Origin of the sequence: Stenotrophomonas chelatiphaga (genome assembly GCF_001431535.1) — a bacterium.
In the GTDB taxonomy this organism is placed as follows: domain Bacteria; phylum Pseudomonadota; class Gammaproteobacteria; order Xanthomonadales; family Xanthomonadaceae; genus Stenotrophomonas; species Stenotrophomonas chelatiphaga.
In genome coordinates, this window is sequence record NZ_LDJK01000013.1 from 1 (window position 1) to 54,634 (window position 54,634).

The following is a 54,634-nucleotide window of genomic DNA, read 5'->3' on the forward strand; positions in this document are numbered from 1 at the left end:
CCACGCTGAGCTGCACGTGCTGGTAGTCGCGGGCCTGTGCACGTGCCAGTGCGTAAAGGCCATAAGCCGCTTCCAGGCGCGTCGCGCCTGACAAGGGCAGGCGCACGCCGATCTGCGCATAGGTGCCAGGATGGCCGCCGGCCAGCGCGTCGCGCGAGTGCGCCAGCTGCAGCCAGGCGCGCTGCCTGAAGGTCGCCGTGGCGGACAGCTCGGTCCAGTCCAGGGCGCGGCCGGTGGATGGATACAGATAGCGGGTCGCCGTGGCGTCCAGGCTCCAGTGCGGGGCCAGTTCGCCGCTCCAGCCCAACACGGCATCGAACTCGCTGCGTGCGCCGATGTCCGGTTCGAACGCTACATTGGATCCCCACAGGCTGGCATACAGCCCGGTGGCATGCGTGGCGCGCGCGCCGGCCTGCACGGCGGGATCTTCGCCGGTCTGCGAGCTGCCACGCCAGACGTAGTCGCTTGCCAGCGCGAGGCTGCCGCTGACATCGGCCTGCGCCTCTTCCACGGGCACCAGGCCCATTGCCATCACGCCGGCCACGCCCACGCCGCGCAGTACTTGCCACTTCATCCCATCACCCTTGTCTGCTGGGCGGCACTGCCGCCGGAGCTGCGCAGTCTGGGCGCCGACGGCGTAATCGATCGAGGGTGCCAGGGGCCCCTGCGCGCAAAGCCTGCGTAAAACCTGCCCTCGCATCGGCCCGGTGGCTGCGCGCTATCATGCAGGCCTGTTGAACGGAGCACCTGCGTGGACGCGATCCTGACCCCTGTATCGATCGGTGAGCTGATCGACAAGATCACCATCCTGGAAATCAAGGCCGAGCGCATCGACGATGCGGACAAACTGGCCAACGTGCGCACCGAACTGGATGGGCTGCTGCCGCTGTTCGAAGCCCAGCGTGGCAACCAGCCGGCACTGGACGCGCTCAAGCAGCAGCTGAAGGCGATCAACGAGCGCATGTGGGACATCCAGGACCAGCTGCGCGACAAGGAAGCGGCACAGGTGTTCGACGATGCCTTCGTGCAGCTGGCACGCGGTGTCTACGGCACCAACGGCGAGCGCGTGCAGGTCAAGAACGAGATCAACCGGGTGGCCGGCTCGGCGCTGGTGGAAGAGAAGCAGTACCAGGGCGAATGAGCAGCCCGCGGCGCGATCCCGGAAACCAGACAGGCCCGGCAATGCCGGGCCTGTTGGTTCAAGCACACGGCATGCGTGAGGCATGCCGCTGCGGAATTACCAGCTGAAGCGCGGGCCGACCGACCATTCCTTGTCGCCATCGCGGTTCATCTTCAGGTCGCCATTGATGCCCCAGTTCTGGTTCAACTTGACGTGTGCACCCAGGCGGCCGTACCACTGGCCTTCCGGATTGACGTTGTTCTTCTTGGCGTAGTCTTCGTAGCCGCCCATCGCGTAGACCTCGGCGTGCTCGCCGAACGCGGTGCGGATACCGGCTTCAGCGCTGTAGCCGTTGAAGTTCAGGCCCTGCCTGGCGTCGTACTTGTTGTACGCAGCGCGCGCAACGAAGTCGGTCGAGGGGGCGATCTCGACGTTGTAGCCCGCACCCACGCGCCACTGGTTGAAGCGGTTCGACGAGCCTGCCACTTCCTGCCGGCTGAAATCACCGAACACGTGCATGTTCGGCAGCACGCCGTAGGAGCCCTTGACGCCCCAACCTTCGGCCTCGCCACCCTGGGCATCGGTCTTGGCGTAGTTGCCTTCGGCGTAGTTGTAGGACAGGTTGTCAGCGGCCGAAGCAGCGAACGGCAGGGCGGAGGCCAGAGCCAGGGCAATCAGGGAATTCTTCATGGGTACAACCTCTTGTCTTTCTGGTTTTTATTGCAGCGGCGTCGGAACGCCATCGCATCGGGTTTGTAAAGTTTCCGTTCTTCGACCTAACCCCATCCTGAAAGCAGGAAAGCGATTTTTGGCTGCTATTCAGCTCTTTTCAGGCACACGCGCGCGCCTTTCATTTACTGATGTGCTCGCGGCTTTCACGCGCCGCGACGGTGGCCGGGCGTAAACAGCCCGAATGCGGCTGATGCCGCCATCCCATGTCGTTTTGCACGCTTCTGATTCGTCATACCCATGAAGGTCCCGCATCCGCGGGCCATCCGGAGAACAGGCAATGAGCTACATCGACGGCTTCGTCCTGGCGGTACCCACGGACAAGAAACAGGCGTTCATCGACCACGCGCGCAGCATGGACCCGGTATTTCTGGAGCTGGGCGCGACACGGGTTGTCGAATGCTGGGGCGAGGACGTACCGCCCGGCAAGACCACGGATTTCTACCGGGCGGTCAGCGCCAAGGACAACGAGACCGTGGTGTTTTCGTGGGTGGAGTGGCCGGACAAGGCCACCCGCGACAGCGGCATGGCGAAGATGATGGACGACCCGCGGATGGACCCGGCCAACAACCCGATGCCGTTCGACGGACAGCGGATGATCTTCGGCGGGTTCACGCCGATCGTCGAGCTACCGTAACGCGGCCTGGTCAGCGCGCTTCGGGCGTGTCGTCGGTGGCCTGGGTGCCGACGGCCATGCCGGCACCCAGCCCGCCCATCGCGCCCATGCCTGCGCCGCCTCCTCCGCCGGCCTTGCCGCCGCGTTCGCCCGCATCGGCACGGCCCTTCGCCGCACCACCTGCGGCCGGACGTGTCGGCCCCTGGTGCGGAATCTGCAGGCCCGTGGGAATCGGGGCCAGGTCGAGCGCCTCACGGATGAAGTCACGCAGCGAGACCACCAGTGCATGGGTATGCACGGGGCGCCCCTGGGCCAGTTCGGTGGCGGCATGCGCGGCCAGCCGCACCTGGTCGTCGGTGCCCAGCAGCAGGATGTCCGACAGCGCCGCTTCCACGGCATCGCGGATGCGGCGCGAACGGTCCGAGCCGGGTTCGACGATGCCCTGCTGGTGTGCGCGTTCGCGCAGCTGGCGCAGGTGCGAAGGATCAACGCCCAGATCGCCGGTGAAGGATCCGCCCAGCACTTTGTAGGCCGCCATCAAGGTGCGCAGCCGTTCATTGATCTGGCGGTTTTCGCGCTCGCGGCGCGCTTGCAGGGTCTGCATCACCAGCAGGCGGATACCCACGCCCAGCAGGGTGATGATAGCCAGTCCACCCAGGGTGGACAGCACGGCCTGCCATGAACTGAAATCGAGACCACGCATGGGGGAGTGCTCCTTGGCGAGGCCCCCATGATGCCCTGCCACGTGTGTGCAGGCGCATCATCATCGGCATCCCCTGCCGCCAGCCGGCGACAGGGGACGCCCAGCGCGCTTACTTGCCGCGCTTGGTCACGGCCTTGCGGGTGGCGACCTTCTTGGCCGGCGCCTTGCGGGCGGCCTTCTTCACCGGTGCTGCCTTCTTGGCAACGGCCTTGCGGGCGCCGGTGGTCTTCTTGGCAACGGCCTTCTTGGCAACGGCCGACTTCTTGGCAACGCCCTTCTTGGCAACTGCCGACTTCTTGCCGACGGTCTTCTTGGCGACAGCCGACTTCTTGCCGACGGTCTTCTTCGCGACAGCAGCCTTCTTGCCGACGGACTTCCTGGCGACAGCCGACTTCTTGGCAACGGTCTTCTTGGCAACAGCCGCCTTCTTGGCGACGGTCTTCTTGGCAACCGCGGTCTTCTTGCCAACGGTCTTCTTGGCGACAGCTGCCTTCTTGCCGACGGTCTTCTTGGCCACGGCGACCTTCTTGCCGACGGTCTTCTTGGCCACGGCGACCTTCTTGCCGACGGTCTTCTTGGCGACAGCGGCCTTCTTGGCGACGGTCTTCTTGGCAACGGCGGCCTTCTTGGTCGCGGTCTTCTTGGCCACGGCGACCTTCTTGCCGACGGTCTTCTTGGCTACGGCAGCTTTCTTGGTTGCGGTCTTCTTCACTGCGGCAGCCTTCTTGGCAACGGTCTTGGTGGCGGCGGCCTTCTTCTTGGCGACGACCTTCTTCAGCGCGGCCGCTTCGGCCTGTGCGTTCTGCTTGGCCGCTTCCAGCTTCTGCTTGGCCTTGGAGATCGACTTGCCCACCGACTTGGCGGCCTTGTCAGCCTTCTTGGCGACGGTCTGCTCGACGTTGGCAACGGCCTTCTTGGCGGCGACCACGCGGGTGGTGGCAGCCTTGCGCACGCGCTTGGCGGTGGTCTTGACCGCAGCCACCGCGTCTTCGGCGGTGTGGGCGATGGTCTCGCCAACGTTGGTTGCAGCTTCCTTTACAGTCTCGACGGTCTCGCTCAATGTCGTCGTCACACCATTACCGTTGCTCATGATTTGCCCTCCTGGGGGGCTGGAATGTCAAAACGGAGGCGATGCTATACCGGCAAGGTGCATCGTGGAACGGGAAACTGCGCAGGCGCAAGCGCGCGCGGCGATGGTGGCTGCAGTCGCGCGCAGCCATCGACGCGCGCGGCAAGTTGAAAACCCTCGTTTTCAAGGGGTTTCGCAGCGATGGTCGCGCACTGCGGACGTCGCTGCGCGCCGCCGCCGCGATCCTGCGCGCCCGCTTGCCGATACGACATCGGCAGCGGGGTTTGCGCGGAACTGCGCAACTTCCTCTGTGCCAGCCGGTTTCTTTCATGGCATGTTTATCCAGCGCGGGAGACACTTCCGCGGCCCTGCCGCAGCTCCCTGCGGCGCTCGCCTCCACCCTCGAGTGCGCTCGACTCCACCTCCCTGCCCGGACACCGATTCCCATGCGACCGATTCCGACCCTGCTTACGCTCGCACTGGCCGCAGCCTTCGGCGGCTTCGTCGCCAGCGGCATCAATGCACACCTGGACAACCGCGCCGAAGCAGCGCCGGCGCCGATCACCATCCCGGCCACCAGCGCGCTGCCCGCTGCGGTCGCCGGGCAGCCGGTTCCCTCGCTGGCACCGATGCTGGAGAAGGTCACCCCGGCCGTGGTCAGCGTCAACACCAAGCAGGTGGTGCGGGTGCGCAATCCCTTCTTCGAAGACCCGTTCTTCCGCCGCCTGTTCCCGGACGTGCCGCAGGAACGCATCAACGAATCGCTGGGTTCGGGCGTGATCATCGACGCCGCCGAAGGCCTGGTGCTGACCAACCACCATGTCATCGACAACGCCGACGACGTGCAGGTCACCCTGTCCGATGGACGCACGGTGAAGGCCGAATTCCTGGGTTCGGATGCGGACACCGACATCGCGCTGATCCGCATCCCCGCGCAGGGCCTGACCGGCATCACCCTCGGCAACAGCGACCAGCTGCGCGTGGGTGATTTCGTGGTCGCCATCGGCAATCCGTTCGGCTTCACCCAGACCGTGACCTCGGGCATCGTGTCGGCCGTCGGCCGCAGCGGCATCCGCGGGCTGGGCTACCAGAACTTCATCCAGACCGATGCATCGATCAATCCGGGCAACTCCGGCGGCGCGCTGGTCAACCTGCAGGGACAGCTGGTGGGCATCAACACCGCCAGCTTCAACCCGCAGGGCAGCATGGCTGGCAACATCGGCCTGGGGCTGGCCATTCCGTCCAACCTGGCGCGCAACGTGGTCGACCAGCTGGTCAAGCATGGGGTGGTGGTGCGCGGCACGCTGGGCATCGAAAGCCAGAACCTGACCCCGCAGCTGGCGCAGGGCCTGGGCCTGAGCGAAGCGCGCGGTGCGCTGGTCAGCCGGGTCCTGGCAGGATCGGCCGCAGCGGCGGCGGGCGTGCGCGCCGGCGATGTGGTAGTGACCGCCAACGGCCAACGCGTGGACAGCGCGCAGGCGCTGCACAACATCGAAGGACTGGCCGCGGTCGGCAGCGCGATGACCCTGGAACTGCGTCGCGATGGCAAGCCGGTACAGGTCAAGGCCATGTTGAAGGAGCAGGCGCGTGCGATCAGTGGCGACACGCTGGACCCGCGCCTGGGCGGTGCCACCTTCGTCGACCTGCCCGAGTCGCTGCGCCAGTCCGGGCTCAGCGGGGTGCTGGTCAACGAGGTCACCCGCGGCAGCCGCGCTGCCGCTTCCGGCCTTGCCAAGGGCGACATCGTGACCGAGGCCAGCGCAGGTGAATTCGCCGACCTCGCCAGCTGGCGGGCCAACTTCCAGCAGCCGCCGCAGCAGTTGGTGCTGCGTATCGTGCGGGGTAATGCCAGGGGGCAGTTGGTCATGCGCTGATGGCATGACGTACCGTAACGCCCCCTATACCCGGGCGATGGTATCCATGTCGTCCGTGGCCATCCCGCATGTCGGGATGGCGGCCGCCTTACCCACTGAAGCAGGAGATTGCGATGAGCCCCACCAATACCGAAAACCTGAAGGACCACCTGGGCGAAGCCTCCACCCACCTGAAGTCGGCCGCCAATGCGGCTGGCAGCGCCATCAAGGGCGCCACGGGTGCGGCCGGCGATGAGCTGCGGATCGGCAAGGCCAACGTCAAGGCCGAACTGTCCGACACCGCCCTGTCCGGCCTGGCCGCTGCCGAGTTCGGCGGTGCCGCTGCCAAGGAACAGGTCGATGCGCTGATGGACAAGGGCAAGGACCTGGTCGACAGCGCCGCCGAACTGATCCGCGAACGTCCGCTGGCGTCGTTCGGCGTCGCCTTCGCTGCCGGCTGGCTGATCGCCAAGCTCGCCCGTAGCGGCGGCGACAAGTAAGCCGCGGCGTGAGCGAAAGCGACAACACCGCCAACGGGCCTGATCCAGCGGCTACGCCGCCGCTGGATGAGAGCATCCGCCAGGTCAGCCAGGCCAGCCGCGCGACGGTGGATGCGGCGAAGCATTCGTTCCGCTCGCTGCGCCGGCTCGCGTCGGCTGACTTCGCCCTGGCACGCAGTGCCTTCGGCCGTGCCTTGGCGTGGTCCGGGGTAGCGATCGTGTTCGGCGCATCGGCGTGGCTGCTGATGGCGGCCACGTTGATCGCCCTGCTGCAGAGCTGGGGCATGTCCTGGTTGCATGCGCTGCTGATCACCTCGCTGCTCAGCCTGGCGATAACCGGCGTGGCGGCGTGGCGGGTGTCCTACTTCTTCCACCACACCGGCATGCATTCCACCCGCCGGCAGCTGTCCAAGCTGGGCCTGTTCGACGAGCCCGGCGATGAAGAAGACCCCGATGCCGGCGTCAAGATCCCGGAGGGCAAGCCATGAAGTTCAGCGTATTGCGCAGCCGGGTGAAGCGCTGCGAACAGGTGGTCGCGGTGCGGCTGGTCGATACCCAGGACCACTGGGGCGTACTCAGCCAGGTGTGGCGCAGTGGCTGGTCGCCGCTGCGCATCATCGTTGCCGGCGTGGCCAGCGGCTTCGTCGTCGGCAAGCTGGAAATCCCCGGCAAGGTCAATGGTGCACGCTGGCTGCAGATGGTCGGCTCGGTATCCAACCTGCTGGCCAGTGGCCAGGCCGCGTTCGCTTCGGCGATGGCCGCGCATGCGGCCGGTACCGCAGACGATGCCGCAGAGCAGGCCGATGCCGCTGCGGACAAAGTGGATGATGCGGTGAACCCTGGTGCGACCGCTGCCGCTGCCGGTGCAGCCGCCGGCGCGGCGGCCGCGGCTGCCGCGGCATCCCCGCCGCGGGCGCCTGCCCAGGCCGGTCTCGGCCGCCAGGACCCGGATGATTCCATCGGTCCACGCCCGGCGGAAGCGGCAACCGAATTGTCCGAACGTTGACACGGTGAACCCGCCGCGTTGATCGCGGCGGGCGGATAATGGGGAACTTTTCCCCTGCCGGTGCGACGATGAGCGAGTCCCTTTCCAGCGTCCCGGCCGAACCGTCCCTCGTTGCGCCACCGCCTTCGCGTCCGCGCGCGCCGGTATCGCTGGTCGTACTGGCCACGCTTGCCGTCGCGTTCACGCTGTGGGCAGCGCAGCCGGTGGTGCTGCCGATCCTGCTGGCGATGTTCTTCGCCCTGGTGGGCAACCCGATCCTGCGGCTGCTGCAACGCATCTGGGTACCGCGTGCACTCGGCGCCATCCTGGTGATCGTCGTGGGACTGGGAGCCACCACTGCGCTTGCCGTGCAGTTGGTGGTGCCGACCATGGAGTGGGCGCAGGAAGCGCCGCAGCAGCTGCGCAAGATCGGCCGCCAGGTGCAGAACCTGACCAAGCCGGTGCAGCAGGCCAACCAGGCCGCCGAGAACTTCGCCCGCGTGGCCGCCGGCGAAGGCACCCGGCGCGTGCAGGTGGTGCGCACCCAGCTGGACGATCCGTACCGCGCGATCACCCAGGCCCCGCGCCTGCTGGCTTCGGTGCTGGCGGTGGTGCTGCTCACCCTGTTCTTCATGATCTACGGCCAGGACCTGCAACGGCACGCCATCGCCCTGTTCCCCAACCGCCAGCAACAACGTTTCACCACCGATATCCTGCGGTCGATCGAACGCGAGGTGTCGCGCTACGTGCTGACCATCACCGTGATCAACAGCCTGGTCGGCCTGGTGTTCGCCGGCACGCTGATGCTGCTGGGTCTGGAAATGCAGGATGCCCTGCTGTGGGGCACGATGGCCGCGCTGCTCAACTTCGCTCCTTACGTGGGTCCGCTCATCGGCGTGGCGCTGATGCTGCTGGTCGGCTTCGTCGAGTTCCCCGATCCGCTCAAGGCGATCCTGCCGGCCGCCTGCTACCTCGCCCTGCACGCGCTGGAAGGCCAGCTGATCACCCCGATCGTGCTGGGCCGGCGGATGAAACTCTCGCCACTGGTGCTGATCCTGGCCTTGATGATCTTCGGTTGGCTGTGGGGCTTCGTCGGGCTGCTGCTGGCGGTGCCGCTGCTGGTCTGCGTGAAGCTGGTGCTGGCACGGCTGGAAGGCATGCAGGGCTGGTCACGGCTGCTGGAATGAAAGCCGTTGGCGACGGGCGTAGAATGGCCGGGTGAACTTTCCCATCCAAGCCATCACCCTCGACCTCGACGACACCCTGTGGCCCTTCGCTCCGATCGGCGCACGCATCGACCAGGTCCTGCACGACTGGATGCTGCAGCACAGTCCCGCCACGGCCGCGATGTTTCCGCAGGCGGCGATGCGTGAACTGCGCGAGCGCGCCTACGTCGACAACCCCCACCTGCACCACGACCTGAGTGCGCTGCGCCGGCTGACGCTGCAGCACGCCCTGCAGGAAAGCGGCGCCGACCCGGCCCTGCTGGAGCCGGCCTACGAAGCGTTCTATGCCGCGCGCAACCAGGTGGAGTACTACCCGGATGCGCTGGATGCCCTGCAGCGCATCGCTGCCCGGGTGCCAGTGGCAGCGCTGAGCAATGGCAACGCCGACCTGGAGCGGATCGGCGTGGCGCACTTGTTCGCCTTCCAGCTGGGCGCGCGCGAACACGGTGCAGCCAAGCCGGTCGCCAGCATTTTCCATGCCGCCTGCGAGCGCCTGGGCGTTGCACCGGCGCATGTCCTGCACGTGGGCGACCACGTTGAAATGGACGTGGCCGGGGCGATGTCCGCCGGCCTGCGCGGCTGCTGGATCAACCGCGAAGCGGCCCGCTGGAACCATCCTTCGCTGCAGCCCGACCTGCAGTTCGACACCCTCACCGGGCTGGCCGACTGGCTTGATGCCAACCCCGCCGCCAGCGCAACCAGGAGCGCCTGACCCCATGACCGAGATCACCGGTTTCGTTGCCACCTCCGACCAGGCGCTGCCGCTGCACGTGCTGGACCGGGAGCAGTTCAAGGCATGGAATGCCTCCCAGCCGCCGGCGCTGCAGGCGTGGCTGCAGTCGCAGAACTTCACCGCCAGCGGCCACAGCGTGGCGCTGCTGCCGGGCGAGCACGGCATTGCCGGTGCGGTGATCGGGATCGGCGACGCAGGCGATGCGTACAGCTATGCCCATGCACCGCACGCGCTGCCCGAAGGCACGGTGTGGAAGCTGGCCACCGCACTGGAGCCGGCGCAGCAGGACCTGCTGCAGCTGGGCTGGGGACTGGGCAGCTATCGCTTCGACCGCTACAAGGCGCGCAACCGTGCACCGGCCCGGCTGCTGGCCAGCCCGTCGGCCGAGGTGGCCGCACTGGTCACTGCGAGCCTGCGCGTGCGCGACTGGGTCAACACCCCCACCGAAGACATGGGGCCGCAGCAGCTGGAAGACGCCGCGCGCGCCTTGGCCAACGCGCACGGCGCGCAGCTGGAGGCGATCACCGGTGATGCGCTGCTGGAGCAGGATTTCCCGGCCATCCACGCGGTGGGCCGTGCCTCGCACCGCGCGCCACGGCTGATCGTGCTGCGCTGGGGCAAGGACACCGATCCGTCGCTGGTGCTGGTCGGCAAGGGCGTGTGCTTCGATACCGGCGGGCTGGACATCAAGCCGGCCGACGGCATGCGCAACATGAAGAAGGATATGGGCGGCGCGGCGCATGCGCTGGCGCTGGCCGGGCTGGTGATGGCCCAGGGCCTGCCGGTGCGGCTGACCCTGCTGGTGCCGGCGGTGGAGAATGCGATCGGCCCGGATGCGTTCCGGCCGGGTGAAGTGATCGCCACCCGCAAGGGCCTGAGCGTGGAGATCGACAACACCGATGCCGAAGGCCGGGTGATCCTGGGCGATGCGCTGACCTTCGCCAGCGAACAGCAGCCGGACCTGGTGCTCGACTTCGCCACCCTGACCGGCGCGGCACGCATCGCGCTGGGTCCGGACCTGCCCGCACTGTTCAGCAACGATGACGCGGTGGCCCAGCAGTGGCTGCAGGCTGGCGAGCAGACCCGTGACCCGGTGTGGCGGATGCCGCTGTGGCGGCCGTACCTGCGTTACCTGCACAGCGGCATCGCCGACCTGGCCAATGCCGGTTCGCGGATGGGTGGCGCGGTCACCGCCGCGCTGTACCTGGAACGCTTCCTGGCCGACGGCCAGCGCTGGGCCCACCTGGACGTGTATGCCTGGAACGACGGCGAGCGCCCTGGCCGCCCCGCCGGCGGCGAAGCCCTGGCACTGCGTTCGGCCTGGGCCATGCTGAAAGCCCGCTACGCCTGACCCCTGAAAAAGGGGACGGAGGGGATTAAGTCGCAAGTGGCCAGACAGGGCCGTTTGCGACTCAATCCCCTCCGTCCCCTTTTTTGCTTAGGATGGGGCACCGCGCATTTTCATGCCAGGCAGGAACCGTCGATGCCCTTGTTCCGCTTCACCCGCAAAGGCGGCTTACCGCGCGGCCCACGACCGCATTCACCGCTGCCGTGGATCGCGCTGATCGCGCTGATCCTGGGTCTGATCGCGCTGGCCTTCGCCTGGCTGGCCGGTTGGATAGGTGGTGATCGACCCACTGCGCAGCGGTTCACCGACACCATCGAAGCCACCGGCCCGGCCCATCCGGGCTTCCGCCGCGCGCACAGCAAGGGCGTGTGCGTAGCCGGCTGGTTCGAACCGACGCCGCAGGGCGCGGCGCTGTCGCGCGCCCAGGTGTTCAGCCAGCCGCGGGTGCCGGTGCTGGGACGGCTGTCGATCGGCGGCGGCGATCCGCACGGTGCCGACGCGCAGGCGCGGGTGCGCAGCATCGCCCTGCAGCTGGTGAGTGACAACGGGCAGGAATGGCGGATGGCGATGAACAGCTTCCCGTTCTTCGCCGTACCCAGCCCGGAGGCCTTCCTGGAACAGACCCGGGCGCAGCTGCCCGACCCGGCAACCGGCAAGCCGGACCCGGCGAAGATGGCCGCCGTGCTGGAAAAATACCCCAGCGCGCGGGCGTTCCAGCAGTGGGCGAAGACCGCGCCATGGACCACCAGCTGGGCCAATACGCAGTTCAACAGCGTCAACAGTTTCTGGTTCACCGCCGCTGACGGCACCCGCCAGGCAGTGCGCTGGAGCTGGGAACCGCAGGCGGCGCCGGTGACGCTGGACGAAGCAGCCCGGGCCGCTGCGGGACTGGATCACCTGGCCGACGAGTTTGCCACGCGGCTGGCCAGCGGGCCGGTGCGCTGGAACCTGGTGGTGACCCTGGCCGGCCCCGGCGACGTGGTCGAAGACCCGTCGACCCCCTGGCCGGCCGGACGCACGCGCGTGCAGGCCGGCGTGCTGTCGCTGGAGCAGATGCAGCCGCAGGCCGGAGGCGCCTGCAACGACCTGAACTTCGATCCGTTGATCCTGCCCGATGGAATCAGCGGCAGCGACGATGCGGTGCTGGCGGCACGCTCGGCGGTGTATTCGCATTCGTTCAACCGCCGCGAACGCGAGACCGCGCGTGGTGCATCCGGCGAAGCTGCGGGGGTGTCGCGATGAACACAACGGACCGGACGCCCGGCCACTTCAATCGGCTGGCCCGCGTGCTGCACTGGACGATGGCGGTGATGATCCTGGCGATGCTGTTCATCGGCGTCACCATGATGGCCTCGCTGCACCTGCGGCCGACCCTGGTGGATATCCACCGTCCGTTGGGCATCACGATCGGGCTGCTGGTGCTGCTGCGCCTGTACAACCGCCTGCGCCACCCGCCACCGCCGCTGCCGGCCGACCTGCCGTGGTGGCAGGCGCTGGCCGCGAAGGCGTCGCACTGGCTGCTGTATGCGCTGATGCTGGCGATGCCGCTGCTGGGCTGGTCGATGTTGTCCGCCGGTGGCTATCCGATCGTGCTGTGGAGTGGCTTCAACCTGCCCCCGATCGCCCCGCATTCGGCCGCACTGTATACCGCGCTGCGCAGTGCCCACAGCCTGCTGGCCTATGTGCTGTTCGCCACCGTGCTGATGCACCTCGGTGCCGCGCTGTACCACGCCTGGGTCCGCCGCGACGGCGTGTTCGAGTCGATGGCGAAGAAATAGCGGGCGCTACAGCCAGCCCTTCTGGCGGGCCAGCCGGTAGGCTTCGATGCGGTTGGCCACGCCGAGCTTGCCGATGCATTCGGACAGGTAGTTGCGCACCGTGCCGTGCGACAGGCCGAGCTCGGTGGCGATCTCGCCGGCGGTCTTTCCTTCGCCTGCCAGGCGCAGCACGCGGCGCTCGCGGTCGGTCAAGGGATCGGCCTGCGACCAGGCGTCCAGTGCCAGTTGCGGGTCGATGGCGCGGGCTCCCTGCTGCACGCGGCGCAGGGCATCGGCCAGGTGGTCGGCCGGCGCGTCCTTCAGCAGGTAACCGAGCACGCCTGCGTCCAGCGCGCGGCGCAGGAAGCCGGTACGCGCGAAGGTAGTGACGATCACGACCTTGATCGGCAGTTGCTGCCGTGCAATCCGCTGCGCCAGTTCCAGCCCGGTCAGGCCGGGCATTTCGATGTCGGTGACCAGGATATCCGGCCGCAGCTGCTGCAACAGTCGCCACGCCGCTTCGCCGTCGGCCGCACTGCCCAGCACCTCGATGTCCGGCTCCAGCCCCAGCAGCGCCGACAACGCGCCGCGTACCATGGCCTGGTCTTCGGCCAGTACGATCCGGATCATGGGGTGCCCTTCAACAGGCTGGCAGGCGATGGATCCGGCGCCCGGTCCATCGGTGTTGGCATGGCCGGCGCCGGCACGCGCACCGTGATGCAGGTGCCGCCCTGCGGCAGCGCTTCCAGCTGCAGCGTACCGCGCAGTGCGGCGATGCGTTCGCGCATTCCGGCCAGGCCGTTGCCTTCGGTGGTCACCCCGCCACGGCCGTTGTCGCGCACCTGCATCAGCAAGCTGTGTCCTTCGCGTGCAAAGTGCACCTGCGCATTGCCTGCAAGCGCGTGGCGGGCGATGTTGGTCACCGCCTCGCGCAGCACCAGCGCCAGCGCACGCTCGATCTCCAGCGGCATCGGCGGCGGTGGCAGGTAGTCCAGGTGGACCTGCTGGCATTCCAGCAGCAGCCGCGCCGAGGCAAGCTCACCGGCGAGGTCGCTGGAGCGGAAGCCGGTGACCGCGCTGCGGACCTGCGCCAGCGCCTGCCGCGCGATGTCTTCGGCCTCGCCGATCTCCTGCCGTGCGCGTGCATCGCCACGGTCGTACAGCTTGCGCGAAAGCTCCAGCTTCAACGTGATCAGCGACAGCGTGTGCCCAAGCAGGTCGTGCAGGTCGCGGCCGATGCGCTCGCGCTCGGCCGTGGCCGCCAGCCGGCGCACCTCATCCTGTGACAGCTGCAGCTGCGCATCGCGTTCCTTGTTGACCGCCTCCATGTTCGATATCAGGCCGATCACCACCGACATGAAGGGAATCCAGACCAGGTTCTGCCACGCCCAGCCGGCAAGCCACGCGGTGCCGACGAACACCGTGTTGAGCAGCAGCAACTGCAACAGATAGCGCCAGGCGCTGCCGTTGCGGCACACGCGCAGCATCACGCAACCGAACACGAAATAGCTGATGCCGGACGGATACCACGGCACCAGCACCAGACTCATCGCGACCATCGCCAGTGCATAGCGTGGTGCATGGTGGCGCGGCGCCAGCATCGCTCGGGCGTACAGGAACAGGAAGGTGGGATAGCTGAGCAGGGTCAGCAACGCCCAGCGCGCGGTGTACCCGCCCCCGAACAGGGGGGTCAGGAACACCCACGACGTCCACAGCAGGTGGATGTAATCACTCAAGCCGGACTGCCCACGCCGCCGATGGTCGGCCACCGCCGAATCCGGCGCGGGGCGCAGCAGGGGAGCCAACCACTTGAACGGCACGGTGGATTCCAGCAGGAGACGGTCGCGGCCGATCATGCCATGTCAGCCGACGCGGCGCAGGCGACGGGCGGCCAACAGGGCGCCGACGACCGTCACCGCCCCCAGTACCATCCCGTGCATCAGCACGCTGCCGCCGGCGGGCTGGCCGATGACACGCAGCGCCAGCTGCGCGGCATGCCAGGTAGGCCACAGCGGGGCAAGCGTGCTGAACACCCCCGGCAGCATCGACAGCGGCACCCACAGGCCTGACAGCAATGCCAGCGGCAGGTAGACCAGGTTGACCAGCGCCGGCGCGGCGTCCGATTCCACATGGCTGCCGATCAGCAGGCCGATCGCTCCCAACGGCAGCGCGACCAGCGCCGCCACCGCCACCAGCCCGGCCATCTGCAGCGGTGCCAGGCTGACCCCGCCCATCGTGCGCGCCGCGGCGATCAGCAGGATCGCCACCACCACCGCGAAGATCACCGCCATCAACAGGCGCGCCAGCAGCGGTGCCAACGGCGGCACGGGCAAGGCACGCTTCAGCGTCAGCAGGCCGCCAGCGCGATCCATCGCCAACTGCACGCCGAAGCCGAACAGGGCCGGCCCCATCGCGCCGAACACGCAGTAGGTGGCCAGCAGATAACGCGAGGCCTGCCCGCGGCCCAGCATCACCCCGAACATCGCGTAGAACAGCACCGGGAACAGCAGGCACGGCAGCACGAAGGCAGGCGTGCGCCAGGTCCTGCGCAGCTCGGCCTTCAGTTCGGCGATGTAGGGGGCAAGCAGGCGCGCCAGCGGCCGGCGCGGTGGATCCACGGCAACGCGCTGGATGTTCATGCGGCCTCCCGGGTCAGTTCAACGAAGGCTTCGGCCAGGCCGCCGCCGCGCACGTCCAGCTCGCTCAGCTGGGGGTCCTCGGCCAACAGTCGCGCCACTACCGGCTCGGCAGGTTCGGCCAGCAGCTCCAGATGATCGCCCGCACGGCGTGCTTCGATCACGCCCTGCCAGCCCTGCAGCAGCGCCACGTCCAACCCGCTGCGGCACCGGACCCGCCGCGGTGCCAGCTGCGGCCGGAACGTGGCCAGCGGACCGTCGGCCAGCACGCGTCCCTGCTCCAGCACCACCACACGGCTGGCAAGCGCTTCGGCTTCTTCCAGGTAATGGGTGGTCAGCACGATCCCGCAGCCTTCCGCGCGCAGCTGCGCGATGGCGTGCCACATGGCCTGGCGCGCTTCGATGTCCAGGCCGGTGGTCGGTTCGTCCAGGAACAGCAGGCGCGGGCCACCACACAGCGCGATGGCGAACTGCACGCGTCGCTGCTGGCCACCGGACAGCTGGCCGTAGGCGCGCTGCTGCAGGTCCTGCACGCCGGCAATGGCCAGGCAGTCGGCCAACGGTCGCGGCCGTGGATAGCTGGCGCGGAACTGCTCTACCAGCTCACCCACCCGCAGCTTCGGCGGCAATGCCGTGTCCTGCAGCATCACGCCCACCTGCTCACGCTGCGATCGACATTGCGGGTCACCACCCAGCAGCGTCACCTGGCCGGCATCCGGCAGACGCAGTCCCAGCAGCACGGCGATGGCCGTGGTCTTGCCGGCACCATTGCGACCGAGCAGTGCCAGTACTTCGCCGGGACGCACCTGCAGGCTGACACCGGCCAGTGCAATGGCATTGCGATAGCGCACCTGCACGTCGTGCAGTGCGGCCAACGGAGGGGCATGGAGGGGCATGGCGGTACTCCCGGTAAGTGGCTACGACAGTGCGCCACCGGGCGCTGCGCAGGCAGTGGCCGGCGTCAGGCACTGCAGGTGACAGCTGTCACTGCCGTGGCGGCCCGCCGGCGCGCATCCTGTGTCGACCGCAGGGCCGCGGTTTGCCCCTGGCGGGTGTTGCGGTCACACTCCGCTCGATCCAACGTCCTGGTGCCTATGAACGCCTCTGCTGAACTGTTGAAGGAACTTCGCATCGACCGCAGGACGCCGCCGCCACCCGCGCCGGGCAGCCGTCGCTGGCTGTGGATCGTGATCGCCGTGCTGGTGCTGCTGGGTGCGGCCGTGGCCGCATGGATGCTGCGTCCGCAGGCCATCGAAGTGCAGACCGCACCCGCGGTGGCGCTGGGCGAGGCAGGCAGCAGTGCCTCGGTGCTGGATGCCAGCGGCTACGTGGTGGCGCGGCGCATGGCGACGGTCTCGGCCAAGATCACCGGCAAGGTGCGCGAAGTCATGATTGAAGAAGGCATGCGGGTCGAGGAAGGCCAGGTCATGGCCACGCTGGACCCGATCGATGCCGGCGCCCAGCGCGATCTCTACGCGTCGCAGGTGCAGGCCGCACGCAGCCAGGTCGCCGGCCTGCAGGCCCAGCTCACCCAGGCCGGTGCCGAAGCCACCCGGCTGCAGGCGCTGGTCGGCCAGCAGCTGGTATCACGCTCGCAGTTCGACCAGGCCGTGGCCCAGCGTGACAGCCTGCGCGCGCAGCTGGATACCGCCCAGCGCAACGTGCAGGTGGCCGGCAACCAGCTGGCCATCGCCGACCTGGGCGTGGACAACAACATCGTCCGCGCGCCGTTCTCCGGCGTGGTCACTGCCAAGGCCGCACAGCCGGGCGAGATCGTCTCGCCGCTGTCGGCTGGCGGTGGCTTCACCCGTACCGGCATCGGCACCATCGTGGACATGGAATCGCTGGAGATCGAAGTCGAGGTCGGCGAGGCCTTCATCGGCCGGGTGCAGCCGAAGATGCCGGTGGAAGCCACGCTCAACGCCTATCCCGAATGGAAGATCCCGGCCGAGGTGATCGCCATCGTTCCCACCGCCGACCGCGGCAAGGCCACGGTGAAGGTGCGCGTGGCGATCAAGACCCGCGACCCGCGCATCGTGCCGGAGATGGGCGTGCGGGTGAGCTTCCTGGAACAGGCCAGGCCGGATGCACCGCAGAAGCCGCAGGGCGTGCGCGTGCCGGCCAACGCGGTGGTGGAGCGTGAGGGCGGCAGCGTGGTGTTCGTGCTGGCCGAGGACGCCGTGCAGCAGCGCAGCGTGACGCCCGGCCTGGCGCTGAATGCGGATCGTCAGCTGCTGGCGGGCGTGCGCCCGGGTGAGCGGGTGGTGACCAGCCCGCCGGATACGTTGCGCGACGGCAGCAAGGTGAAGGAACGCTCGTAGGTTGTCCGTCCGGCGGCCGGTGGCCGTCATTACCGCACTCGGAGAAACGGCATGTCGACCCTGGTTTCATTGCGCAGCATCACCAAGACCTACCAGCGGGGCCCGGAGCAGGTAAAGGTGCTGCACGGCATCGACCTGGACATCGAAACAGGCGACTTCGTGGCGTTGATGGGGCCCTCCGGTTCCGGCAAGACCACCCTGCTGAACCTGATCGGTGGACTGGACTCGCCCAGCGGCGGGGAGATCACCATCGAAGGCGAGCGCATCGACCAGATGGGGGGCGGCCAGCTTTCCACCTGGCGCAGCCACCACGTCGGCTTCGTGTTCCAGTTCTACAACCTGATGCCGATGCTGACCGCGCAGAAGAACGTCGAACTGCCGCTGCTGCTGACCCACCTGGGCGCTGCGCAGCGCAGGCGCAACGCGGAGATCGCGCTGACCCTGGTCGGCCTGGCCGACCGCCGCAGCCACCGTCCCAACGAACTGTCCGGTGGCCAGCAGCAGCGCGTGGCGATCGCCCGCGCGATCGTTTCCGATCCCACGTTCCTGATCTGCGATGAGCCGACCGGCGACCTGGACCGCCAGTCCGCCGAAGAGATCCTGCAGCTGCTGCAGCAGCTCAACCGCGAACATGGCAAGACCATCATCATGGTGACCCACGACCCGAAGGCCGCCGAGTACGCGACCCATACGGTGCACCTGGACAAGGGCGAACTCGCCGACGCGCCACTGGCGCACTGACCGAGGGCACGGCGATGAAATATTTCTCCCTGGTGTGGGCGCAGCTGTTCCGCAGCCGCACCCGCACCCTGCTGACTCTGCTGTCGGTGGTGGCAGCATTCCTGCTGTTCGGCATGCTCGATTCGGTGCGCGTGGCCTTCATGTCCGGTGGCAGCGTGGAAGGCGCCAACCGGCTGATCACCGCCTCGCGGCTGTCGATCACCCAGTCGCTGCCGATCCGCCTGGAAGCGCAGATCCGCCAGGTGGCCGGCGTGCGCGATGTCACCTACGGCATGTGGTTCGGTGGCATCTACCGCGACCCCAAGGACTTCTTCCCGAACTTCTCGGTCGCCCCGAATTACTTCGACATCTACGGCGAACTGGAGGTCGCCCCGGACCAGCTCAAGCGCTGGCAGGACACCCGCACCGGCGCCATCGTCGGCGAGTCGCTGGCCAAGGATTTCGGCTGGAAGATCGGCGACACCATCCCGTTGCAGGCCACCATCTTCCCGCGCGGCGGCAGCAACGACTGGCCGCTGGAAATGGTCGGCACGTTCCGCTCCAAGGACCGCGCAGTGGCCGGGAACGAGGAAAGGCAGCTGATGATGAACTGGAAGTACTTCGATGAGTCCAACGACTACATCAAGAACCAGGTCAGCTGGTACACCATCACCCTGGACAACCCGGACCATGCCTCGCGGGTGGCCCAGGCGATCGACGCGATATCGGCCAACTCCGACCACGAAACCAAGACCCAGACCGAATCGGCGTTCCAGCAGGCCTTCGTCAAGCAGTTCGCGGACATCGGCATGATCGTCACTTCGATCATGGGCGCGGTGTTCTTCACCCTGCTGCTGCTGACCGGCAACACCATGGCGCAGGCGGTGCGCGAACGCATCCCGGAACTGGCCACGCTGAAGACACTGGGCTTCCAGGACCGCACCGTACTGGCCCTGGTGATGGTGGAGTCGATCCTGCTGGTGGGGCTGGGCGGTGCGATCGGCATGGGCCTGGCGGCGACCATCCTGCCGCTGCTGGCACCGCAGACGCGCGGCCTGCTGCCACCGCATGTGCCGACCGCCACCTGGCTGGTGGGCATTGCACTGATCATCGTGATCGGCGTCGTGGTCGGACTGCTGCCGGCGCTGCGCGCCAAGCGGCTGAAGATCGTCGATGCCCTGGCCGGACGCTGAGGACCCGCACATGAAGAACACACTGAAGAAGTGGCTGCTCAACGGCGCGATGCTGGTGGTGCTGGCGGTGGGCCTGGCGGCATGGATCTGGCTGCCGTGGCAGGGCGTGCTGGTCGTGGTGGTGCTGGTCGCGCTGTGGCTGGCGCTGACCCGCGGCGGACGGCTGGCGTTGGCCGCCACCCGCATCGGTATCGCCAGCCTGCCGCAACGCTGGGGCGCCTCGTCGGTGATCGTGGTCGGCATCGCCGGCGTGGTCGGCGTGCTGGTGGCGATGCTGGCGATGGGCGCAGGTTTCCAGTCCACGCTGAACAGCACCGGCGATGACACCACCGCCATCGTGCTGCGCGGCGGCTCGCAGGCGGAAACCAACTCGGTGATCACCCGCGACCAGATTCCGTTGTTGTCCACCCTGCCCGGCGTGGCACGCGACGAAAAGGGGCGCGCGCTGCTGTCGGCCGAGCTGTCGCAGGTGGTCAACCTGGTGTCCCGCTCCGACGGCACCGATGTCAATGCGCAGTTCCGCGGCGTCGGTGACATGGCCTGGGCGGTGCATGATCGGGTGCGCATCATCGAAGGCCGGAAGTTCGCCACCGGCAAGCGCGAAATGGTGGTGGGACAGGGCGCGAAGAGCCAGTTCCGCGACATGGACGTTGGCAGCACGCTGACCCTTGGCAACCAGGCATGGACGGTGGTCGGCGTGTTCGCTTCCGGCGACGCGCATGATTCGGAGCTGTGGACCGACGTGGATACCCTGGCCACGACCTACCAGCGCGGCGCGCTGCAATCGGTGACGGTGCGCACCGACGGCAAGCCCGGTTTCGAGCAGTTCAAGGCCGCCGTCGCCGGCGACCCGCGCCTGAAGCTGGAGGTGGAAACAACCCGGCTGTACTACAGCAAGCAGGGCGGCGGGCTGACCACGCTGATCAACATCCTGGGCAAGGTCATCGGCACCATCATGGCCATCGGCGCAGTGTTCGGTGCGCTCAACACGATGTATGCCGCCGTGGCCACGCGCGCGCGCGAGATCGCCACGATGCGTGCGATCGGCTTCCGCGGGCTGCCGGTGGTGACCGCGGTGATGCTCGAAACGATGCTGCTGGCGTTGTTGGGTGGGCTGTTGGGCTGCGCGATCGCCTGGCTGCTGTTCAACGGCTACAGCGTGTCCACCATCGGCAGCAATTTCAGCGCGGTGGTGTTCAAGTTCCACGTCTCGCCGGAACTGCTGTGGAGCGGGTTGAAGTGGGCGCTGGGCATCGGCCTGGTCGGCGGCCTGTTCCCCGCCCTGCGTGCCGCCCGCCTGCCGATCACCACCGCCCTGCGCGAAGTCTGAAGAAAAGGGGACGGAGGGGATTAAGTCGTTTTTGGCACTCGAAATGCCAAAAACGACTTAATCCCCTCCGTCCCCTTTTTCAGCGGCGGGTGCGGCGCAGGCCATCGAAGACGAACAGGCCCAGGCCGATCCAGATCGCGATGAAGCCGGTGGCGCGCGCGCCATCGAACGGTTCGTTGAAGAAGAACACGCCCAGCACCAGGCCCAGGCTGGGCGCGATGAACTGCAGCACACCCACGGTGGACAGGGCGATGCGCTTCACGCCGTAGGCGAAGCCGATCAGCGGCGCGGCGGTGACCACGCCGCCGAAGATCAGCAGCAGGTCGTTGCGCCAGCCCCAGCCCCCGAAGAAGGCACCGCCGTGGCCGTTCTCGCTCCACAGTGCGAAGCCCAGCGCCGGCAGGAACAGATACAGGCTTTCCACCGCCAGGCCAGCCACCGGATCGACCGAAATCAGCTTGCGCAGCAGGCCATACAGGCCGAACGATCCGGCCAGCCCCAATGCGATCCACGGCGGTGCGCCGGCCTGCCAGGTCAGCCAGGCCACGCCGACCGCCGCGCAGGCCACCGCCAGCCACTGCAGGCGGCGCAGGCGTTCCTTCAGCACCACCACGCCCAGCACCACGCTGACCAGCGGGTTGATGAAATAACCCAGGCTGGTGTCGATCACGTGGCCTGCGTTGATGGCCCAGATGTACAGGCCCCAGTTGAACGCGATGGCCAGGCTGCTCACCGCCAAGGTGGCCAGTGCACGCGGCTGCGCGGCGATTGCTTTCCACCACTGCAGGCGGCTGCTCAGCAGCAGCCAGCCCACCACCAGCACCGTGCTCCAGATGATGCGGTGGGCGATGATCTGGAACGAGGGCACTTCGCGCAACAGGTGCCAGTACACCGGCACCAGTCCCCACAGCACGAAGGTGAAGGCGGTGACTGCAAGGCCGCGGCGCTGTTCCTGTTCGCTGATCAGCGCGGCGCTCACTTGCGCGTCCTTGCCAGGGCCAGCACCAGCACGCCGGCCAGGATCACCGCCATCGCCACCAGGTCACGCCAGCCGAAGTGTTCGCCATTGAGCAGCACGCCGAGCAGCACGGCGATCACCGGATTGACGTAGGCATAGCTGCCGGCCAGCGCCGGACGCACGTTGTGCAGCAGCCACACGTAGGCGGTGAAGGCGACGATCGAGCCGAACAGGCACAGGTAGGCCACCGCCAACAGGCCATCCAGGCTGGGCAGCGCGGTCGGTCGTTCGCCCACTGCCAGCCCGGTGATGACCAGCAGCACGCCGCCACAGATCATCTGCCCGGCCGCGGTCATGAACGGTCCCGGCAGGTCCTGGCCCCGCACCCAGACCGAGCCGAATGCCCAGCCGACCGGGGCCACCAGCAGCAGGATCAGCCCGGTCGGCGACGCCGCCAGGCTGCTGCCTGCGTTGAGCCAGACCACGCCGAGGAAGCCGATGGCAATGCCCAGCCACTCGCCACGGCTGGCGTGCTGGCCGCGCACCGCCGAGAACAGCGCCATCCACAGCGGCACCGAGGCCACCGCGGTGGCGGCCAGGCCGGAGGACACATCGCGTTCGGCCAGCACCACCATTCCGTTGCCCAGCAGCAGCATGGTGAAGCCCATGATGGTCAGGTTGCGCCACTGCCGCAGGGTCGGCCGCGGCATCTTCCTGAACAGCCGAAGCACGGCGTACATCAGGCTGCCGGCGATGATGAAGCGCGCCCCGGACACCGACGTCAGCGGCAGCACGCCGGCCTGCAGCGCCTTGGCGATGCCCAGGTAGGTCGAGCCCCAGACCACGTAGACCAGCAGCAACGCCAGGGCGACGGCACCGGGACGCGGCGCGGCGGAGGAATCAGGGACGACGGCCATGGGCCACCAAGGTGCGGGGGAACGAGGATTCTAGGCCTTTGCGTCGCTGCGGAGCAGTCGGGAAGGCGGCAAGCTGTTTTCTTCGGATCACCGCACGCACCGGCGCCCTGCCTGGCCCGCAGGGACCGGCCACGGCGATATCATCCTCCCCGCCCGTGCCGACAAACGGCTTGTCGGCGCCCAACGAGGAACTCGCGACGATGCAGGATGAATTCAACGACCCGCTCTGGCGCCAGGTGCTGTCCGGCGCGCAGATGCTGTTCGTGGCCTTCGGCGCGCTGGTGCTGATGCCGCTGATCACCGGGCTGGACCCGAACGTGGCGCTGTTCACCGCCGGGCTGGGCACGCTGCTGTTCCAGCTGATGACCGGTCGCCAGGTGCCGGTGTTCCTGGCCTCCAGCTTTGCCTTCATCACCCCGATCATCCTCGCCAAGCAGCAGTTCGGGCTGGCGGAAACCATGGGTGGGGTGATGGCCGCCGGCTTCGTCTACACCTTCCTGGGCGCGGCGGTGAAGATCAAGGGCACCGGTTTCATCGACCGGCTGCTGCCGCCGGTGGTGATCGGCCCGGTGATCATCTCGATTGGGCTGGCGATGGCACCGATCGCCGCCAACATGGCGATGGGTAAGGACGCCGACGGCACGCAGCTGATTCCATACCAGACCGCGATGCTGATTTCGATGCCGGCGCTGCTGACCACGCTGGTGGTGGCGGTATTCGGCCGGGGCATGTTCAAGCTGCTGCCGATCATGTTCGGCGTGCTGGTGGGCTTCGGGCTGTCCTTCGCGTTCGGCGTCGTCGATGTCGCCCGCATCGCCGCGGCACCGTGGTTTGCCCTGCCGCAGTTCACTGCGCCGGCGTTCAACTGGCAGGCGATCCTGTTCATCGTGCCGGTCGCGCTCGCGCCGGCCATCGAACATATCGGCGGGGTGATCGCCGTCGGCAGCGTCACCGGCCGCGATTATCTGAAGAAACCCGGCCTGCACCGCACCCTGTTCGGTGACGGCGTAGCAACCACCGCGGCAGGCCTGTTCGGTGGCCCGCCCAACACCACCTATGCCGAAGTCACCGGCGCGGTGATGCTGACCAAAAACTACAACCCGAAGATCATGACCTGGGCGGCGATCTTTGCGATCAGCCTGGCGTTCATCGGCAAGTTCGGTGCGCTGCTGCAGAGCATCCCGGTACCGGTGATGGGCGGCATCCTGTGCCTGCTGTTCGGCTCCATCGCCGCGGTGGGCATGAACACCCTGATCCGCCACCGGATCGACCTGGGCGAAGCACGCAACCTGGTGATCGTGTCGGTGACGCTGGTGTTCGGCATCGGTGGCGTGCTGGTCGGCAGCGGCACCGGTCCGGACGACTTCGGCCTGAAGGGCATCGCGCTGTGCGCGGTGGTGGCGATCGCGCTGAACCTGCTGCTGCCGGGCAACGACCACTGGAAGCAGCCGGGTCCGCCGGTGGTGTGAGGCTGCGGGGAGCGGCGTGACGACCAACGGTCGTCACCCACCAGATCACAACGGTCGTCACCCACCAGATCACAACGGTCGTCACCCACCGGATCACAACGGACGCCACTACCTGCTGACGTCCTCACCCGCCCGATCACGCCATCAAGGCGATCAGCGGCGTGCCGCTTCGCTGCTGTCGCGTGCCTTGCGGAACTCCGAGCCCTGTTCCCACTGCGGCCAGCTGCGGCCGTTGGCCAGCTCCAGGCCGAGGTCATACACCAGCAGCGTGTCGGCGGCATGGCCGGCCGGGTCCCAGCTCGGGGTCCACGCATCGCAGGCCTGGTGGTAGCAGTCCTTGAAATACTTCTCGCGCAGCGCACGGCCGGCTTCGATACCGCCGTCCAGCTTGTCCAGCCCCGGGCCGATGGTGATCGCCGGCACGCCCAGCCGGGCGAAGGCGAAGTGGTCGGCACGGTAGAAGAAGCCCGCTTCCAGGTTCGGATCCGGACTGTAGCCGCGGCCGCGCGCCTTGGCCACGCGCTCCAGGTCGCCTTCCAGCGATACCCGGCCCTTGCCCCACGAGGCGATGTCACGGGTCGCGCCATCCGGGCTGAACATCTCGATGTTCAGCACCGCAGCGGTTTTTTCCAGCGGCGCCAGCGGGTGTTTTGCATAGTAACTTGCGCCCAGCAGGCCCTTCTCCTCGGCGGTCAGCGCGACGAAATACAGCGAACGCTGTGGCTGCGGGCCGGCCGCGAATACGCGGCCCAGTTCCAGCACGGTGGCCACGCCGGTGGCGTTGTCGATGGCGCCGCGGCGCACGCGGTCCCCCTTCGCATCGGGCTCGCCGATGCCGAAGGCGTCCCAGTGCGCGGAGAAGATCACCGCCTCGTCGCCGTGCGTGCCGCCGGGCAGCTTGGCCACCACGTTGCGGGTGACCACTTCTTCGCGCTTCAGCTTGAATGCCGCGCTCAACCGGGCGTTGTCCAGCGCCACCGGCTTGAAATCGGCACGCTGCGCCTTGCGCTTTTCCGCCTCGAAATCCAGGCCGGCATCGGCGAAGATCGCCTCGGCCAGCGAACGCTGCATCCAGCCGCGCAGCGGCGTGTGCTGGGCCATGGCTTCATCCTGGCTGCGCTGGATGTCGAACAGCGGCGAGGTGCCCGAGCTTTTCACCGTGGCCCACCCATAGGCGGCCGGCGCGGTCTCGTGCACGATCAGCACGCCTTCTGCACCGCGCCGCGCGGCCTCTTCGAACTTGTAGGTCCAACGGCCGTAATAGGTCACCGCCTTGCCATCGAAGGCACCGGGCGCATCGGTTTCGAAGTCGGCGTCGTTGATCAGCACCACGGCGATCTTGCCGCGCAGATCGATGCCCTTGTAATCGTCCCAGTTGCGCTCGGGCGCATCGATGCCGTAGCCGATGAACACCAGCGGGGCATCCTTGATCTGTACCCGTGCGCGCGGCTGCAGGCTCTGCAGGGTCACGTCCCCGCCGTTGGCGAGGGTGCGCTTGCCGCCCTTCAGCGTCAGCGTTGCCGTGGCCGCACCATCCAGCTGTGCGCGCACCAGCGGCACCGGCTGCACCCAGCTGCCGTCCACGCCGCCCGGCTGCAGGCCGTAGCTGCGGAACTGCTCGATCAGGTACTGCACCGTGCGTTCTTCGCCTTCGCTGGCCGGCGCACGGCCTTCGAACTCATCCGAGGCCAGCACGCGCACGTGGCGCGACAGCGCCTGCGGATCGATGCCGCCACCGGGAAGATCATTGGCCGCATGCGCAAGGCCACCGACGAACAGGCAGGACGACAACAACAGCACGCGCATCGGGTTCACGGATCACCGGGGGACAAGGAAGCAGGGATGTCCCGAGTGTACGTGACAGCGCGATGACGCGGAATGATCAGCGCCGTCCACGGTCCAGCCAGCAGGCCAGCCCCTGTGCATTGAGCTCGATGTCCATCGCCAGCACGCTGGCGACCGCGTCCTGGTCCAGCGCGCAGCCGTGGGCCAGCGCGCGCTCCAGGTACAGCGCGCGCAACGCCGCACGCAGATGGCGATGACGGTCCGGGCGGCCATCGCACTGGCGCCCGATCGCCACCATCGCATCGATCTGCTCGAGCAGGTCTTCGGCGCGCGCTTCCACCGCGTCCACGCGACCGTAGTGGGTCAGGTACATCGCCACGGGCTGGTAAGCCAGCATCCGGCGGATGGAATCCTTCAACGGCTCGGGATCGAACTGCACCGGCGAGGACGTGGGGATGATGAAGGCGCCCTGCGCGCTGTCCAGTTCCCGGTAGGACAGGCCGAAGGTATCGCCGGTGAACCAGCTGCGGCTGCGCGCGTCCCACACGCAGTAATGGTGCTGCGCATGGCCGGGCGTATGCATCAGTACCAACTCACGCCCGGCCAGGTCGATGCGCTGGCCCTCTTCGGCCACCACCACGCGCTCGGCCGGGATCGGCTCGATGCGGCCATAGCTGCGTGCGATTTCCTCCTCGCCATACACCGCCGTGGCACCGGCGATCAGTCGCGCCGGATCGATCATGTGCGGCGCACCACGCGGATGCAGTACCGCGCGCGCATTGGGCAGGTGCTGCATCAGCGTGCCGGCGCCACCGGCGTGGTCCAGGTGCACGTGGGTCAGCAGCAGCCAGTCCACCGCCTGCGGCTGCAGCCCGGCATCGGCCAGGGCCTGCAGCATCGCCGGCACCGCCAGCGAGGTGCCGCAGTCGATGAAGGCGGCACGGCCGTTTTCCACCACCAGGTAGGCTGCGTCGAAGTCGGCGCGCTGGAACCCGGTATCGATGGTGTGGATGCTGGGATCGGCGGTCATCGACGCGCACCTGGCAGGATCAGGAACAGACGGCCATGGTAGGCGCGCGGACGCGTGCGTTCGATGCGGCTTTGGTCGGAGGCCCGCGTCAGGACCTGCGCAGCAGCCAGTGCGGGCGCAGCAGCAGCGCGGTGACCATCACCGCCAGGAACGCGCCGTAGGCATACAGCACGGCCAGCACCTGCGGCCAGATCGGGCCGGCATCGGACTGCGCCCTGCCCAGCTGGAACCCCCAGTGCATGGACAGCACGCTCAGCACCAGGGCCAGCAGCAGCGCCGCCGTGTCGAAGGCACGCCGTCGCGCGCAACGCGGCTGGCGCGGGTACCACCAGAACAGCCCACCGAGCAGCACGAACCAGGGCAGGAACAGCAGCAACGACAACCAGGCCATCGGCAGATCCTCGGTTGAGAGGGGGGCGTTACCCGGCGTCGCGCAGGGTGGCCAGGGCGGCCAGCACGGCAGCCACTTCGGCTTCCAGCGTGAACAGGTCGCTCTGCAGGGCGTCGCCCTGCTCGGCCTGCTTCAGCACGGCGATCAGCTGGCCGGCGTCGCGCGGCGAATCAAAGCCCGTGCTCTGCACCAGCAACGTGCCTTCGCCGTCGGTCAGCTTGAAATAGAAACGGCCATCTTTTTCGCGGTACTGCTTGAACACCGGCGGCGCGCTGCGGGCCAGCTCGGCAGCCGCCGCCCTGGGCACGTCGGCCAGGTCGCGCAGGCCCACGGCATGGCGCAGTTCCTTCAGCAGCGGCACGGCGTACTGCTCGCGCAGCTGCTGGCCACGACGCCGCAGCAGCGCTTCGATCTTCTCCGGTTCGGCCATCAGCGCTTCGTAACGCTCGCGCAGCGGCGACAGTTCGGCATCGATGCGCTCGAACAACTGCTGCTTGGCATCACCCCAGCTGATGCCCTCGGCGAAGGCCTTGGCAAAGCCGGCGGTCTGTTCCGGCGTGGCGAATGCCTGGTACATCTGGAACAGGGCCGAGCCTTCGGTGTCCTTCGGCTCACCCGGCGCACGCGAATCGGTCAGGATGGAGAACACCAGCTTCTTCAGCGTTTCGCGCGGGGCGAACAACGGAATGGTGTTGCTGTAGCTCTTGCTCATCTTGCGGCCATCCAGGCCTGCCAGCGTAGCGACCTGTTCGTCGATCACCACCTCCGGCAGCGGGAAGTACTCCTTGCCGTAGACGTGGTTGAAGCGCTGGCCGAAGTCGCGTGCCATCTCGATGTGCTGGATCTGGTCACGTCCCACCGGCACGCGGTTGGCCTTGAAGATCAGGATGTCGGCGGCCATCAGCACCGGGTACATGAACAACCCGGCGCTCACGCCGGCGTCCGGGTCCAGCCCCTCGGCCTCGTTCTTGTCGATGGCCGCCTTGTAGGCATGCGCACGGTTGAGGATGCCCTTGCTGGCGACCACGGTCAGGAACCACATCAGCTCGTTGGTTTCCGGGATGTCGCTCTGCCGGTAGAACCACACCTGTTCCGGATCCAGCCCGCAGGCCAGCCAGCTGGCGGCGATTTCCAGCGTGGATCGCTGGGTGCGCGCCGGCTCCTGCGCCTTGATCAGGCTGTGCAGGTCGGCCAGGAAGAAGAAGCTCTCGATGCCCTGCGCACGGCTGGCGGCGATGGCGGGGCGGATGGCGCCGACATAGTTGCCCAGGTGCGGGGTGCCGGAGGGGGTGATGCCGGTAAGGACTCGGGTGGTCATGACTGCTCGACGGGAAACCTTCGGTGAACGGCGCCAGTTTACCCTTGCTGGCGCAACCCCGTCGGCCCTGTTCGGGCGTTTGCGCTGGAGACCCCGCCGTGGAGAACCCGGATGAAGCGCCTGTTGCTGCCCCTGTTGAGCGTTGCCCTGCTGGCCGGCTTCAAGCCGGCACCGCCGATGATCACCCCGCAACCCTCGCGGATCGCGAGTGGACCGGTGTTCCTGACCCTGCTGGACCGCGATAGCGGCGGGCTGCTGCCACAGTACGCGCACGATGGCCAACGCTGGACCCCGGGCGAACGCGGGCACCGCTATGGCGTGCGCCTGCGCAACGCCAGCCCGCAGCGCGTGCTGGTGGTGCTGTCGGTGGATGGCATCAACGCCATCAGTGGCGAACAGGCCACGCCCGCCCAGACCGGCTACGTGCTCAACCCGTGGCAGACCACCGACATCACCGGCTGGCGGAAGTCCAACGATGAAGTGGCGCAGTTCGTCTTCAGCAGCCCGCGCGACAGCTATGCCGAACGCACCGGGCGCGGGGACAACCTGGGCGTAGTCGGCATCGCGGTGTTCAACGAACGCGATGCCGTGCGCTGGGAGCATCGGCCGGCCGCGCCACTGCGCCGCGCCGCGCCTGCCCCTGCCCCTGCCGCGACCCAGGATGCCGGCAGCAGTGCGTCACGGGTGATGGCCGAACCCGCGCAGGCGCCGACGCAGCGGCTGGGCACCGCACATGGCGAACGCGAGGCCTCATCGGTTCGCAACACCGCCTTCGAACGCGCCACCACCGATCCGGTCCAGGTCGTCCAGCTGCGCTATGACAGTGCACGCAACCTGCGCGCGCGCGGGATAATTCTTGATCGTCCCGCGCATGCGGCCGAACGCGAGCCGCAGGCGTTCCCCGATCACTACGTGCCCGACCCGCCGCGCCGCTGAGACCGGATCGCGCACAAAAAAAACGGGCCATGAAGGCCCGTTTTTCTACCGGTTTCAACCGCCCGACTTACTTGAAGTCCGGGTAATCCTTGCGCAGCGAGGAATCGAATGCCTTGACCTGCTCGTCCGCTTCGTCGCGGGCAATCCCATAGCGCTCCTGCACGCGGCCGGCCAGATATTCCGCGTTGCCCTCGGCAACATCCAAGTCGTCATTGGTCAGCTTGCCCCACTGCTTCTGGGCCTGACCCTTGAGCTGGGTCCACTTGCCTGAAATGATATCTTTGTTCATGTGCGTTGGCCTCTTGAGTGAAGTACGTCATGTGTTACCGCACCTGCAGAATGCGCCAATGAACGTTGAGCAGCAGTCAAGCAGAGATGAAGCACGTGCTCACTTCGTTGAACGGATGCCATTGCCAAGCGCAAAACAAAAAAGGCCGGGAAATCCCGGCCTTTTCACTACTGAGCTGCTTGCGCGGATCAGTTCTTGCGGGCGGCGTCTTCGACCTTCTCGCCAGCACCCTGCACGTCCTTGCCGGCACCGGCAACGGTATTGCAGCCGGCCAGCATGGCGACCGAGAACATCGACAGCAGCATCAGGGAAATTACACGCTTCATAGGGACTCTCCAGTTTGATTTAAGAAACCACCGCGGCGGCGGTGCAGACGGCGGAAAAGCCGTTGATCAGCACTTGCCGTTTTTGCAGTCCTGCGCCGTATCGTGGACGGCCTCGCCAGCCCCCTGCATGTCCTTGCCGGCACCGGCAACGGTATTGCAGGCAGTCAGCGAACCGGCAGTACACAACGCCAGCAGCAGTACGGAAAAAATGCGTTTCATCGACTTCTCCTTCTCAGGTCACGGCGTCCGGAACGACCCGGGCGTGCCGCGTGAAGTGCAATCTGGCGCGCGTCGCGTGGAGCGAGTGTGAACGAGCAGCGGATCGGTTCATGCGGCGCCTCCCCGACGCCGCGCCCGGGCCTCAATCGCGCATCAGCGTGGACTTCCCGAACAGGCTCTCCACCAGGTCCACCGCCAGCTTCGCGGTGGCGTTGTGGTCATCCAGCAGCGGGTTGAGCTCGACGATGTCCAGCGAGCCCATGCGCCCGCTGTCGGCGATCATCTCCATCACCAGCTGGGCCTCGCGGTAGTTCACCCCGCCCGGCACCGTGGTGCCCACGCCCGGGGCGATGCTGGGGTCGAGGAAATCGACGTCGAAGCTCACGTGCAGGTGGGTGTTGGCAGTGATCCCGTCCAGCGCGGCCTCCATCGTCCGCTTCATGCCGGCCTCGTCGATGTAGCGCATGTCATACACATCCACCCGATGGGTCTTGATCAGTCGCTTTTCTTCCGGGTCCACCGAACGGATGCCGATCTGGCGCACCTGGGAGGGCAGGATCGCCGGCGCATCGCCGCCGAGCCGGGTCAGCGCATCCGGCCCCAGCCCGCACAGGCACGCCACCGGCATGCCGTGCACGTTGCCGGACGGGGTGATGTCGCTGGTGTTGAAATCCGAATGCGCGTCCAGCCACAGCACGCGCAGGTCCTTGCCCTGTTCGCGGCACCAGCGCGCCACCGCAGTCACCGACCCGACACCCAGGCAATGATCGCCGCCGAGCATGATCGGCATGCGTCCGGCGCGCAGTTCGGACAGGCTGGCTTCCATCAGCACCCGGTTCCACTCCACCACTTCGTCCAGGTGGCGGTAGCCGTGCACCGGTGCGGTCCAGGGATTACGCGGCCCGTCCAGATTGCCGACGTCACGCACGTCCACGCCGCGGGCGCTCAGCGCTTCGGCCAGGCCGGCAATGCGCAGGGCTTCCGGCCCCAGGCGTGCGCCGCGATCGCCGGCCCCGATATCCGTAGGCACGCCAATCAGCGAGACGGGAAGATGCGTCATGGAAACCTCGTTCAGGACAAAAGAAACAGTCTAGCCAGCGCGCCCACGCTGTACTCGCGGCGCTGCAGCAGGCGAGGTGCCCGACGCATTCTGCCCACCGTTCGGGTCCGAAGAATTGCAGGCGCGTCAAAGCGTTGGCGCACGCGGGAGGTGAAGATCCATTACAAAACCGGTCAGATATACTGTGCTACGGTTCACACTTTCAACCCTCCGCGGTTGATAAAAAGCATCGCCATGGATCGTATCGATCCAGGTTCCAGGGGGAAACCAGTGCAGCGCAGTGCCATCAACCAGATCGTTCGCAGCGCGACCGGCGAAAGCCTGCCGGCGCGGCATCTTTACGATGCATCCCGTATCGAAGACATCTTCCGCCAGGCACGCGAACGCGAGCCGGGCCTGACCCTGCTCCTGCTGTCCACCGCCGATGGCCGCGCGGTAGCGGAGGATTCGGTGCTGGGCGTGGACGGCCGTCGGCTGGCCGCGATGGCCAACTCCTTCCTCACGCTGGGCGAAACGGTGTCGCGCGAGTTGTCACTCAGCGAAGCCGAACACGCCACCGTGTGCACCCGCCAGGGCAACGTCGTGCTGATCCGGGTCAACGCGGACAAGCCGATGACGCTCACCGCCGTCGCGGCGGTGGAGGTCAACCTGGCCGTACTGCTGTTCCACGCACGCGAATGCGCCGCCAAGCTGGAAACCGCGCTGCGCAGCCGCGCCGCCTGATCGTATTGCCCCGGTTTTTCTACCTCGCAGGCCTTGCTGGCCTGTTTCCCTCTGCACGACCCAAGAAAGGACGACTGTGTCTAAGCTCAACCTGGAAACCCTCAATTCGCTCGCCGGCTTCGTCGGTGCCGCGCTCGTCGACAGCGACAGTGGCATGGCACTGGCCATGACCGGTGGCGGCGACATCAACCTGGAACTGGCTGCGGCCGGCAACACCGAAGTGGTGCGTGCCAAGCGTCGCGTCGCCCAGCAGCTGGGCCTGTCGGACACGCTGGAAGACATCCTGATCACGTTGAGCTCGCAGTACCACCTGATCCGCCCGCTGGAAAGCAATCCGATGCTGTTCCTGTACGTGGCGCTGGACCGCAGCCGTTCGAACCTGGCGATGGCGCGCCACGAACTGAAGTCCTTCGAAAAGACGCTGGACTTCAGCTGAGCCGCGCTCGCCCCACGCCCGTCGTCGATGCCTGACGCGGGCGTAGCGGGCGACCTGCACTGACTGCCGATGAATACACCGATACGACATTTCCGGGTCGCCCACGCCGGGCTGGACCTGCTGCACGGTACCCGGCTGAAACTGGCCTGTTCGCTGTTGCTGGCCGAACGCATGGATATCCGCCTGCAGCCGTGGAACGGCGAGCAGGCCGACCTGCTGGTGGTCGGCGGCGATCCCTCGGCCATGGCCGTCCTGCAGCAGCAGGCACGCACCCAGGGCGTGGCGACACTGCGCATCGTGCGTGGCGCGACGGCCGCGCCGGGCGTGCTGCCGCACGGTGCCAGCGTGCGTGACATCAACCAGGAGCTGGCGGGGCTGCTGGGCGCGGTGGGCGAAGCACCGGATGCGGCGGAACATCCGGCGCCCGCGGGCATGCCGCTGCTGCTGCGTGCGATGCAGTCACCGGCCACTGCCAGCCTGTACCTGCTGCAGCGCGGTGCCACGCGGGTGGTGGTGGACACCGCCACCCGCAGCCTGGCACTGCCCACCGGCGCGTCCCTGTCGGAAATCGTGCCGTTGCTGGATGACCTGGCATGGTCATCGACGCCGCTGGATGCGGACACCTTCCAGCACCAGTACGTGTACCTGCTGCCGCGCCGCCATTCGTTCGAAGCGCTGTATTTCTGCATCGCGCGCCATCGTCCGCAACTGCTGCCGGCAGTCGCCGCAGGCACCTCGATGCAGCTGCTGCACTGGCCCGACCTGGACCACCGCGACGTGCCCGCCAGCTGGCTGCTGCCCATCGCACGCCTGCATGCCGCGTCGTGGACCAGCACCGCGCTGGCCGCGGCGAGCGGTTTGCCGCACGATACCGTGCAATTCCTTTTCTCGGCTGCTGCCAGCAGCGGCCTTGCCAAGCACCAGGAGAACGCCGTGCTTCCCTCACCGCGCCCCGCGGGCCTTCGCGACTCACGGTTCCTGACCTGGGTCGCACGACGATTCGGGCTGGACCTGCAGGCGGGTCGCGCATGAGCGGTCCGGCCAACAAACTGGTGTTCGTCGGTGGCATGGGCGCGGGCAAGACCACGGCCGTGCGCGCGATTTCCGATGTCGAACCGATCAGCACCGAAATGCCGCTGAGCGAGGATGCCACCGCCGACAAGGTGGAAACCACGGTGGCCCTGGATTACAGCTCGATCGAGCTGGATGACGGCGAACTGCTGCACCTGTACGGCGTGCCGGGCCAGCGCTACCTGGATTTCATGTGGCCGATGGTGTGCGAAGGCGCCCTCGGGGTGATCGTGCTGGTCAGCGCCGGATCGCCCGATCCGATCGCCACCACGCTGGAACTGCTGCAGGAGTTTTCCCGGATCGCGCCGGATGCCAGCCTGGCGGTCGGCATCACCCGCACCGACGAGCACCCGCAGCTGTTGATTCCCACGGTGCGCGATGCGCTGTTCGCCGCCGGCTTCCGCATTCCGGTACTGCGCGTGGATGCGCGCTCGGCCGCACAGGTGACCTTCCTGGTGCGCTCGCTGCTGTCGCACCGCTACGCCGATTCCTGAGCACGGTGCGCCGTCGCCTGCGCGCGGCGGCTGGGCATGACGGGATGGTGCCGCTTATCCGAATCGAACGGATGACCTACTGTTTACAAGACAGTTGCTCTACCAACTGAGCTAAAGCGGCACGGGGTAAGACGCGTTCGTGGCCAGGCCGCGAAGCACGGCGATTCTACCGCAGACCGGCGCAGTCCAGCGAGCGCTGCTGCGCCGCCCCGCTGCGCTGGCGCAGGCCCGGATCGGCCTTGCCGTCGGCCAGCGCGCCCTGCAGCCACCACGTGGAGGCGCCTTCGCCGCCGCTGAGCTGGGCCTGGAATCCAGCCGCGCGCAGTGCCGCCAGCCGGCGCTCGGCGCCTTCGCGATTGCGGTACTGGCCCAGCGCGATGGCGTTGGCGTCAGGTCCCTGGCCAATGACGTAGTAGTCGCTCAGGCCGGCGGCGACGATCCGCTGCACGGTGGCCTGGGCCGCTTCGCGGTTCTCTGCAGGCGGCATCATCACCCGGTAGCGCGCGGTGGCACCGGGAGTCGATTGTTCGCGCAGGCGCGTTTGCGTCAGCGCCGCACCGGCCTTGGCCTGGGCGCCCTGGGCAGCGGCCTGGTCGGTGAACGGACCCAGCGCCACACAACGTTCGGGCGCTGCGGGGGTCGGCGCGGGTTCCGCTGCAGGGGCAGGCGGTGCCACCGCGCCAGCCGCAACCGGGGCCGGACGCACTTCGGCCACCGCGGGTGCTGCGGCCGGCGATGAAGCGGCCTCCGCCGCGGCAGGTTCGGCAGCGGTGGGCGTGCTATCGGTCAGCGGCGCAGTGGACGCCGCTGGCGAGGGCGCCGTCACCGGCGCGGCCGCATCCACCAGCTGCAGTTCGGCCACGCCGGAAGGCGGCTTCACGTCCGGAACAACCGGCTCGCCGCGCAGCATCCACCACAGGGCGACGCTCACGTTGAGCAGCACGAGGAACACGATCAGGGCACGGGTCAGCATCTGCCGATCCTAGCCTGTCGCCGACGGCAGGTGAACGGCCCAGCGTGCCAGCCCATCCAGCACCAGCAGCGGCTGGTGGCCCGCATCGGCCGGCAGCTGCGGCAACAGCGCCGGTGCGCCGCCGCCGTGCAGCAGCAGGTCCACCGGCGCCTGCAGCCGCTGCTGCGCCTGCTCGCGGCTGCGTTCGATCAACGCGATCGCCGCGCCGTCGCAGCCGGATGCCAACGCATCATCGGTGTCATCGGCGAACTCGCGGTAGTGCCCGCCACTGGCCGGCAACTGCGCCGCGCGTGCATGCAGCGCTTCGCGCATGGTGGTCGGCGAGGCGGCGATGCGCCCCCCGTGGTGCTGCCCGTGCGCGTCCAGCAGGTCGATGGTCAGCGCGGTGCCGACCCCGGCCACCAGCACATGGCGCTGGGTGCGCGCCGCCGCCAGCAGCGCCAGGAAACGATCCACGCCGAAGCGCGCGGGCGTGGCGTAGGCGATGCGCACATCGGCGAACGCCGCTTCGGTGCGGGCCACGTGCACGTGCTGGAAGCGCATGCGCAGGATCTCCAGCATGGTGGCCGTCAGTCCGGCGGCGGCCACACTGGCCACGTAGGCGGTACCGCCCTGCGGCAGCGTGCGCAGCGCGTCGCCGCGCAGGTCTTCGGCACCGTGCGTCCATGCCTGCACGTCGCCGGCGCGGTCGCCGAGCAGCGGTGCGTACTTGAAGCGGGAATTCCCCAAGTCGAACAACCAGTCGCTCATCGTGCCCTCACGCTGACTTCGCCGGCGTGCACAGGCTGCTCGCGGCCTTCGATTTCCACCCGCAGCGCGCCGTCTTCGGCCAGGCCCAGCGCGCGGCCGTCCTGCCAGGCGCCGCCCAGTTCCACCCGCACTTCGCGCCCGGCCAGGCTGTCCAGCGCGGCATAGCGCGGCAGGAACGGGGCCAGGCCCTCGGCTTCGAACTGCTCCAGCGCAGGCAGCAGCGCGGCCAGCACCGCGGTCGCCACCGCATTGCGCTGCACTGGCTCACCCGCCAGCTGGTCCAGGTCGGTCCACGGCTGGTCGATGCGTTCGGCGAAGGCCGGCGGCATGTGCACGTTGAGGCCGATGCCGATCACCGCACGCGCCGGCCCGGCGAACTCGCCGCCACCTTCCACCAGCAGGCCGCCCAGCTTGTGGCCGTCCACCACCAGGTCGTTGGGCCACTTCAGCTGCACCTGGGCATGGCCGAGCCCGCGCAGGGCTTCGGCCACCGCCACGCCGGCCACCAGGCTCAGCCCGCCCAGCTGGGCCAGCCCACCGGCGAAGCCCCTCAGCACCGAAAGGTAGATATGTGCGGCCAACGGCGAGGCCCAGTCGCGCCCGCGACGGCCGCGGCCCCCGGTCTGGCGCTCGGCCAGCAGGACGCGACTGCCGCGCGGCGGGGCGCTGCAGCGCAACAATTCGGTGTTGGTGGACACCGTGCTCCAGGTCACCTGCAGGTCGTCCAGCAGCGCATCGGCGGGTGCGGGCAGCGCAGCGCGGATGCCGCCAGCGTCCAGCAGGTCGACCGGCTGGGACAACGTGTAGCCGTCACCGGCGCGACCCTCGATCGCGACGCCGGCTGTCCTAAGTCCTTGAATGCGCTTCCAGATGGCCGCCCGGGTCTGGCCCAGCTCGCGGGCCAGGGCATCACCGGACAAGGGCCCGGCGGCCAGTTTTGCCAGCAGTTCGCGGTCGTCCACGGCAGCTTCCGTCAGATAAACAGGGAAAGTATGCGGCAAAGGAATTGCCGTTGCCGGGAGGGGCTTCCAATAGGCGACCGGATTCGGGCTAGAATCGGGAACTCACCCGCCCTTAACCACGGATGTCGTCGATGCGCTGTTCTGCCCATTGCCTGGTCCTGTTGATGGCCCCGCTGCTTGCCACCGCGTCCACCGTGATGGCCAGTGAAGGGCGCGGTGACTGTGTCTATTCCACGCCCGATGCCGAACGCCCGCCGACCGCGCGCAGTGCCGCCGCCGCGGTGCCCAGCACGCCGAAGCCGGTGCCTGCACAGGCCACCAGCAGTGGCGGCGGCGGTGGCGACGATGACGTGCTGCAGCGACTGCGCGCGCCGAAGTGGCACAGCTTCCTGCCGGGTATGTTCCGCTGATCCAGGCGTTGTCGCGCTGGCTGCGGCCAGCCCCCCGTCCCATTCCCGAACCGCTGTGGCAGCAGGCCTGCCGCGATATCCCGTGGCTGCAGGGCCTGCCCGTCGATCGCCTGGATGCGCTGCGCACGCTGGCGACCCGCTTCCTGCATGAAAAGACCATCAGCCCGCTCGGCGATCTGGTGCTGCGCGACGAAGACATCGTGCTGCTGGCGGCGGTGTGCTGCCTGCCACTGCTGGGGGTGGGCGAAGCCGGGTTGCGCGGCTGGTCGCAGCTGATCCTGTACCCGGACGCGTTCCGCGTGCAGCGCAGCCATGTCGATGCCGCCGGGGTGCTGCACGAGTGGGACGACGAACTGATCGGCGAGAGCTGGGACAGCGGTCCGTTGATCCTGTCGTGGGCGGATATCCAGGCCGACCTGCAGGCGCCGTTCGATGGCTACTGCGTGGCGGTGCACGAGATGGCGCACAAGATCGATGCGCTGGATGGCGCGATCGACGGCACGCCGCCGCTGCCGCGTGCCTGGCAACGCGAGTGGGCCGGTGATTTCCAGCGCGCCTACGATGCGTTCTGCGTGCAGGTCGATGCGGGCGAGGAAATGCTGATCGACCCGTATGCGGCCGAGGCCCCGGAAGAGTTCTTCGCGGTGGTCACCGAGTACCACTTCTCCGCGCCGGACGTGCTGGCCGAGGCGCTGCCGACGGTGGCCGCGCACCTGCGGCGCTTCTATGGCGAGCCGCCTGCGCGGCAGCTACCTTCAGGGTAGCGCCGGCAACCGTTACGGACCGGCCGGCAGCCGTACTTCGAAGCGGGCACCGCCCAGTTCGGACGAACGCGCGACCAGCAGTTCACCGCGGTAATCCTTGATCAGGTCCTGCACGATCGACAGGCCGATGCCGTGGCCCTGCACGCGCTCATCGCCGCGCACGCCACGCTGCAGCACCTTGGCGATATCTTCCGGGGCGATGCCCGGGCCATCGTCGTCCACCGCCAGCAGCAGGCCCGGGCGGCGGGTGTTCGGCGCCGGCTGCGGCTGCGCGGTCAGCAGCACGCGGCGGTTGGCCCACTTGAAGGCGTTCTCCAGCAGGTTGCCGAGCAGTTCCTGCAGGTCGCCGGGTTCGCCATGGAAGCGCGACCCCGGATCGATGTCGAACTCGCACAGCACGCCCTTGGCGGCGTAGACCTTTTCCAGCCCGCGCACGATCTCTTCGGCGTTGGATTCGATCGGCAGCGGCGCGGAGAACAGCTTGTGCCCGGACGATGCGGCGCGTGCCAGCTGGTAGGACACCAGGTTGTTCATGCGCTGCAACTGCACGTCCAGTTCTTCGCGCAGCGCATCGTTGCTGGATCCGCTGTCCATCTGCGTGCGCAGCACGGCGATCGGAGTCTTCAGGCTGTGCGCCAGGTCGGCCAGCGTGTTGCGCTGGCGCTCCAGGTTCTCGCGCTCGCTTTCGATGAAGGCGTTGATGCTGTCGGTCAGCGGTTCCAGCTCACGCGGATGGCGTTCGCTCATGCGCTCGCTTTCGCCGCGCTGCACGCGGGTCAGCTCGGTGATCACCCGGCGCATCGGGCGCAGGCTCCACTGCAGGATGACCGTCTGCAGCAACAGCAGGATCAGGCCGATGCCGCCCAGGTAGAACCACACCCGGCCACGGAACACGCGCAGCTGCGCGCCCAGCGCACCGGAGTCTTCCATCACGTAGATGGTGTACGGGAATTCGGTCGCCGGGTCGGCGTCGGCATCCCACACCAGGCCCAGCCCGTAGCGGTATACCGAGCCCTCGCTGCCGTCGATCTGGATGATCGGCAGCGGACCTTCGAATACTTCCTGACGCGGCGCCAGCAGGCCACCGCCGCGGCTGGGCAGCATCGGCCCTTCGGCGGACATTGAATTGACCTTGCCGTCCGGGGTGACCACCTGCAGGTACAGGCCGCTACCGGGCACGTCGAAGCGGGGATCCGGCGGCTGCTCGCGCAGGTACAGCGAACGGTCGCGGGTGAAGTCACTGCCGGCGGCGTAGGCGGTGGCGTAGTTCTTCAGGCGTTCGCGCAGGTTCGCGCGCGCGGTGTCGGCGAACGCCGCATCCAACGCGTAGCCGGCCAGCGCAAGGAACGCCACCAGGCCCACGGACGCAGCCAGCAGCTGGCGCGCCTGCAGGGAGCGCGGCCGCCAGCGTCGGAAGAACCACAGACGGCCGGACATCATCTTCTCGCCTGCAGCAGGCTCAGCCCTCGTTGCGCGGGATCGCGAAACGGTAGCCGCGACCGCGGACGGTCTCGATCGGCTTCAATTCACCGTCCGGATCCAGCTTCTTGCGCAGGCGGCCGATGAACACTTCCAGCACGTTGGAGTCGCGGTCGAAATCCTGCTGGTAGATGTGCTCGGTCAGGTCGGCCTTGGAGACCAGTTCACCGGCGTGCATCATCAGGTATTCCAGCACCTTGTACTCGTAGCTGGTGAGGTCGACGTTGCTGCCGGCCACGCTGACGGTCTGTGCCGCCAGGTCCAGTGCCACCGGACCGCATTCCAGGGTCGGCTTGCTCCAGCCAGCGGCGCGGCGCAGCAGTGCATTGACGCGAGCCAGCAGCTCTTCGACATGGAACGGCTTGACCAGGTAATCGTCGGCGCCCTGCTTGAGGCCTTCGACCTTGTCCTGCCAGCTGGAACGGGCGGTCAGGATCAGGACCGGGAATTTCTTGCCCTCGTCGCGCAGGGCCTTGATCAGCTCCATGCCGGACATCTTCGGCAGGCCCAGATCGATGATGCCGACGTCGAACGGCACTTCGCGGCCCATGTACAGACCTTCCTCGCCATCCTGCGCCGCATCGACGGCAAAGCCTTCGCGCTTGAGCCGGGCTGCAAGGGTCTCGCGCAGCGGGGCTTCGTCTTCGACCAGAAGGATACGCATGAACTCTCCCTAGTGTGCTGGGGTCGGCCGGTTGGGCCGGTGGAAATCGGGTGTGATGCGACAATGATCCCCGTTCAGGGGTTATCGCCGCGTAGTGAAGACATATCCGATCGGGGCGGGCGGGGCTGTGAATGCTGCTGCACGGGATCATCCATGTAGCGGACGCGGCCACGCTCGTCCATGTATTTCACGCGGTTGATGTCGCGCCCATCGAACGGCACCCGCTCGGCACCCAGGATGTGTCCACCGGTGGATCGCTGCACCCGCCGCACGGCGTCGGACAGGGAGCGCTCATCACCGCGCTGGGATCCACGCATCACCACTTCCGGGCGCTCGCGCATCGGCTGGCGCTGCGCCATGTTCTGCTGCATCGGACCCTGCATCGGCGCCTGCGCGCTGGCATGTAGCGGCACGAACACCGCCAGCGCCACGACCGTGGCGAGGGCAAGCTGGCAGCTGGAAGAACGGGAGGACATCATTGGATCCTAGCCGAGGCCGGCAATTCGTTCAAAAATTGTGAAGTCCGCGTCCGGACGCGAGGTCCGGGGCTTTACAAATCTTTTGCAAATTTCGGCTTTTGCCAGTGAATCCGGTCTGAACTTTCCTGAAGATCGGATGTCTATGTTCAGGTAAGTGAACATACTAGCAGCATTCAGGGCCGTATGCGGCACCCGCTGCGCAGTGCGTCAGGCGGCTTCGCGCCCGCCATCACGTTCGGTGACCGCCAGCGCCTGCTCCACCAGGGACCAGTCCGCGCCCGGGCGGTGTGCGCCCTCGCTGAGGATCTGGCGGAACGCCCGGCCACCTGGTTGCCCGTGGAACAGGCCGAGGATGTGGCGGGTGATGTGCTTGAGCGCCGATCCTTCCGCCAGCCGCGCTTCCACATACGGACGCAGCGCGCGCAGCAGCGCCTGCCGGGTCTGCAGGGGGGCGCCGGTCTGCAGGGCCTCCAGCTGATGCAGCAGGTAGGGGTCATGGTAGGCCGCACGACCCAGCATCACCCCGTCCACCTTGCCCTGCTGGGCCTGCACCGCTTCGATGCTGGCCAGCCCGCCGTTGAGCACCACCGGCAGGCCGGGGCGCTCCTGCTTGAGCCGGTATGCCCAGTCGTAGCGCAGCGGCGGCACTTCGCGGTTTTCTTTCGGCGACAGGCCCTTCAGCCAGGCATTGCGCGCGTGCACCACCACCATCGGCGCACCGGCGGCGACCTGCTGGTCGACAAAGGCCGCGAAGGCGTCGTACTCGTTGTCATCGTCCACGCCCAGCCGGCACTTCACCGTCACCGGGATGTCCACCGCGGCCACCATCGCGGCCACGCAGTCCGCCACCAGCGCCGGCTCACGCATCAGGCAGGCACCGAAGCGGCCGGCCTGCACGCGGTCGGAGGGACAGCCGCAGTTGAGGTTGACCTCGTCATAGCCCCAGTCCTGGGCGATGCGTGCGGCCTGCGCCAGCAGTGCCGGGTCGCTGCCGCCCAGTTGCAGGGCCAGCGGCGTTTCGCCCGGATCGAAGCCGAGCAGGCGCTGGCGGTCGCCGTGGATCACCGCATTGGCGTGCACCATCTCCGTGTACAGCCGCGCGCCGGGCGCCAGCAGCCGGTGGAACACGCGGCAATGGCGGTCCGTCCAATCCATCATCGGGGCGACGGAAAGGCGCAGGGAGTCGGCGTAGCGGGACGCGGCGGTGGCGGTAGGCTGGGTCATGGGGACGCTGGAGAATCGGGGTGGCAGGCAATGCCTGCATGATCAATAGTTTACACCGGTCGGCTGAATGATCCGGGTGGGCACGGGCGTGACGACCAACGGTCGTCACCCACCAACAGCAGGACGGCCAGCGGCCGTCACTACCGGCAGGGATCAGTGCGCGCTGCCTGCGGGGCTGTTGCGCCCTACCCGCTCGATCAGCGTTTCGCTGGCGGCGTTCAGGCCTGCCACCTCCACTGCCGCGCCATGCGCGCGCAGCTTCTCCACCGCGCGCTCCAGCGCCCCGACCGCGGTGAGGTCCCACAGATGCGCGTGCTGCAGGTCGATCACCACCCGCGGTGCCACCTGCTGGTAATCGAATGCCGCGCCGAACTGGCCGGCCGAAGCAAAGAACACCTGGCCTTTGACGCGATAGCGCTGCACGCCCGGCTGCGGCTCGTCGCGCTGCACGTCGAGCATGCCGCCGACCTTGCGCGCGAAGAACAACGCCGACAGCAGCACACCGCTGAGCACGCCCTTGGCCAGGTCATGGGTCGCCACGGTGACCACCACCGTCAGCAGCATCACTGCCGAGGAACTGCGCGGATGGGTGCGCAGGTCACGCAGCGAGCGCCAGCTGAAGGTGCCGATGCTGACCATGATCATCACCGCCACAAGCGCGGCCATCGGGATCTGCCGCACCAGGTCGCTGCCGTACACCACCAGCACCAGCAACAGGGTGCCGGCGATCAGGCAGGACAGGCGTCCACGCCCGCCACTGGTCACGTTGATCACCGACTGGCCGATCATCGCGCAACCGGCCATGCCACCGAAGAAACCGGTCACCGTATTGGCCAGGCCCTGCCCGGCACACTCGCGGTTGCGCTCGCTCGGGGTTTCGGTGATGTCCTCCACGATCTGCAGGGTCATCATCGATTCCAGCAACCCCACCACCGCCAGCGTGGCCGACACCGGCAGCAGGATGCGCAGCGTTTCCCAGGTGATTGGCACGTCGGGCAGGAAGAACGAGGGCAGGCTGTCGGGCAGCTGGCCCATGTCGCCCACGGTGCGCACGTCGATGCCGAAGCCGATCACCACTGCGGTCAGGATGCCGATCGCCACCAGCGGCGACGGCACCGCGCGGGTGATGCGCGGCAGCAGGTAGATGATCGCCAGCGCGGCGGCGCACAGCAGGTAGACCATCGGGCCACGGCCGACCAGTTCCGGCAGCTGCGCCATGAAGATCAGGATGGCGAGTGCGTTGACGAAGCCGGTGATGACCGAGCGCGAGACGAAGCGCATCAGCGAACCGAGCTTCAGCGCGCCGGCGGCCATCTGCAGCAGGCCGGTCAGGATGGTGGCGGCGAACAGGTACTGCAGGCCGTGGTCCTTGACCAGGTCGACCATCACCAGGGCCATCGCGCCGGTGGCGGCAGAGATCATGCCGGGGCGGCCGCCGGCGATGGCGGTGATGACCGCGATCGAGAACGAAGCGTACAGGCCGACCTTGGGGTCGACCCCGGCGATCAGCGAGAACGCGATCGCTTCGGGGATCAGCGCGAGGGCGACGACGATGCCGGACAGCACGTCGCCACGGACGTTGCCGAGCCACTGCTGGCGCAGCGGGTAATGGGTCTGCATGGGAGGTTCCTGGTGACCGCGGGCAGGGCCACAAATGCGCGGCCGCGGTAGGCGCGCAAGTCTACGGCAGCCAACGGCGGCAAGGTAGTGACGGCCGCTGGCCGTCCCGCGGTGGGCCTTGCTTTGGTGGGTGACGACCGTTGGTCGTCACGCCGCTTCGCTCGCCGAGCGTGGCTCGGCGCTACCTGCCTGATCCTGGTAGTGACGGCCGCTGGCCGTCCCGCTGTGGGCAGCGGCTCCTGCGGCTGCCTTCGGCGCTGCCAGGGCCGGGCGGTACAATCCCGGCATGGCTTCCGTTGTCCCCCGCTTCTTCGATCCGCGCACCGAACAGGGCGTGCTGCGCCTGTCCATCGCCGGCACCCTGGTGATGGCGGCGATGGCCGTGGGCTTCGGGCTGTACGCCAACTCCTCGTTGATCATCTTCGATGGTATCTACGGCCTGATCGACGTGGTCATGACCTGGCTGTCGCTGCTGGTGGCGCGCTTGATCGCCCAGTCCACCAATACCGATACCCTGCAGTCGCGGCTCAACCAGCGCTTTTCCATGGGCTTCTGGCACCTGGAGCCGATCGTGCTGGGGGTCAGCGGGACGCTGATGATCGGCGCGGCGCTGTATGCCTTCGTCAATGCCGTGGATGCGCTGACCTCGGGCGGGCGCTTGATCGCGCTGGGTCCGGCGATCACCTTCGGGGTGATCTCGCTGCTCGCCGAAGGCGCGCTGGCCGCCTTCGTGCTGCGCGCCAACCGGCGCATCGGATCGGACTTCGTCGCCCTGGATGCGAAGAACTGGATCATCGCCGCCAGCATGTCGGCCTGCTACCTGCTGGCCTTCGTCGGCGGGGCAATGGTGCGTGGCACGCCACTGGACTGGATCGGCCCGTACATCGATCCGGGCATCCTGGCGGTGGTCTGCCTGTTCGTGATGGTGGCGCCGCTGGGAACGGTGCGCCAGGCACTTGCCGGCATCCTGCTGGTCGCGCCGCAGGAACTGCGCAGCCACGTGGATACCGTGGCGCGTGATGTGGTGGCCCGCCACGGTTTCCTGGACTACCGCAGCTACGTGGCGCAGGTCGGTCGCGGCGAGCAGATTGAACTGTTCTTCGTGGTGCGTGCCGATGATCCGCCGCGCGCGCTGGCGGAGTGGGACCGGCTGCGCGATGAGATCGGCGACCTGCTGGGCGAGGAATCGCCGGATCGCTGGCTGACCATCATGTTCACCACCGACCTGGAGTGGGCGGTGTGACCCGCTGACGCCGGGCCGTGCCCGGCGCGGCGTTACATCGCAGCGCTGCGCCATTCGCGCGGCGACTGCCCGGTCTGCGCCTTGAACGCGCGCGACAACGCCGCTTCGCTGCCGTAGCCCACGTCGCCGGCGATGCGCTTCAATGGCTGCCCGCGGCGCAGCGCCTGCTGCACCAACCGCGTCCGCCAGGCCTGCAGGTACTGCCCTGGCGTGCTGCCGATGACCTCGCGGAAGCCTTCGGCGAAGGCGCTGCGTGACATCCCGGCGCGCTCGGCCAGCGCCTGCAGCGACCACTCTTCGGCCGGCTGCTCATGCATGGCCACCAGGGCATGGCGCAGCCGCGGGTGGCCCATGCCGGCCAGCAGCCCGACCTGGATCTGGCCGTTTTCCATCAGCGTGCGCAGCACCTGGATGATCACCAGTTCGAACAGGCGGTCCAGCATCGCCTGGCGACCGCAGCGCTGCGCGAACGCTTCTTCGAACAGCACGCCGAGCACTGCGTTGCTGCCCAGCAGGTCGGCCAGCGGCAGGCAGACCGGGCTCGGCAGCGCATCAGCCACCGGGCTGCCTTCACCGGCCTCGAAGCGCAGCCCGGCGGTCACCAACGGCACCTGCAAACCGTCATCGATGTTGAAATGATGGTCGCGCGGCCGGGCGTACAACAGCACGCTGGGCTGGTCGATGCGCAGGCGGCTGCCATCGCTGTCCACCAGCTCCACCCCGCCCTGGCTGAGCAGGTGCAGCAGCGGTTGGCTGGCGGCCTGCGCCGGCACCCAGTGGCCGCCGACCTGGCCCCCCTGCAGCAGGCGCGCACTGACCGGGAAGCGGTCAAGCAGGGATTCGAGTCGATCGAGCATGGCTGGACGATCCATCAAGTTTTCCGGACTCCATGTTGCCACACGTCCAGCCAAGGCGCGCAAAGTACACCTCACCGGCCGACCGGCCACCCAACAAGGAACTCCGCCATGTCCATTGAAAAGGTTCTCTACACCGCCCAGGCCACCGCAACCGGCGGCCGCGAAGGCCGCGCCGTGTCCTCTGACAACGTGCTGGACATCCAGCTGTCGACCCCGCGCGAGCTCGGCGGCGCCGGCGGCCCGGGCACCAACCCGGAACAGCTGTTCGCTGCCGGTTACTCGGCCTGCTTCCTGGGCGCGCTGAAGTTCGTCGCCGGCCAGGCCAAGGTCGCGCTGCCGGCGGACACCACCGTGGCCGGCAAGGTAGGCATCGGCCAGATCCCCACCGGTTTCGGCATCGAAGCCGAGCTGACCATCACCGCCCCGGGCGTGCCGCGCGAACAGCTCGAGGAGCTCGTGCAGAAGGCCCACGTCGTCTGCCCTTATTCCAACGCGACCCAGGGCAACATCGACGTCAAGCTGATCGTGGCGTAAAAAAAATGGGCGGATGCCGGTCGTGACCGTGCATCCGCCCATCCCACCGCTGTCGGTGGCATAGCGACCGCAGGTCACCACCCACCCCATCCTGCCCGCCAGCATCCGCTGGCCGTGGGCTATTTTTCGTTGCTCACCAACTGCACCACGCTGGAGAAATCCAGCTTGCCGCGGCCGGCCTGGTGGTTCATCGAATACAGGTTGCGCGCCAGCTCACCCAGCGGGATGGAGGCGCCCACGCTCATCGCCGCTTCCACTGCCAGGCCCATGTCCTTGAGCATCAGGTCGCTGCCGAAGCCGCCGCTGTAGCCGCGCGAGGCGGGTGCGTTTTCCAGTACCCCCGGCCACGGATTGCATACTTCGGTCGCCCAGCTGCGGCCGGTGCTGACTGCCATCATCTGCGACAGCACCTTCGGGTCCAGCCCGTGTGCCACGCCCAACGCGATGGATTCACCGGTGACCGCCATGATCACGCCCAACGCCATGTTGTTGCACAGCTTGGCGACCTGGCCGGCGCCGCTGGCGCCCACGTGGAAGATGTTCCTGCCCATCGCCTGCAGGTAGGGACGCGCGCGTTCCAGCGCGTCCTCTTCGCCGCCGACGATGAAGGTCAGCGTGCCGGCGGTGGCCCCGGCGGTACCGCCGGAAACCGGGGCGTCCAGCATCTGCAGGCCACGCGCCGCGGCGGCTTCGGCGACCTTGCGCGCGGTGGCCGGGGCGATGGTGCTGCAGTCGATCACCAGCGCACCGCCCGGGATGTCGGCCAGCAGCCCGTCATCGCCCAGGTACACGCCTTCGACGTGGCGGCTGGCCGGCAGCATCGAGATCACCACTTCGGCATCGGCCAGCGTGTCCAGCGCGGAGCTGGCGGCGGTGGCGCCTGCGTCGACGGCGGCCTGCACGGCGGCCGGCACCAGGTCGAACACGCGCACGGCGTGGCCCGCTTTGGCCAGGTTGGCGGCCATCGGACCGCCCATGTTGCCCAGCCCGATGAATGCAATGCGACTCATGCGACGGTCCTTTCAGCAGCGGTGGCGCCAAGGTCGGCCAGCGGATGCTGGTCGGCCGGCCACGGGGAAATGAAGAAGTCTTCGGCCCACGCCGCGCTGGCATCAGCCAGCGTGGCCGGGTTCCAGTGCGGGGTACGGTCCTTGTCGACCAGCAGCGCGCGGATGCCTTCGGCGAAGTCACCGTGCGCGGCGCAGTGCAGGGCCGTCACGTACTCCAGCCGGTACACCGTGGCCAGGTCCGCGCCGGCAGCGCGGCGCTGCAGTTCGAACGCCAGCCGCGCCGAACCGGGTGCACCGGCGACAAGCGTCTTCTGCGCGTTCTGCAGCCACGCATCCTCGGTCTGCAGGGCACCGATGCGTTCGATGATCGCGGGCAGTTCATCGCCGGCGCACAGCGTGTCCAGCAATCCCGCATGGGACTGCAGGGGCCCGGCGGGTGCGTCGCTGGCGAACGACTGCAGGAGGGTGTCCAGGCGGCCGTGGTTGGCCTCGTTGTCGCTGCTCCAATCCGCCTGCAGCAACGCGTCGAAGACTTCAGCGCGCTGTGCTTCGGCGATGTGCAGGTCGGCCAGGTCGGCATGGATCGCATCACCCGGGCCAAGCAACGCGCCGGTCAGCGCCAGGAACAGGCCCGCCTTGCCCGGCACGCGCTGCAGCAGCCAGCTGCCGCCCACGTCCGGGAACAGGCCGACGGTGATCTCCGGGAACGCCAGCTTGGACCGTTCGCTGACCACGCGGTGGCTGGCGCCGGACATCAGGCCGATGCCACCGCCCATGACGATACCGTGGCCCCAGCACAGGATCGGCTTGGGATAGGTGTGGATCAGGAAATCCACGCGGTACTCGACATCGAAGAACTCTGCGGCATACGCATTCGTTCGGACATCCGCATGGCCTGCCGCGCGGTACGCCAGCATGCTCTGGTACAGGCTGTGCAGGTCGCCGCCGGCGCAGAAGGCCTTTTCTCCGGCGCCCTGCAGCACCACCATCGCGATCTGCCCGTCGTCGGCCCAGGCCTGCAGCCGCTCCAGCAGCAGGTGCGCCATCGGCAGCGAAAAGCCGTTCAAGGTACGCGGCGCGTTGAGCGTGGCCACGCCGATGCGCATGCCATTGGCGGCCACGCGGTCTTCGAACAGCACCGGTGCCTCATCGACCACGATGTCGGTTTCCCGGGTCATGCGTTCTTCCACTGCGCGCTGCGCTTTTCCAGGAAGGCGCTCACGCCCTCGACCTGGTCGGCGCTGTCGAACAGGTCGACGAAGGCCTCGCGCTCTGCGACCAGCGCGGCGGCATGGGTGCCGGTGCGGGTGGACTGCACCAGGGTCTTGCAGGCGGCGATGCTGGTCGGGCTCTGCTTGCCGGCCTTCTTCGCCCATTCCAGTGCCAGTGCCTTCGCTTCACCCTTGCCGGCCTTCTGCTCGGCCAGGCCGATGCGCACGGCGGTGTCGGCGTCGATCCGCTCACCGAGCAGGATCATCCGCTTGGCCCAGCCCTCGCCGACCAGGCGCGGCAGGTTCTGGGTGCCACCGGCGCACGGCAGCAGGCCGACCGTGGCCTCCGGCAGCGCCACCTGGGCATGTTCTTCGATGATGCGCAGGTCACACGCCAGCGCGCATTCCAGCCCGCCGCCCATCGCATAACCGTTGATCGCGGCGATGGACACGCCACGGAAGCCTGACAGCGCCTCGAAGGCTTCGCCGAAACGACGCGCGGCTTCACGCGCAGCGCCCCTGTCACCCGACGCGAACTGGTTGAGATCAGCGCCGGCGGAGAAGAACTTCTCGCCCTCGCCACTGATCACCAGCGCATAGATGGAACGGTCCGCGTTCAACGCGGCGACCAGGTCGCGCAGCGCCGCCAGGCTGTGCACGGTCCAGGTATGCGCCGGCGGGTTGTGCAGGGTGATGACCGCGACGTGGCCATCGGCCTCGACCTTCAGGCCGACATGATCGTGGGTGCGCCAATCGTTCATCGCAGTTCCTCTTCGGTGTTGAGCAGGTGGCGGGCAACGATCACCCGCATGATTTCGTTGGTACCTTCCAGGATCTGGTGCACGCGGCTGTCGCGCAGCAGGCGCTCGATCGGGTATTCGCGGATGTAACCGTAGCCGCCGTGGATCTGCAGCGCTTCGTTGCAGATGGTGAAGCCGGCATCGGTGGCGAAGCGCTTGGCCATCGCGCACCACACATTGGCATCGCTGGCACCGGCGTCGAGCTTGCGCGCGGCGGTATGCACCATCTGGCGGGCCGCCACCAGTTCGATGGCCATGTCGGCCAGCTTGAACTGCAGTGCCTGGAATTCGGCCAGCGCCTTGCCGAACTGGCGGCGTTCGCCCATGTAACGGCGTGCAGCATCCAGCGCGCCCTGCGCCGCGCCCAGCGAGCAGGCGGCGATGTTGATGCGACCGCCATCCAGGCCCTTCATGGCCAGCTTGAAGCCGCCGCCCTCTTCGCCCAGCAGGTTGCCCACCGGCACCCGCACGTTCTCGAAGGTGATGCCCCGGGTCGGCTGGCTGTTCCAGCCCATCTTCTCTTCCTTGCGACCGTAGCTGATGCCCGGCAGGTCGGCCGGCACGGCGATCGCGCTGATGCCACCGGCGCCGGCACCGCCGGTACGCGCCATCACCACCAGCAGTTCGGTGGCACCGGCGCCGGAGATGAAGGCCTTGGAACCGTTGAGCACGTAGTCATCGCCATCGCGCACTGCCGTGGTCTTCAGCGACGCCGCATCGGAGCCGGCGCCGGGTTCGGTCAGGCAGTAGGAGGCCAGCCTGATGCCGGCCGCCAGGTCCGCACCCCAGGCTGCACGCAGCGCCTGCTGGCCCCACGTGGACACCATCCACGAGGCCATGTTGTGGATGCTCACATACGCCGCGGTGGACGGATCCACGTTGGCGAGTTCCTCGATGACGACGGCGGCGTCCAGTCGGCTCAAGCCGCTGCCACCGACCTCCGGATCCATGTACAGGCCACAGAACCCGAGTTCCCCTGCCTTGGCGATCGCCTCGCGCGGAAAGATGCCCTCCGCATCCCACCGCGCCGCGTGTGGCGCCAATTCCGCCTGGGCGAAGTCACGCGCTGCCTCACGATAGGCCTGCTGCGCTTCTTCGAGTTCCGTCGTCATCGAGTTACTCATGGCTGGAACTCCGTTGTTACTTGAGGCTGATGGTGGTGTTGACGCCGTGGCCGAGCGTTTCGTCATCGAACCAGCGCGCGGTGATGGTCTTGGTCTGGGTGTAGAACATGACCACCTGCTTGCCGTACGGGCCCAGGTCACCCAGCTTGGACGCCCGCGAACCGGTGAAGGAGAACAGCGGCACCGGCACCGGGATCGGCACGTTGATGCCGACCTGGCCGACGTCGATGTCTTCCTGGAACTTGCGCGCGGCCGCACCGGACTGGGTGAACACCGCCGTGCCGTTGCCGTTGGGGTTGCTGTTGACCAGCGCGATGGCGTCTTCCAGCGTTTCCGCTTCCAGGATCACCAGCACCGGCCCGAAGATTTCTTCCTGGTAGATGCGCATGTCGGTGGTGACGCCGGAGAAGATCGTCGGACCAACGAAGTTGCCCTTCTCGAAGCCGTCCACCTGCGGATTGCGGCCGTCCAGGTCCAGCGTTGCGCCCTGTTCCAGGCCGGAGGCGATCAGCCCTTCCACGCGCTCGCGGGCGCTGCAGGAAATGACCGGGCCGACGTCGGTACCGGCAACCGAGCCGGCGCTGACCTTCAGCGTCTTCGCCTTGGCCACCAGGTCCGGCACCCACGAACGTGCTTCGCCGACCAGCACCAGGGTGGAGGCCGCCATGCAGCGCTGGCCGGCGGCACCAAAGGCAGCACCGACCATCGCGTTGAGGGTCTGTTCCTTGTTGGCGTCCGGCAGCACCACGGCATGGTTCTTGGCGCCCATCATGCACTGCACGCGCTTGCCGGCCAGCGAGGCGCGGTTGTACACGTGGGTGCCGACGCGGGTGGACCCCACGAACGAAACCGCCTTGATGTCCGGATGGTCGCAGATCGCGTTGACCACTTCTTCGCCACCGTGCACGACGTTCAGCACGCCCTTCGGAATGCCCGCTTCCAGCGCCAGTTCGACCAGCCGCATGGTGACCATCGGGTCCTGTTCGGACGGCTTGAGCACGAAGGTGTTGCCGGTGGCGATGGCCATCGGGAACATCCACAGCGGGATCATCGCCGGGAAGTTGAACGGGGTGATGCCCGCGCACACGCCCAGCGGCTGCATCAGGGTGTAGGTGTCCACGCCGTTGGCCACGTTGTTGGCCAGCTCGCCCAACTGCAGGTTGCCGATGGCAGCAGCGTGCTCGACCACTTCCAGGCCGCGGAACACATCGCCTTCGGCATCCGGCACGGTCTTGCCCTGCTCGGCGCTGAGGGTGTGCGCCAGCTCGCTCATGTTCTCGCGGATCAGCTGCTGGTACTTCAGGAAGATGCGCGCGCGGGTGCCGATCGGCGTCTTGCGCCAGGTCTTGAAGGCTTCCTTGGCCGCGGCTACCGCGTCATCCACTTCGCTGGTGGTGGCGAAGGGCACCTGGGCCAGCACGTCCTGGGTGGCCGGGTTGACCACGTCCTGCCAGTGGGCGGTGGACGATTCGATGAACTGGCCATCGATCAACAGGCGGATACGGGGCGCTGCAACAGTCATGGCGGTACCGTGGGTTTCAGGGATGCTTGGCATTATTCACAGGCGCACGCTCGATTTCCGGCCTGTCTGCGCTTAATCTGGCCAACCGGAACGACGATAGTTGTTAATCCTGTGAATACCGAGACACCCCAACGCCAGCTCGGCCTTCGCCTGGCCAAGCTGCGCGAGCAGCGCGGCTATACCCAGGCGCAGCTGGCCCAGCAGCTCGGCGTCTCGGCCAGCTACCTGAACCAGATCGAGCGCAACAAGCGGCCGTTGACCCCGGCGGTGCAGCAGCGCCTGCGCGCCGTGCTGGGTGAACTGGGCGACCTGTTCGACGCCGGCGGCCCGGCCGCGCTGCAGGAGGCACTGGGCCAGACCCTGCGCGACCTCGGCCTGGCCGATGTCAGCGCCAACGAACTGCGGGCGCTGGCGGGCAACCTGCCGCAGGTCAGCCAGGCCCTGCTGGACCTGCACCGGCGCCATCTGGTGCTGCGCGAACACGCTGCCGCGCTGGAGTTCCAGCTGGGTGAGCCCGGCGCCGGGATGAGCCTGCCGGCCGGCGACCAGGTGCGCGATTTCTTCAACCGCATGCACAACCACATCCCGGAACTGGATGCGTTGGCCGAGCGCCTGTTCGCCGAGTGGGGCCTGACCGTCGGCCACATGGCACCGCGGCTGCGACAACTGCTGGCCGACCGCCACGGGGTGATGGTTGAAGTCGCGCCGCTGCAGGCAGGCCGGGAGAAACGCGTGATGGACAGCCAGGCACGCACGCTGTGGTTGCCGGACTACCTGGAACCGGGCCAGCAGGCGTTCCAGATGGCGGCCGAACTGGCGTTGCGCGGCCATGCCGAACAGGTGGATGCGGTGATCGAACGCGCCGGTTTCCGCGATGACGAGCGCATCGCGCAGGCACGCATCGGCCTGTCCAACTACTTCGCCGGCGCGCTGGTGATGCCGTACGGCCCGTTCCTGCGTGCGGCCGAGTCCAGTGGCTATGACATCGAACTGCTGGCCCATCAGTTCGGCGTGGGCTTCGAAGCGGTCTGCCACCGTCTGAGTACGCTGGCGCGGCGCAGTGCACCGGGCCTGCCGTTTTTCTTCATCCGCGTGGACCGCGCCGGCAATGTGTCCAAGCGGCATTCGGCCACCGATTTCCACTTCTCGCAGGTCGGCGGTTCGTGTCCGCTGTGGATCGTGTACGAGGCGTTCAACCAGCCCGGGCGCATCCTCACCCAGACCGCGCGCATGCCCGATGGGCGACGCCATTTCTGGCTGGCACGGCAGGTCAGCAGCGGGCCGGTCGGCCACGGCCAGCCGCGCAAGACCTTCGCCGTGGCGCTGGGCTGCGACCTGCAGCACGCCGAGCGGCTGGTGTACACGCGGGGGCTGGATATCCAGAGCCCGGGCAATTCGGTGTCGATCGGCCCCGGCTGCCGTGTATGCCCGCGCGAAGACTGCATGCAGCGCGCGTTCGTGCAGTTGCCGGGGCGCTGAGCGCGCCCGGCCATTGGGCGGTAGGGACGGCCGCTGGCCGTCCGGCTGGAATCTGACCCCGTCCCGACGGGAATGACGCGATCGGTAGTGGCGGCCGTTGGCCGTCCAACGGGAATGACGGCCAGCGGCCGTCGCTACCTAGTAGATCGGGGTCACCTTCATCTGCGGCAGCGGGCGCGGGGCACCGTCGGTGAGGTCCGGGCCACAGTCGTCCCAGCTGGCGCCCTGCTCCACCATCAGCGCGTACAGCGCCTGGGATTGGCGACGCTTTTCCTGCGATCCCAGCGGATACGACGGCGGTGGCGGTTGCCCCGCCGCCACGCTGGCATAGGCGGTGCGGTAGGCCACCACCTGCTGGCCCGCGTCATCGGTACGCGACACTTCCAGCGTGTAGCGCTGGTAGGCCGAAGCGGCATTGCGCCAGCGTATCCAGTAGTGGTTTTCGAACGAGAAGCGGCAGAAGCGCTCACCGGCAAGCGTGCCCTTCTGCGCGATGCGACCGAGCACCTCCTGCGGCATGTCCAGGTTCATGCCGCCCTCGTCGCCTTCCAGGGTGACGTGCACGATGCGGTCGCGGTAGCCGGGCGCACGGGCCTGCAGCAGGTCGCGCCAGTTCTGCATGGTGGCGACGATCGCGAACAGGAAACGGGTCAGCTCGGTGGCAGCCATCGGCGAAGCGATGTCGCGGTAACCGCGCTGCCAGCGTTCGCGGTTGCCGGTTGGCAGCACCACCGCGCGTTCGAGCGCTTGCGCCGCATCGGCCGCATCAGACACTTCCCGGGCATCACCGGGGTACACCAGGTTGATGGCGAAGGTCGGCCAGCGCGGCAGCGCGGCGTCGAAAAGATGGATCGGGAAGTTGCTGCTGATGCCGCCGTCGGAGAACCAGCACCGGCGGTAGCCGGCGATCGATGAGCCTGCCGCCGCCGCTCCCTGCTGCCCACCGCTGGCCAGGCCCTCCATGCTGTCGGCCACGTTCCTGCCGCCCCGTCCCGGTTCGGCACGGTTGCCCTGCACCACCGCATGGTGGCGCGCCGGCTCATGCAGCGGCACCGCGCTGATCAACAGCGGAAAGCTGAGGCTCATCCGCGTGGCGACCAGCACCGGCAGCTGGCCCTCCGGCGGCAATCGATAGTACAGCCGGCCGTCGACCTGCTCCGGGGCGCCGGCATCGGCCACCAGCCCGTCCACCACGCTGCGCGGGAACAGGCGGTCGAACTCTTCGCGCAGGAACCAGAAGCGTGCTTCGGAAAACGGCAGGGTGCGCG

General features: G+C 67.8%; 59 protein-coding genes and 1 tRNA gene (1 of these 60 cut by a window edge). 26 read left to right on the forward strand and 34 right to left on the reverse strand.

Annotated elements, in window-relative coordinates:
- Positions 1-574: TorF family putative porin (locus ABB28_RS04635; RefSeq protein WP_152983397.1), on the reverse strand; the 574-nt coding region annotated here is incomplete at its 3' end.
- Positions 575-751: 177 nt separating this feature from the next.
- Between ABB28_RS04635 and ABB28_RS04640 the strand changes: the two genes are divergently transcribed.
- Positions 752-1,141, forward strand: a complete 390-nt coding sequence (locus ABB28_RS04640; protein ID WP_057507516.1) for a DUF6165 family protein — start codon at positions 752-754, stop codon at positions 1,139-1,141.
- A 96-nt stretch (positions 1,142-1,237) separates the two neighbouring features.
- On the opposite strand, the gene ABB28_RS04645 is transcribed toward ABB28_RS04640, so the two are convergent.
- Positions 1,238-1,810, reverse strand: coding sequence for an OmpO family porin (locus tag ABB28_RS04645; RefSeq protein WP_057507517.1), 573 nt, complete (start codon positions 1,808-1,810; stop codon positions 1,238-1,240).
- Between the two features lie 319 nt (positions 1,811-2,129).
- On the opposite strand from ABB28_RS04645, the gene ABB28_RS04650 reads away from it, so the two are divergent.
- On the forward strand, positions 2,130-2,486 hold the full coding sequence (locus ABB28_RS04650) for a DUF1428 domain-containing protein (RefSeq protein ID WP_057507518.1): 357 nt from the start codon (positions 2,130-2,132) through the stop codon (positions 2,484-2,486).
- Between the two features lie 10 nt (positions 2,487-2,496).
- On the opposite strand, the gene ABB28_RS04655 is transcribed toward ABB28_RS04650, so the two are convergent.
- Positions 2,497-3,168: a hypothetical protein gene (locus ABB28_RS04655; protein WP_057507519.1), complete on the reverse strand. Its 672-nt coding sequence runs from the start codon at positions 3,166-3,168 to the stop codon at positions 2,497-2,499.
- Positions 3,169-3,277: 109 nt separating this feature from the next.
- On the reverse strand, positions 3,278-4,258 hold the full coding sequence (locus tag ABB28_RS04660; protein ID WP_057507520.1) for a hypothetical protein: 981 nt from the start codon (positions 4,256-4,258) through the stop codon (positions 3,278-3,280).
- 425 nt (positions 4,259-4,683) lie between these two features.
- On the opposite strand from ABB28_RS04660, the gene ABB28_RS04665 reads away from it, so the two are divergent.
- The 9 genes from ABB28_RS04665 to ABB28_RS04705 all read left to right on the forward strand — a co-directional run bounded on the left by ABB28_RS04665 (position 4,684) and on the right by ABB28_RS04705 (position 12,660).
- Entirely contained in the window at positions 4,684-6,111 is a 1,428-nt protein-coding gene (locus ABB28_RS04665) for a Do family serine endopeptidase (protein ID WP_057507521.1), read from the forward strand.
- A 113-nt stretch (positions 6,112-6,224) separates the two neighbouring features.
- A complete protein-coding gene (locus ABB28_RS04670; RefSeq protein ID WP_042613320.1) occupies positions 6,225-6,590 on the forward strand; it encodes a hypothetical protein in 366 nt (121 codons plus the stop codon).
- Between the two features lie 8 nt (positions 6,591-6,598).
- Positions 6,599-7,078 carry a phage holin family protein gene (locus ABB28_RS04675; protein ID WP_057507522.1) on the forward strand — a complete coding sequence of 160 codons (480 nt, stop codon included), beginning with the start codon at positions 6,599-6,601 and terminating at the stop codon, positions 7,076-7,078.
- Positions 7,075-7,596 (forward strand): hypothetical protein, encoded by a 522-nt coding sequence (locus ABB28_RS04680; protein ID WP_057507523.1) that lies wholly within the window; start codon positions 7,075-7,077, stop codon positions 7,594-7,596. The genes ABB28_RS04675 and ABB28_RS04680 overlap by 4 nt, the downstream gene beginning before the upstream one ends.
- 68 nt (positions 7,597-7,664) lie before the next feature.
- Positions 7,665-8,762: an AI-2E family transporter gene (locus ABB28_RS04685; protein WP_057507524.1), complete on the forward strand. Its 1,098-nt coding sequence runs from the start codon at positions 7,665-7,667 to the stop codon at positions 8,760-8,762.
- A 31-nt stretch (positions 8,763-8,793) separates the two neighbouring features.
- On the forward strand, positions 8,794-9,513 hold the full coding sequence (locus ABB28_RS04690) for an HAD family hydrolase (RefSeq protein ID WP_057507525.1): 720 nt from the start codon (positions 8,794-8,796) through the stop codon (positions 9,511-9,513).
- Between the two features lie 4 nt (positions 9,514-9,517).
- A complete protein-coding gene (locus ABB28_RS04695) occupies positions 9,518-10,885 on the forward strand; it encodes a leucyl aminopeptidase family protein (RefSeq protein WP_057507526.1) in 1,368 nt (455 codons plus the stop codon).
- A 132-nt stretch (positions 10,886-11,017) separates the two neighbouring features.
- The gene (locus ABB28_RS04700) at positions 11,018-12,124 is read left to right on the forward strand and encodes a catalase family peroxidase (protein WP_057507527.1); all 1,107 of its coding nucleotides are present in this window, start codon (positions 11,018-11,020) and stop codon (positions 12,122-12,124) included.
- Positions 12,121-12,660 carry a cytochrome b gene (locus ABB28_RS04705; protein ID WP_057507528.1) on the forward strand — a complete coding sequence of 180 codons (540 nt, stop codon included), beginning with the start codon at positions 12,121-12,123 and terminating at the stop codon, positions 12,658-12,660. Before ABB28_RS04700 ends, ABB28_RS04705 begins: the two co-directional genes overlap by 4 nt.
- Before the next feature lie 6 nt (positions 12,661-12,666).
- Here the strand turns inward: ABB28_RS04705 and ABB28_RS04710 are convergent, their stop codons facing one another.
- From ABB28_RS04710 to ABB28_RS04725, 4 genes are read right to left on the reverse strand one after another with little or no spacing between them, the layout of a single operon-like run.
- Positions 12,667-13,269: a response regulator transcription factor gene (locus tag ABB28_RS04710; RefSeq protein ID WP_057507529.1), complete on the reverse strand. Its 603-nt coding sequence runs from the start codon at positions 13,267-13,269 to the stop codon at positions 12,667-12,669.
- Positions 13,266-14,495: a sensor histidine kinase gene (locus tag ABB28_RS04715; RefSeq protein WP_057507530.1), complete on the reverse strand. Its 1,230-nt coding sequence runs from the start codon at positions 14,493-14,495 to the stop codon at positions 13,266-13,268. Before ABB28_RS04715 ends, ABB28_RS04710 begins: the two co-directional genes overlap by 4 nt.
- Before the next feature lie 6 nt (positions 14,496-14,501).
- Positions 14,502-15,278, reverse strand: coding sequence for an ABC transporter permease (locus tag ABB28_RS04720; protein ID WP_057507531.1), 777 nt, complete (start codon positions 15,276-15,278; stop codon positions 14,502-14,504).
- Positions 15,275-16,171, reverse strand: coding sequence for an ABC transporter ATP-binding protein (locus tag ABB28_RS04725; RefSeq protein ID WP_057507532.1), 897 nt, complete (start codon positions 16,169-16,171; stop codon positions 15,275-15,277). Before ABB28_RS04725 ends, ABB28_RS04720 begins: the two co-directional genes overlap by 4 nt.
- 198 nt (positions 16,172-16,369) lie before the next feature.
- Here ABB28_RS04725 and ABB28_RS04730 point away from each other — a divergent pair, with 198 nt between their 5' ends.
- From ABB28_RS04730 to ABB28_RS04745, 4 genes are read left to right on the forward strand one after another with little or no spacing between them, the layout of a single operon-like run.
- Positions 16,370-17,596 carry an efflux RND transporter periplasmic adaptor subunit gene (locus ABB28_RS04730; protein ID WP_057507533.1) on the forward strand — a complete coding sequence of 409 codons (1,227 nt, stop codon included), beginning with the start codon at positions 16,370-16,372 and terminating at the stop codon, positions 17,594-17,596.
- A 51-nt stretch (positions 17,597-17,647) separates the two neighbouring features.
- Complete coding sequence (locus ABB28_RS04735) at positions 17,648-18,337, forward strand: ABC transporter ATP-binding protein (RefSeq protein ID WP_057507534.1); 690 nt, start codon at positions 17,648-17,650, stop codon at positions 18,335-18,337.
- A gap of 14 nt (positions 18,338-18,351) precedes the next feature.
- Positions 18,352-19,509 (forward strand): ABC transporter permease, encoded by a 1,158-nt coding sequence (locus ABB28_RS04740; protein ID WP_057507535.1) that lies wholly within the window; start codon positions 18,352-18,354, stop codon positions 19,507-19,509.
- A gap of 10 nt (positions 19,510-19,519) precedes the next feature.
- Entirely contained in the window at positions 19,520-20,839 is a 1,320-nt protein-coding gene (locus ABB28_RS04745) for an ABC transporter permease (protein ID WP_057507596.1), read from the forward strand.
- A gap of 79 nt (positions 20,840-20,918) precedes the next feature.
- On the opposite strand, the gene rarD is transcribed toward ABB28_RS04745, so the two are convergent.
- A complete protein-coding gene (rarD, locus tag ABB28_RS04750; RefSeq protein ID WP_425479525.1) occupies positions 20,919-21,818 on the reverse strand; it encodes an EamA family transporter RarD in 900 nt (299 codons plus the stop codon).
- Positions 21,815-22,714: a drug/metabolite exporter YedA gene (yedA, locus tag ABB28_RS04755; RefSeq protein ID WP_057507536.1), complete on the reverse strand. Its 900-nt coding sequence runs from the start codon at positions 22,712-22,714 to the stop codon at positions 21,815-21,817. Before yedA ends, rarD begins: the two co-directional genes overlap by 4 nt.
- A gap of 200 nt (positions 22,715-22,914) precedes the next feature.
- Here yedA and ABB28_RS04760 point away from each other — a divergent pair, with 200 nt between their 5' ends.
- Positions 22,915-24,183, forward strand: a complete 1,269-nt coding sequence (locus ABB28_RS04760; protein WP_057507537.1) for a uracil-xanthine permease family protein — start codon at positions 22,915-22,917, stop codon at positions 24,181-24,183.
- 153 nt (positions 24,184-24,336) lie between these two features.
- Here ABB28_RS04760 and ABB28_RS04765 read toward each other — a convergent pair whose 3' ends face one another.
- The 4 genes from ABB28_RS04765 to ABB28_RS04780 form a co-directional block, all read right to left on the reverse strand.
- Positions 24,337-25,989, reverse strand: coding sequence for a M28 family metallopeptidase (locus tag ABB28_RS04765; RefSeq protein WP_057507538.1), 1,653 nt, complete (start codon positions 25,987-25,989; stop codon positions 24,337-24,339).
- 76 nt (positions 25,990-26,065) lie between these two features.
- Positions 26,066-26,998, reverse strand: a complete 933-nt coding sequence (locus ABB28_RS04770; RefSeq protein WP_057507539.1) for an MBL fold metallo-hydrolase — start codon at positions 26,996-26,998, stop codon at positions 26,066-26,068.
- A gap of 88 nt (positions 26,999-27,086) precedes the next feature.
- Complete coding sequence (locus ABB28_RS04775; protein ID WP_057507540.1) at positions 27,087-27,389, reverse strand: hypothetical protein; 303 nt, start codon at positions 27,387-27,389, stop codon at positions 27,087-27,089.
- 28 nt (positions 27,390-27,417) lie between these two features.
- Entirely contained in the window at positions 27,418-28,707 is a 1,290-nt protein-coding gene (locus ABB28_RS04780; protein WP_057507541.1) for a tryptophan--tRNA ligase, read from the reverse strand.
- 111 nt (positions 28,708-28,818) lie between these two features.
- On the opposite strand from ABB28_RS04780, the gene ABB28_RS04785 reads away from it, so the two are divergent.
- The gene (locus ABB28_RS04785; protein WP_057507542.1) at positions 28,819-29,643 is read left to right on the forward strand and encodes a hypothetical protein; all 825 of its coding nucleotides are present in this window, start codon (positions 28,819-28,821) and stop codon (positions 29,641-29,643) included.
- 67 nt (positions 29,644-29,710) lie between these two features.
- On the opposite strand, the gene ABB28_RS04790 is transcribed toward ABB28_RS04785, so the two are convergent.
- The 4 genes from ABB28_RS04790 to rocF form a co-directional block, all read right to left on the reverse strand.
- Entirely contained in the window at positions 29,711-29,932 is a 222-nt protein-coding gene (locus ABB28_RS04790; RefSeq protein ID WP_057507543.1) for a CsbD family protein, read from the reverse strand.
- Positions 29,933-30,120: 188 nt separating this feature from the next.
- Entirely contained in the window at positions 30,121-30,258 is a 138-nt protein-coding gene (locus ABB28_RS04795; protein ID WP_057507544.1) for an entericidin A/B family lipoprotein, read from the reverse strand.
- A 66-nt stretch (positions 30,259-30,324) separates the two neighbouring features.
- Positions 30,325-30,477 carry an entericidin A/B family lipoprotein gene (locus ABB28_RS04800; RefSeq protein ID WP_057507545.1) on the reverse strand — a complete coding sequence of 51 codons (153 nt, stop codon included), beginning with the start codon at positions 30,475-30,477 and terminating at the stop codon, positions 30,325-30,327.
- A 142-nt stretch (positions 30,478-30,619) separates the two neighbouring features.
- Positions 30,620-31,537, reverse strand: coding sequence for an arginase (gene rocF / locus ABB28_RS04805; RefSeq protein ID WP_057507546.1), 918 nt, complete (start codon positions 31,535-31,537; stop codon positions 30,620-30,622).
- Between the two features lie 270 nt (positions 31,538-31,807).
- Here rocF and ABB28_RS04810 point away from each other — a divergent pair, with 270 nt between their 5' ends.
- The 4 genes from ABB28_RS04810 (at position 31,808) to ABB28_RS04825 (ending at position 34,261) form a co-directional block, all read left to right on the forward strand.
- A complete protein-coding gene (locus ABB28_RS04810) occupies positions 31,808-32,260 on the forward strand; it encodes a roadblock/LC7 domain-containing protein (RefSeq protein ID WP_123699879.1) in 453 nt (150 codons plus the stop codon).
- A 76-nt stretch (positions 32,261-32,336) separates the two neighbouring features.
- Entirely contained in the window at positions 32,337-32,696 is a 360-nt protein-coding gene (locus ABB28_RS04815) for a roadblock/LC7 domain-containing protein (RefSeq protein WP_057507548.1), read from the forward strand.
- Positions 32,697-32,765: 69 nt separating this feature from the next.
- A complete protein-coding gene (locus tag ABB28_RS04820; protein ID WP_057507549.1) occupies positions 32,766-33,728 on the forward strand; it encodes a hypothetical protein in 963 nt (320 codons plus the stop codon).
- Positions 33,725-34,261, forward strand: coding sequence for a GTP-binding protein (locus tag ABB28_RS04825; RefSeq protein ID WP_057507550.1), 537 nt, complete (start codon positions 33,725-33,727; stop codon positions 34,259-34,261). Before ABB28_RS04820 ends, ABB28_RS04825 begins: the two co-directional genes overlap by 4 nt.
- 45 nt (positions 34,262-34,306) lie before the next feature.
- Here ABB28_RS04825 and ABB28_RS04830 read toward each other — a convergent pair.
- The 4 genes from ABB28_RS04830 to birA all read right to left on the reverse strand — a co-directional run bounded on the left by ABB28_RS04830 (position 34,307) and on the right by birA (position 36,946).
- Positions 34,307-34,382 (reverse strand) — tRNA-Thr (locus ABB28_RS04830).
- Positions 34,383-34,427: 45 nt separating this feature from the next.
- On the reverse strand, positions 34,428-35,234 hold the full coding sequence (locus ABB28_RS04835; RefSeq protein WP_057507551.1) for an SPOR domain-containing protein: 807 nt from the start codon (positions 35,232-35,234) through the stop codon (positions 34,428-34,430).
- A gap of 9 nt (positions 35,235-35,243) precedes the next feature.
- Positions 35,244-35,984, reverse strand: a complete 741-nt coding sequence (locus tag ABB28_RS04840) for a type III pantothenate kinase (protein WP_057507552.1) — start codon at positions 35,982-35,984, stop codon at positions 35,244-35,246.
- The gene (birA, locus tag ABB28_RS04845) at positions 35,981-36,946 is read right to left on the reverse strand and encodes a bifunctional biotin--[acetyl-CoA-carboxylase] ligase/biotin operon repressor BirA (protein ID WP_057507553.1); all 966 of its coding nucleotides are present in this window, start codon (positions 36,944-36,946) and stop codon (positions 35,981-35,983) included. Before birA ends, ABB28_RS04840 begins: the two co-directional genes overlap by 4 nt.
- A 131-nt stretch (positions 36,947-37,077) precedes the next feature.
- Here birA and ABB28_RS04850 point away from each other — a divergent pair, with 131 nt between their 5' ends.
- Together ABB28_RS04850 and ABB28_RS04855 are read left to right on the forward strand one after the other, a co-directional pair.
- Positions 37,078-37,356 (forward strand): hypothetical protein, encoded by a 279-nt coding sequence (locus tag ABB28_RS04850; protein WP_057507554.1) that lies wholly within the window; start codon positions 37,078-37,080, stop codon positions 37,354-37,356.
- A complete protein-coding gene (locus ABB28_RS04855) occupies positions 37,323-38,120 on the forward strand; it encodes a M90 family metallopeptidase (protein ID WP_057507555.1) in 798 nt (265 codons plus the stop codon). Before ABB28_RS04850 ends, ABB28_RS04855 begins: the two co-directional genes overlap by 34 nt.
- A 12-nt stretch (positions 38,121-38,132) precedes the next feature.
- On the opposite strand, the gene ABB28_RS04860 is transcribed toward ABB28_RS04855, so the two are convergent.
- The 5 genes from ABB28_RS04860 to ABB28_RS04880 all read right to left on the reverse strand — a co-directional run bounded on the left by ABB28_RS04860 (position 38,133) and on the right by ABB28_RS04880 (position 43,586).
- The gene (locus tag ABB28_RS04860) at positions 38,133-39,557 is read right to left on the reverse strand and encodes an ATP-binding protein (protein ID WP_057507598.1); all 1,425 of its coding nucleotides are present in this window, start codon (positions 39,555-39,557) and stop codon (positions 38,133-38,135) included.
- A 22-nt stretch (positions 39,558-39,579) separates the two neighbouring features.
- Positions 39,580-40,263, reverse strand: a complete 684-nt coding sequence (locus ABB28_RS04865) for a response regulator transcription factor (protein ID WP_004136763.1) — start codon at positions 40,261-40,263, stop codon at positions 39,580-39,582.
- Positions 40,264-40,337: 74 nt separating this feature from the next.
- On the reverse strand, positions 40,338-40,739 hold the full coding sequence (locus tag ABB28_RS04870; RefSeq protein WP_057507599.1) for a hypothetical protein: 402 nt from the start codon (positions 40,737-40,739) through the stop codon (positions 40,338-40,340).
- 210 nt (positions 40,740-40,949) lie between these two features.
- Positions 40,950-41,966 carry a tRNA dihydrouridine(20/20a) synthase DusA gene (gene dusA, locus ABB28_RS04875; protein ID WP_057507556.1) on the reverse strand — a complete coding sequence of 339 codons (1,017 nt, stop codon included), beginning with the start codon at positions 41,964-41,966 and terminating at the stop codon, positions 40,950-40,952.
- A gap of 153 nt (positions 41,967-42,119) precedes the next feature.
- Positions 42,120-43,586, reverse strand: a complete 1,467-nt coding sequence (locus ABB28_RS04880) for a SulP family inorganic anion transporter (RefSeq protein WP_057507557.1) — start codon at positions 43,584-43,586, stop codon at positions 42,120-42,122.
- A 286-nt stretch (positions 43,587-43,872) separates the two neighbouring features.
- Here ABB28_RS04880 and ABB28_RS04885 point away from each other — a divergent pair, with 286 nt between their 5' ends.
- Positions 43,873-44,829 (forward strand): cation diffusion facilitator family transporter, encoded by a 957-nt coding sequence (locus ABB28_RS04885; RefSeq protein WP_057507558.1) that lies wholly within the window; start codon positions 43,873-43,875, stop codon positions 44,827-44,829.
- A gap of 32 nt (positions 44,830-44,861) precedes the next feature.
- Here ABB28_RS04885 and ABB28_RS04890 read toward each other — a convergent pair whose 3' ends face one another.
- Positions 44,862-45,686: an AraC family transcriptional regulator gene (locus tag ABB28_RS04890; protein WP_057507559.1), complete on the reverse strand. Its 825-nt coding sequence runs from the start codon at positions 45,684-45,686 to the stop codon at positions 44,862-44,864.
- A gap of 108 nt (positions 45,687-45,794) precedes the next feature.
- Between ABB28_RS04890 and ABB28_RS04895 the strand changes: the two genes are divergently transcribed.
- On the forward strand, positions 45,795-46,220 hold the full coding sequence (locus ABB28_RS04895; RefSeq protein ID WP_042613743.1) for an organic hydroperoxide resistance protein: 426 nt from the start codon (positions 45,795-45,797) through the stop codon (positions 46,218-46,220).
- A gap of 119 nt (positions 46,221-46,339) precedes the next feature.
- On the opposite strand, the gene mmsB is transcribed toward ABB28_RS04895, so the two are convergent.
- Genes mmsB through ABB28_RS04920 form a run of 5 tightly spaced genes read right to left on the reverse strand, consistent with a single transcriptional unit; the run spans position 46,340 to position 51,887 of the window.
- Positions 46,340-47,230 carry a 3-hydroxyisobutyrate dehydrogenase gene (gene mmsB / locus ABB28_RS04900; protein WP_057507560.1) on the reverse strand — a complete coding sequence of 297 codons (891 nt, stop codon included), beginning with the start codon at positions 47,228-47,230 and terminating at the stop codon, positions 46,340-46,342.
- The gene (locus tag ABB28_RS04905; protein WP_057507561.1) at positions 47,227-48,408 is read right to left on the reverse strand and encodes an enoyl-CoA hydratase/isomerase family protein; all 1,182 of its coding nucleotides are present in this window, start codon (positions 48,406-48,408) and stop codon (positions 47,227-47,229) included. Before ABB28_RS04905 ends, mmsB begins: the two co-directional genes overlap by 4 nt.
- Positions 48,405-49,202, reverse strand: coding sequence for an enoyl-CoA hydratase (locus ABB28_RS04910; RefSeq protein ID WP_057507562.1), 798 nt, complete (start codon positions 49,200-49,202; stop codon positions 48,405-48,407). Before ABB28_RS04910 ends, ABB28_RS04905 begins: the two co-directional genes overlap by 4 nt.
- Positions 49,199-50,353: an acyl-CoA dehydrogenase family protein gene (locus tag ABB28_RS04915; protein WP_481501596.1), complete on the reverse strand. Its 1,155-nt coding sequence runs from the start codon at positions 50,351-50,353 to the stop codon at positions 49,199-49,201. The genes ABB28_RS04910 and ABB28_RS04915 overlap by 4 nt, the downstream gene beginning before the upstream one ends.
- 28 nt (positions 50,354-50,381) lie before the next feature.
- On the reverse strand, positions 50,382-51,887 hold the full coding sequence (locus ABB28_RS04920) for a CoA-acylating methylmalonate-semialdehyde dehydrogenase (RefSeq protein WP_057507564.1): 1,506 nt from the start codon (positions 51,885-51,887) through the stop codon (positions 50,382-50,384).
- A 111-nt stretch (positions 51,888-51,998) separates the two neighbouring features.
- On the opposite strand from ABB28_RS04920, the gene ABB28_RS04925 reads away from it, so the two are divergent.
- Positions 51,999-53,366 carry a helix-turn-helix domain-containing protein gene (locus ABB28_RS04925; RefSeq protein WP_057507565.1) on the forward strand — a complete coding sequence of 456 codons (1,368 nt, stop codon included), beginning with the start codon at positions 51,999-52,001 and terminating at the stop codon, positions 53,364-53,366.
- A 138-nt stretch (positions 53,367-53,504) separates the two neighbouring features.
- Here ABB28_RS04925 and ABB28_RS04930 read toward each other — a convergent pair whose 3' ends face one another.
- Positions 53,505-54,634: the 3' portion of a patatin-like phospholipase family protein gene (locus tag ABB28_RS04930; RefSeq protein WP_057507600.1), read on the reverse strand. Its footprint extends 733 nt past the window's final position; the window shows 1,130 of its 1,863 coding nt (coding positions 734-1,863); its start codon lies beyond the right edge, outside the window — the gene reads right to left on this strand; the stop codon is at positions 53,505-53,507.

Bases quoted from the DNA above. Each gene is read 5' to 3' on its own strand.
- ABB28_RS04645 (WP_057507517.1), bottom strand. From the start codon at position 1,810: ATGAAGAATTCCCTGATTGCCCTGGCTCTGGCCTCCGCCCTGCCGTTC.
- ABB28_RS04650 (WP_057507518.1), top strand. From the start codon at position 2,130: ATGAGCTACATCGACGGCTTCGTCCTGGCGGTACCCACGGACAAGAAA.
- ABB28_RS04655 (WP_057507519.1), bottom strand. From the start codon at position 3,168: ATGCGTGGTCTCGATTTCAGTTCATGGCAGGCCGTGCTGTCCACCCTG.
- ABB28_RS04660 (WP_057507520.1), bottom strand. From the start codon at position 4,258: ATGAGCAACGGTAATGGTGTGACGACGACATTGAGCGAGACCGTCGAG.
- ABB28_RS04665 (WP_057507521.1), top strand. From the start codon at position 4,684: ATGCGACCGATTCCGACCCTGCTTACGCTCGCACTGGCCGCAGCCTTC.
- ABB28_RS04670 (WP_042613320.1), top strand. From the start codon at position 6,225: ATGAGCCCCACCAATACCGAAAACCTGAAGGACCACCTGGGCGAAGCC.
- ABB28_RS04680 (WP_057507523.1), top strand. From the start codon at position 7,075: ATGAAGTTCAGCGTATTGCGCAGCCGGGTGAAGCGCTGCGAACAGGTG.
- ABB28_RS04685 (WP_057507524.1), top strand. From the start codon at position 7,665: ATGAGCGAGTCCCTTTCCAGCGTCCCGGCCGAACCGTCCCTCGTTGCG.
- ABB28_RS04695 (WP_057507526.1), top strand. From the start codon at position 9,518: ATGACCGAGATCACCGGTTTCGTTGCCACCTCCGACCAGGCGCTGCCG.
- ABB28_RS04700 (WP_057507527.1), top strand. From the start codon at position 11,018: ATGCCCTTGTTCCGCTTCACCCGCAAAGGCGGCTTACCGCGCGGCCCA.
- ABB28_RS04705 (WP_057507528.1), top strand. From the start codon at position 12,121: ATGAACACAACGGACCGGACGCCCGGCCACTTCAATCGGCTGGCCCGC.
- ABB28_RS04710 (WP_057507529.1), bottom strand. From the start codon at position 13,269: ATGATCCGGATCGTACTGGCCGAAGACCAGGCCATGGTACGCGGCGCG.
- ABB28_RS04715 (WP_057507530.1), bottom strand. From the start codon at position 14,495: ATGATCGGCCGCGACCGTCTCCTGCTGGAATCCACCGTGCCGTTCAAG.
- ABB28_RS04720 (WP_057507531.1), bottom strand. From the start codon at position 15,278: ATGAACATCCAGCGCGTTGCCGTGGATCCACCGCGCCGGCCGCTGGCG.
- ABB28_RS04725 (WP_057507532.1), bottom strand. From the start codon at position 16,171: ATGCCCCTCCATGCCCCTCCGTTGGCCGCACTGCACGACGTGCAGGTG.
- ABB28_RS04730 (WP_057507533.1), top strand. From the start codon at position 16,370: ATGAACGCCTCTGCTGAACTGTTGAAGGAACTTCGCATCGACCGCAGG.
- ABB28_RS04735 (WP_057507534.1), top strand. From the start codon at position 17,648: ATGTCGACCCTGGTTTCATTGCGCAGCATCACCAAGACCTACCAGCGG.
- ABB28_RS04740 (WP_057507535.1), top strand. From the start codon at position 18,352: ATGAAATATTTCTCCCTGGTGTGGGCGCAGCTGTTCCGCAGCCGCACC.
- ABB28_RS04745 (WP_057507596.1), top strand. From the start codon at position 19,520: ATGAAGAACACACTGAAGAAGTGGCTGCTCAACGGCGCGATGCTGGTG.
- yedA (WP_057507536.1), bottom strand. From the start codon at position 22,714: ATGGCCGTCGTCCCTGATTCCTCCGCCGCGCCGCGTCCCGGTGCCGTC.
- ABB28_RS04760 (WP_057507537.1), top strand. From the start codon at position 22,915: ATGCAGGATGAATTCAACGACCCGCTCTGGCGCCAGGTGCTGTCCGGC.
- ABB28_RS04765 (WP_057507538.1), bottom strand. From the start codon at position 25,989: ATGCGCGTGCTGTTGTTGTCGTCCTGCCTGTTCGTCGGTGGCCTTGCG.
- ABB28_RS04770 (WP_057507539.1), bottom strand. From the start codon at position 26,998: ATGACCGCCGATCCCAGCATCCACACCATCGATACCGGGTTCCAGCGC.
- ABB28_RS04775 (WP_057507540.1), bottom strand. From the start codon at position 27,389: ATGGCCTGGTTGTCGTTGCTGCTGTTCCTGCCCTGGTTCGTGCTGCTC.
- ABB28_RS04780 (WP_057507541.1), bottom strand. From the start codon at position 28,707: ATGACCACCCGAGTCCTTACCGGCATCACCCCCTCCGGCACCCCGCAC.
- ABB28_RS04785 (WP_057507542.1), top strand. From the start codon at position 28,819: ATGAAGCGCCTGTTGCTGCCCCTGTTGAGCGTTGCCCTGCTGGCCGGC.
- ABB28_RS04790 (WP_057507543.1), bottom strand. From the start codon at position 29,932: ATGAACAAAGATATCATTTCAGGCAAGTGGACCCAGCTCAAGGGTCAG.
- ABB28_RS04795 (WP_057507544.1), bottom strand. From the start codon at position 30,258: ATGAAGCGTGTAATTTCCCTGATGCTGCTGTCGATGTTCTCGGTCGCC.
- ABB28_RS04800 (WP_057507545.1), bottom strand. From the start codon at position 30,477: ATGAAACGCATTTTTTCCGTACTGCTGCTGGCGTTGTGTACTGCCGGT.
- rocF (WP_057507546.1), bottom strand. From the start codon at position 31,537: ATGACGCATCTTCCCGTCTCGCTGATTGGCGTGCCTACGGATATCGGG.
- ABB28_RS04820 (WP_057507549.1), top strand. From the start codon at position 32,766: ATGAATACACCGATACGACATTTCCGGGTCGCCCACGCCGGGCTGGAC.
- ABB28_RS04825 (WP_057507550.1), top strand. From the start codon at position 33,725: ATGAGCGGTCCGGCCAACAAACTGGTGTTCGTCGGTGGCATGGGCGCG.
- ABB28_RS04835 (WP_057507551.1), bottom strand. From the start codon at position 35,234: ATGCTGACCCGTGCCCTGATCGTGTTCCTCGTGCTGCTCAACGTGAGC.
- ABB28_RS04840 (WP_057507552.1), bottom strand. From the start codon at position 35,984: ATGAGCGACTGGTTGTTCGACTTGGGGAATTCCCGCTTCAAGTACGCA.
- ABB28_RS04850 (WP_057507554.1), top strand. From the start codon at position 37,078: ATGCGCTGTTCTGCCCATTGCCTGGTCCTGTTGATGGCCCCGCTGCTT.
- ABB28_RS04860 (WP_057507598.1), bottom strand. From the start codon at position 39,557: ATGTCCGGCCGTCTGTGGTTCTTCCGACGCTGGCGGCCGCGCTCCCTG.
- ABB28_RS04865 (WP_004136763.1), bottom strand. From the start codon at position 40,263: ATGCGTATCCTTCTGGTCGAAGACGAAGCCCCGCTGCGCGAGACCCTT.
- ABB28_RS04870 (WP_057507599.1), bottom strand. From the start codon at position 40,739: ATGTCCTCCCGTTCTTCCAGCTGCCAGCTTGCCCTCGCCACGGTCGTG.
- dusA (WP_057507556.1), bottom strand. From the start codon at position 41,966: ATGACCCAGCCTACCGCCACCGCCGCGTCCCGCTACGCCGACTCCCTG.
- ABB28_RS04880 (WP_057507557.1), bottom strand. From the start codon at position 43,586: ATGCAGACCCATTACCCGCTGCGCCAGCAGTGGCTCGGCAACGTCCGT.
- ABB28_RS04885 (WP_057507558.1), top strand. From the start codon at position 43,873: ATGGCTTCCGTTGTCCCCCGCTTCTTCGATCCGCGCACCGAACAGGGC.
- ABB28_RS04890 (WP_057507559.1), bottom strand. From the start codon at position 45,686: ATGCTCGATCGACTCGAATCCCTGCTTGACCGCTTCCCGGTCAGTGCG.
- ABB28_RS04895 (WP_042613743.1), top strand. From the start codon at position 45,795: ATGTCCATTGAAAAGGTTCTCTACACCGCCCAGGCCACCGCAACCGGC.
- mmsB (WP_057507560.1), bottom strand. From the start codon at position 47,230: ATGAGTCGCATTGCATTCATCGGGCTGGGCAACATGGGCGGTCCGATG.
- ABB28_RS04905 (WP_057507561.1), bottom strand. From the start codon at position 48,408: ATGACCCGGGAAACCGACATCGTGGTCGATGAGGCACCGGTGCTGTTC.
- ABB28_RS04910 (WP_057507562.1), bottom strand. From the start codon at position 49,202: ATGAACGATTGGCGCACCCACGATCATGTCGGCCTGAAGGTCGAGGCC.
- ABB28_RS04915 (WP_481501596.1), bottom strand. From the start codon at position 50,353: ATGACGACGGAACTCGAAGAAGCGCAGCAGGCCTATCGTGAGGCAGCG.
- ABB28_RS04920 (WP_057507564.1), bottom strand. From the start codon at position 51,887: ATGACTGTTGCAGCGCCCCGTATCCGCCTGTTGATCGATGGCCAGTTC.